Genomic DNA, 49312 nt, shown 5'->3' on the forward strand with positions numbered 1-49312 from the left:
TACGGCGGTCATAGCGTAGGGGAAACGCCCGGTCTCCATTCCGAACCCGGAAGCTCAGCCCTACAGCGCCGATGGTACTGCCCTCGACAGGGGGTGGGAGAGTAGGACGCCGCCGGACTCCCTTTCAGAAGACCCCCCGAGCAACTGCTCGGGGGGTCTTCGCTTTCCCGGGGAGTGTTCCCCGGCCGCCACCACCACCGTGACCACCCGCGATCGGGCACCGCGGCGATCGGGCACCTCGGCCCCCACGATCGGCCCCCACACACCACGCCTCACGAACAACCGCACCCGGCCCTCTGGGTGGACCGTGAACCATCGTGCACCGCGAAGCCCTTTCAGGCGTTCTCCCACGCATCGTCGGCCTTGACGAGGTCCCGGACCTCTGCCGGCAGTCCGTCTCCGACGAGCGCCGCGAGCGTGACCTGTTCCAGCACCGTGCGGACGTTGGCGCGCAGGGCCACCCAGACCTGTAGCAGCGGTGCCGCCGGGCCCTGGTACTCGAGGTCGGACGGGCGCTTGCCCCGCACGAAGACGAGCGGTCCGTCCACGGCACGGATGACGTCGGCGATCGTCACCTGAGCCGCGTCCCTCGCGAGCCGGTAGCCGCCTCCTGCGCCACGCTGACTGGTCACCAGGCCGTCCCGGCGCAGGTCGCTGAGAATCCCCTCCAGGAACCGATACGGGATGTTCTGCGCGGTGGCGAGGGCCTCGGCACGAACGGGAGTGTCCTGGTCGGCTGCTGCGAGCTCGGCAGCGGCTCGCACGGCATAGTCGGCGCGGGCGGAGATCCTCATGCCCGCATTGTTCACCGGAATAGCCGGACAATGCACGTCAGCGCGATGCGGCCGGCGAGGTGCCCGTGACGGCGCACGCCGCGACTAGGGTGTGCCTCATGCAAGCCGATCGTGCTGCCGTCATCACAGTGTCGGATCGATGCGCCCGGGGGGATGCCGAGGACCGGTCCGGCCCGCTCCTGACCGAGCTTCTCGCGGAAGAGGGCATCGACGACGTCGTGGCACTGACCGTGCCCGACGGCGTGGAGTCCGTCCGCGACGCCATCCGGCGAGGCCTCGCCCTGGACGCTCGCCTGGTCCTCACCACCGGAGGTACCGGGGTGACCCCACGCGATCTGACGCCTGAAGGAACTCGTGAACTGCTCGAGGCGGAGCTGCCTGGAGTGGCCGAGGCGATCCGGGCACGCGGAGCGAGTGCGGGCATCGCCACCGCGGTCATCTCGCGCGGTCTCGTGGGGGTCGCCCGGATGCCCGACGGCGCCCGTCGCGCGCTCGTCGTCAACCTGCCCGGATCGACCGGTGGGGTGCGCGACGGCGCCGCTGTCGTCCTACCGCTCTGGCCCCACATCCGCGACCAGCTCGACGGCGGCGACCACGTGCGGCCAGGACAGTAGCGGGCCGAAGCATCGCCATCGCCCTCCGCCGGCCGGCGAGCACTCTCGCCGGCCAGCGGTCAGCCCCCTGCGAACGGTGGCAGGACGTCCACGGTCGCCCCGTCGGGAACGGGAGTCTCGTCCGTGGCCGCCCGCGCGCCGGCCACCAGGAGCGCGCATTTCGGCAGCACGTCGCCCAGGTCCGGCCCGTGTCGCGCGGACAGCGCGGCACGTAGAGCTCCCGTGGTCGTCGGCCCCGACACCTCTTCGGCGGGAGTTCCGGACGCCTCTCGCGCCGCCGCGAAGTAGCGCACCTGGATCACGACGGCTCGCTCCCCGGCTCGGACTCGGTCCGCACCCAGTCGCCCGACTTGCCGCCGGTCTTCGCGACCAGGCGGACGTCCGCGAGCGACACGGACTTGTCCAGACCCTTGACCATGTCGACCACGGCCAGGCCTGCGACGGACACCGCCGTCAGCGCCTCCATCTCCACCCCTGTGCGGTCCGCGGTGCGGACGGTGGCGGTGATGTCCACGCCGTCGTCGGTGACCTGAAGGTCCACGGCCGCGCCGTGCACGCCGATCACGTGTGCGAGGGGAAGGAGCTCGGCGGTGCGTTTGGCACCGGCGATGCCCGCGATGCGGGCGACCGCGAGCACGTCGCCCTTGGGTACGTCCCCGGAGCGCAGCGCCGCGACCACGCCGGCGCCGCATGCGACATGGCCGGTCGCCGTGGCCGAACGGACGGTGGGCTGCTTGGCGGTGACGTCGACCATGCGAGCCTGACCGCGGTCGTCGAGATGCGTGAAGGTCACTGGCCCAGCGTAAGAGATCGTGCGCCCTGGTTCGGCGTCGTCCCAGGTTCACGCCCCACCGGTTCGCGCCCCACCCGGACCGGGCGTTCGTGGGCCCGTGCACTCGCGCGGGAGGAGCCGGATCACCTCAAGGGCCGGGACCGTGTCGTCGTGAGGCTGCCCCGGCCCTTGAGCTCTGTCTCCGAGCCCGCCGGTCAGGCCGTGTGCCGCGCCGAGCGTGCCGCGATGCGGGCTGCCGCCCGCTGCGCGCCCCGGGCCGCAACACGCTTGGCCAACACGGCCGTCCCCGCGGCGGCGGCAGCGAACACGGTCGCCTGGACCAGGTCGAGGTCCGGGTCATCGGGTTTGGTGGGTGCGTCCTTACCGGTGACCTGCTTCCAGATCAGCGCCAGCGCCTTCTGTGCCGCCCATCCGGCGGCGAACGTGAGGACGATGGTGCCGATCTTCAGGGCAAGTGTCGGTTCCGTCTCATTCTCGGCCACGGAACCACCGTAGCGGCAACGCCGTGGGACAGCAGCGGTAGGCTGCCGAGAACAACGACAGGGGAGCCCCCGCCATCGACAGACGCGGGCGCTGAGAGTGCGGTCCGCCGCAGACCCTCGAACCTGATCCGGTTAGCACCGGTGGAGGAAGTCGAAAGGACCTTCATGACCATGTTCCGCCGTACCGCCGCGACCGCGGCAACTGCCGCAGCCACCGTGCTGCTGCTCGCGGGCTGCACGGGGCAGCCCGACACCGAACCCGACACCGGCACGTCACCCGCCTCGGACACCGTCACGCTCGTGACGCACGACTCGTTCGCGCTGAGCGACGGCATTCTCGAGGAGTTCGAGAAGGAGAGCGGGCTGAAGGTCGAGGTGAACGCCGCGGGTGACGCCGGGACGCTCGCCAATCAGCTCGTGCTGACCAAGGACGCGCCACTCGGCGACGCCGTGTTCGGTATCGACAACACCTTCGCGTCACGCGTCACGGACGAGGACGTGATCGCCGGAGACCTCGCGCAGATCGACCGGGGTGACGTCTGCATCAACGCGGACAAGGACTGGTTCGCCGAGCAGAACCTGGCCGTTCCCGAGACTCTCGACGACCTGGCCGCGCCCGAGTACCAGGGCCTGCTCGTCGTGACGAACCCGGCCACGTCGTCCCCGGGCCTGGCGTTCCTGCTGGCCACGATCGACGCGTTCGGCGACAACGGCTTCGGCGACTACTGGACGGCGCTACGCGACAACGACGTCAAGATCGTCGACTCCTGGGAGGACGCCTACTACGTCGACTTCTCCGGCGCCGACGGGGAGGGCGACCGCCCCCTGGTGCTGTCCTACTCGACGTCCCCCGCCTACACGGTGAACGACGACGGCGACTCCACCACCACCGCCCTGCTCGACACCTGCTTCCGCCAGGAGGAGTACGCCGGGGTGCTGAACGGCGCCGCCAACCCGGACGGGGCCTGGGAGCTGGTCCGGTTCCTGCAGTCGGACGCGGTCCAGGAGGACCTGCCCGGATCCATGTACATGTACCCCGCCGACGAGGACGCGACCTTGCCCGCGGAGTGGGTCGAGTTCGCGCCGCTCGCCGACGACCCGTACGAGGTGGACCCCGACGACATCGCGGCGCACCGTGACGAGTGGATCGAGGCGTGGACCGCGATCGTCCTGGGGTGACACCCGGTCCGCACGGGCTCGGACCCCGCCTGCCGGGGTTCGGCCGACGCGGCGTGCGCGGCGTCTCCGCCACGCACGCCGCCTGGGCCGGCTGGGCGCTGGCCGCGCTGATACCGCTGAGCTTCCTCGCCCTGTTCTTCGCCTGGCCCGTGGTCGCGCTCGTCATGCGGGGTTTCGTCTCCGACGGCACGGTCGACCTGACGGGCTTCGCCGACGTCCTCGGCCGCCCGCGCACATGGCGACTCATCGGACTGACACTCGCCCAGTCCGTCCTCGGCACCACGTTCGCCCTCCTCGCCGGGCTACCCGTCGCATTCCTCCTGTACCGTCGCGCCTTCCCCGGCCGCAGCCTGCTGCGCGGGCTCGTGACCGTGCCGTTCGTGCTCCCCACCGTCGTCGTCGGCGTCGCCTTCCGCAGCCTGTTCGTGCCCGACGGCGTCCTGGGGTTCCTCGGCCTGGAGGAGACCCTGGGCGGAATCGTCGTCGCGCTCGTCTTCTTCAACCTGTCGGTCGTGGTGCGGACGGTGGGCGGGCTCTGGGAACGCCTCGACCCTCGTGCCGAACAGGCGGCCGCCGCCCTCGGCGCCTCGCCGCGGCGCGTGTGGTGGACGGTCACGCTCCCGTCGCTCGCCCCCGCGCTCGTCTCGGCCGCCTCGGTCGTGTTCCTCTTCTGCGCGACCGCGTTCGGAGTCGTCATGGTGCTCGGCGGCGCCCGGTACGGCACCGTCGAGACCGAGATCTGGGTGCGCACCACCCAGTTCCTCGACCTGCGGTCCGCGGCCGTGCTGTCGATCCTGCAGCTCGTCGTGGTGGCCGCCGCCCTCACCATCTCCGCACGGACGCGAGGCCGCCGCGAGGCTGCCCTGCACCTGGTCAGCGACAAGGCGTCCGCCCAGGCCCTCGGCCGCACCCGCGGCGACGCCGCCGCCGTGGCGGCCACGGCCGCCGTCGTCGGCGGGCTCATCCTGCTGCCGCTCGGCGGCCTCCTGCTGCGTTCCTTCCAGGGTCCCGACGGCAGGATCGGGCTCGCCAACTACACCGCCCTCGGCACCACCGGGGAACGCGGCGCACTGACCGTCACCGTCTGGGAAGCCCTCGGCAACTCCCTGCGTACTGCCGCCTGGGCCTGCGCGATCGCGCTGGTCGTGGGCGGCCTCGTGGCGCTCGTCGCGTCCCGGCGGCCGCGCCGGACCGGAGCCCGGCGTGCGGTGTCCCTGCTGGACGGGCTGTTCATGCTACCGCTCGGGGTGTCGGCCGTCACCGTGGGTTTCGGCTTCCTCGTCACCCTCGACCAGCCGCTCGGCATCGAGTACGACCTGCGCACGTCGCCCGCGCTCGTGCCGATCGCCCAGGCCGTCGTCGCCGTCCCGCTCGTCACCCGCACCGTGCTGCCCGTGCTGCGTGCGATCGACCCGCGCCTGCGCGAGGTCGCCGGTACCCTCGGCGCCGGCCCCGGCGCCGTCCTGCGCACCGTCGACCTGCCCCTCGCCGCACGGTCCCTCGGACTGGCCGTCGGCTTCGCGTTCGCCGTGTCGCTGGGGGAGTTCGGTGCGACGTCGTTTCTCGTGCGTCCCCAGAGCGCCACGCTCCCGGTGGTGATCTTCCGGCTCATCGGCCGGCCGGGCGCCGAGAACTACGGGATGGCACTCGCGGCCTCAGTGGTGCTGGCGGCCCTCACGGCGGTCGTGATGATGCTCGCGGAGCGACTGCGGGGCGATCATGGTGGAGGAGAGTTCTGATGGTGTCGCTCAACTCGGGCGCGGGATCGACGGTGACGGTCACCGATACGGGCGTCGCCCGCCACGGCGCGGGGCTGGCCGTACGTGACGCCGTCGTCCGCTACACGAGGCCGCGCGACGGGCTGTGGCGACCGGCGCGAGCCGGGACGACGGCCGTCGACCACGTGTGGCTGGAGGTGGACGAGGGCGAGATCGTCGCGCTCCTCGGGCCCAGCGGGTGCGGCAAGTCGTCCCTGCTGCGTGCCGTCGCGGGCCTGGAGCCGCTCGCGGGCGGCACCGTCAGGTGGGACGACGCCGACCTCGCCGGGGTTCCGGTGCACCGGCGCCAGTTCGGCCTGCTGTTCCAGGACGGGCAGCTCTTCCCGCACCGCGATGCCGGGCGCAACGTTGCCTACGGACTGGAGGCGCAGCACGTTCCCGCACCGGAGCGTGCGAGGCGTGTCGCCGGCCTGCTGGACCTGGTGGGGTTGACGGGCTACGAACGGCGTCGCGTGGCGACGCTTTCCGGGGGAGAGCGGCAGCGGGTGGCGCTCGCGCGAGCCCTGGCGCCGAGCCCCCGGCTGCTGCTCCTGGACGAGCCGCTCTCCGCGCTGGACCGCCGGTTGCGGGAGCGGCTGGCCGCCGACGTGCGCCGGGTCCTGAAGGAGACGGGGACGACGGCGCTGTTCGTCACCCACGACCACGAGGAGGCGTTCGCGGTGGCGGACCGGGTCGGTGTCATGTCCGACGGGCGGCTGCTCCAGGTCGCCACGCCCGACGAGCTGCGGGAGAAGCCGGCGTCACGCGACGTCGCGGAGTTCCTCGGGCTGTCCTGACCGGCCGCGGGCCGCGCTCCGCGGAACGGCTCCGACGGGACCGCCGTCGGACGGTTAGGTTTGAGCCATGCGCACCGAGCTTGCCAAGCAGCCTGTCGACGCCACGACCACGTCCGCCTGGGCGGACCTCTCCCGCCTCTCCGACGGACTCCAACCGGATCTGCGAGGCTGGTTCGCCACCGACCCCGGGCGGGCCGAGCGGTTCTCCTTCCAGGCCGCAGACCTGCACGTGGACCTGTCCAAGAACCTGCTGACCGACGATGTCCTCGCGGCGCTCCTCGCGCTGGCCGAGCAGACGGGCGTCGCCGAGCGCCGGGACGCGATGCTCGCCGGCGAGCACATCAACGTCACCGAGGACCGCGCGGTCCTGCACACGGCTCTGCGCAGGCCTGCCGGTGCCGTTCCGGCGCTGCACGTGGACGGTCAGGACGTCGACTCGGACGTGCGGACCGAACTGGCGAAGGTCTACACCTTCGCCGCGAAGGTGCGGTCGGGTGAGTGGACGGGCGTCACGGGCGAGAAGGTCCGCACGATCGTGAACATCGGCATCGGCGGCTCCGACCTCGGGCCCGTCATGGCGTACGAGGCGCTGGAGCCGTACGTCGCCGAGGGGCTGGAATGCCGGTTCGTGTCGAACATCGACCCGACGGACATCGCGCAGAAGACCGCCGACCTCGACCCTGCCACGACGCTGTTCATCGTCGCGTCCAAGACGTTCGGCACGCTGGAGACGCTCACGAACGCGCGCCTGGCCCGTGACTGGCTCTGGCGGTCGCTGGTGGCCGCGGGAGCGATCGAGGACAGTGACGAGGGCCGGGCCGACGCCGTCGCGAAGCACTTCGTGGCGGTCTCCACGGCGTTGGACAAGGTGGCGGCGTTCGGCATCGACCCCGAGAACGCCTTCGGGTTCTGGGACTGGGTGGGTGGCCGGTACTCGGTGGACTCGGCGATCGGGACGTCGCTGGCGATCGCGATCGGCCCCGAGCGGTTCGCCGAGCTGCTCGCGGGCTTCGCCGCGATGGACGAGCACTTCGCGACCACGCCTCTGGCACGGAACGTGCCGGTGCTGATGGGCCTGCTGAACGTCTGGTACACGAACTTCCGTGGCGCGCACACGCACGCCGTCCTGCCGTACGCCCAGCAGTTGCACCGCTTCCCCGCCTACCTGCAGCAGCTCACCATGGAGTCGAACGGGAAGTCGGTGCGCTGGGACGGCTCACCCGTCACTGCCGACACCGGCGAGATCTTCTGGGGAGAGCCCGGCACCAACGGGCAGCACGCCTTCTACCAGCTGATCCATCAGGGAACACGGCTGATCCCGGCGGACTTCATCGCCGTCGCCAACCCGGCGTACGGTCTGACCGACCCGGTGGGTGACGGCAAGGCGGTCCCGGCCGACGCCGACGTGCACGGGCTGTTCCTGGCCAACTTCTTCGCGCAGACGAAGGCCCTGGCCTTCGGCAAGACGGCCGAGGAGGTCCGGGCCGAGGGCACGGCCGAGGAGATCGTGCCCGCACGGGTGTTCAGCGGCAACCGTCCGACGACGTCGATCCTCGCGCCCGCCCTCACGCCCTCGGTGCTGGGGCAGCTCGTGGCGCTCTACGAGCACATCACGTTCGTGCAGGGCGTGGTCTGGGGCATCGACTCGTTCGACCAGTGGGGCGTGGAGCTCGGCAAGAAGCTCGCCCTGGAGATCGCTCCGGCGATCGCGGGCGACGAGGCGTCGCTCGGTGCCCAGGACGCCTCGACGGCCGCCCTCATCTCCAGGTATCACGCCCTGCGCGCCTGAAACCACCGCACGGCCCGACCGCCGTCGCCGGATTCCCGGGGCAACGCGGCGTGTCGGGCCGGCGGCGTCAGACCGTGTTGGCGGCCCAGGGGAGGTTGGCCGTGCCCGCGGACGGGAGGAACGTGGCCCGGGCGCGCTGCATGACCCAGAGCAGCGCCTGACGCTGGTTCTCCAGCTCGGCGGGCTCCGCCGCCGCGTGCTCGGCCCGCTCGTGCAGGATCGCGAGCTCGGTCGCGGCCTGCTGGTACTCGCGCATCGCCACTTCTGCCGGCCGGCCCCCGCGGGAACCCGCCCATTCGCGTGCGGCCTTGCGGGCCTTCAGGGAGCTGAGCATCTGCACGTCCACCATGGCCACGACGCCCGTCGGGATGTACTTGGGGAGATAGTGCAGGATGAGGCCGACGAGCCGGTGCCGCTCCCGGCGCACCACGATGACCAGGATGATCATCACGACCAGGCCGATCAGATAGGCGGACGCCAGACCCGCGACCCCGCGCGAGGACGCCGCGTTCCACAGGCTGTGCAGCGCGATCGCCCCCGCCAGGCCGATCAGCGGGGCCGTGAACCGGAGCATCCCGGGCCGGCTCATCGCGGCGACCGCGACGCCGATCCCCGTCATGGCCGTGCACAGCGGGTGCAGGAGCGGTGCGATGACCGCCCGCATGAGGAACACGAAGCCGAGCTGGTCCACGTCCGCGGCCTCGATGAAGTAGGTGATGTTCTCGGTGGCGGCGAAGCCCAGGCCCACCATCGAGGCGTAGATGATGCCGTCGGTGAGCCCGTTGATCTCGTGGCGGCGGAACCAGAGCATGCCGAACAGCACGAAGGCCTTGAGCACCTCCTCGACGATCGGTGCGCCGATCACCGCGGTCCAGTACCAGCCGTCGTCGGTGCTGACGAGCAGGTCCGTGATGACCACGAAGTTGAGGGTGTTCAGCACCATCGACACCAGCGCGGCCACCCCGGCACCCCAGAGGAACGCCAGGATCAGGGCGTTCTTGGGCTCGGGCTCCATCCGGTCCAGCGCGAGGATCAGCGGAAGCCAGATGCCCAGCGGGAGCAGCGCGAGGATCAGTCCGACGACGAACGAGGCCCCGCCGTTGACCGCGTCGAACGCGAGGACGAGCATGAGGCACACGGAGGAGAACGCGATGGCCACGATGACCCCCGCAGGCGCCCGGCCTGGCGGGCGGCCCCGAAGGATCGCACTCGGGTCGACGGTCATGAACGCAGAGCCTAGTGAAGGTGGCGTGCCCGGGGCGACCCCGGCGCGGCGGTAGCCTGGCCTCCGTGCACAACGTCGCCCTTGAGCTGGCCGTCCAGGACCCCGCAGGCGCGCGGATCGCGTCCGACGTCGGCGCCCGGCGCGTGGAGCTGTGCTCCGCGCTCGGGGCCACGGGCGGAATCACGCCCAGCGCCGCCCTGATCGAGGCGGCGATCGATGCCGCCGCGGTCGTGCCCGAGAGTGCGGGCGCACCGATCCTGGAGGTGCACGTCCTCGTCCGGCCGCGTCCGGGCGGGTTCACCTGGTCCGAGGAGGAACGTGCGCTCGTGCTCCGCGAGACCGTCCTGTCGGTCGACGCGGGCGCCGACGGCGTCGTGGTCGGCGCCCTGACGCCCGACGGGGCGGTGGACCAGGACACGGTCCGCAGCCTCGTGGCCGCGGCCGGTGACGCCGAGGTGACGTTCCACCGCGCGTTCGACGCCGTCCCCGACCAGCTCGCCGCGCTCGACGTGCTCGCCGATCTCGGCGTCACGCGCGTGCTGACCTCCGGTGGCGCCGCCCGGGCGGGCGACGGGCTGGAGAACCTGGCCAGGCTCGTCGAACGGTCCGCCGACCTGGGGGTGGAGATCATGGCGGGCGGCGGCGTCCGGCTCGAGGACGTCCCGGCCCTGGCGGCCGCGGGCGTCGACGCGATCCACCTGAGCGCGAAGCGCCTCGTGGCCGACGCCGGCGGGCCGGGTGCCGGCACCGGCGGCTACGAGGTCACGGACCCGGACGTCGCGAGCGTCGTCGCGCGAGCGGTCCGGGAACTCCAGCTGCGGTAGCGGACGGACGTACGCACCGGACCTGCCCGGCGAACGACATCGAGGCAGCACCCCCGCTCGTGCGGAGGTGCTGCCTCGATGGTGTGGCCCGCCGGGGCAGCTCACCGGCCGGCCGGTGAGCTGCCCCGCCAGGGGCAACCGGTCAGGACACGCTCGGCGGCGTGACCGTGATCAGGCCGACCCGGTTGCCGAACTGCGACCTGCGCACCTCGACGTTCGTGCCGTAGCCGACGCCGTCGTCCACGGGGTCACCGGTACCCGCCGGAGCGGGGAACCCGAAGTCCGCGCCGAACCAGTCGGGCAGCAGGTCGCCGTCCGGGCCGACGATCCGGAACGAGTACGGGGCGTTCCCGAGCGACGGCACGGTGACCGACGCGTCGTTGTCCCGGTAGAACAGGCCCTCGTCGTTCGACTCGATGCCCGGGTACCAGCCCCTGTCGTCGGTGAACGTCGACACCGGGGCCAGCGGCCCGAAGTCGGTGCAGTACTCCTGCGTCAGATCGTCGTCGGACACGATGCACTCCGAGAACGGGTACGTGGAGCGCAGGCCGAACGCCGCGTTCGACGACTGCGGACGCGAGGGCAGGTTCTTCAGCACCGAGGTGTCCGGCGCCGCCGAGGCGTCACGACGCAGCGGGTCGAAGTGGCTGTCCACGATGAGCAGGCCGCCCTTGGCGCCGAGGCTCGGCAGGGCACCCAGGTTCGACGTGATGTGGTTGGTGTCGCCGTACGTGGTGTCCCGGTACCAGACCAGCATGCCGGGCACGTTGTACGAGAACTTCTCGACCTTCCACGCCTCGCTCAGCGGGGCCGCATAGGTGGAGTCGTAGGCGTGCTCCAGGCCCTCGTCGAACCCGTCCGCGTTGCGCCACTCGACCAGGTAGTACTGCGCCTGCGTCGAGGAACCGCTGTCGGTGTGCCAGCCCTGGCCCGTCGTGTCCACCCAGGTGGAGACCTCGTTCGTCCAGCCGTTGTCGCCCGACTCGGTGTCGTCGGACCAGACGGTGTCGCCGTCGACCACGAGCGCGAAGTCGTCGGCGAACCAGCCGCGCTCCAGGAACGCGGCGTCGGTCGCGTACCGCAGACGCAGGTCGACGGTCGAGCCGGCGTACGCCGACAGGTCGACGAAGTGCTGGGCCCAGCCGCCGCTCGACCCGGTCAGCGCGTACTGCTTGCCGCCGAAGTCACCCAGCCGGCCGTTCGGGTCGCCGTACGCGTCGCCCGTGGTGACCTCCGCGCCCTCGGAGTCGTAGACCTTGACCTCGTTCCAGGTGGTGCCACCGTCCGTGGAGACCTCGACGAAGCCGTAGTCCCAGTCCTCCTCGATGATGTAGTCGTTCCACATCGAGAACGTGGCCTCGGTGCCGGCCGGGACGTCGAGGCTCCGGGAGAGCCGCACGTCCGCCCAGTCCTGGTCGGCCCCGGTGTACCAGGAGTTGGCACCCGAGTGCGGCTCGGTGAGGAACAGCTCCTTGTCCGGCAGGTTGATCTTGATGCCGTCCTCGGTGCCGACCAGCGGGCGCGAGTTCTGCCCCACGCGGATCGTCTGCACGTCGTCGCCCGGCTCGATCTCCAGCGGGTCCGCCCAGCCCAGCACGTACTTGTCCCACAGGCTCATGTGCGTCGGCATCGACTGGAAGATCGGGCCCGAGTGCGAGCCGGAGCTCATCAGGTCCCAGAAGTCGACGTCGGAGTCACCTGCGCCGGAGGTGTCGTACAGGTCCGGCAGACCCAGGTCGTGGCCGTACTCGTGGGCGAACACGCCCACGCCGGAGTCCTCCGGCTGCACGATGTAGTTCGACAGCTTCAGGTCCGTGCCCGGGATGTCCGCACCGCCGGCCACGGCGGAGGAGTGCGCCCAGATGGCGTACGTGCCCTCGTCGCCGCCACCACCGGACTTGTCGGCACCGGCGTGCACCAGCACGACGTGGTCGATCACGCCGTCCGGCTCGTAGAGGTTGCCGTCGCCGTCACGGTCGGACTGGTCCTCGACGTCGTAGTCCGCCCACGGGAAGTCGGGGTCGGCCGCGGCGAGGGCCTCGACGGCGTCGATCGGGAGCTGCCCGGCACCCAGCGGGTTGTCGGGGTGGCCCTGCATGCCCTGGTAGGCACCGGCCTCCCACACGCCCTCGTCGTTGAGGAAGCAGCGGGTGGCCCCGTAGTAGGCCTCCGAGTGCGGCACCGTGACCCAGGGAGTCGCCGAGCCGGTGACGGTGTAGGCGCCGTGCGACATCTCCTCGTACATGTTCTTCATCGTGTAGCCGGAGATGTCGAAGCCGGCCTCGCCGTCAGGCCCCGTGAGGTCCGTACGGACGCGGTCCGTGATGCCCTCGTCGGTGAAGAGCATCTGGTTGTAGTGGTCCGACGAGAAGTCCGGAACCCACATGGAGTTGTTGTCCTCGAGCTCCATCGCGCCCGGGTCCGGAAGGTTGTTGTGCGTGGGGCCGTTCTGGACGTTGCCGGGCATGCACTCGGAGGAGCCCCAGTACGTGGGGACCATCGAGTCGGTGAAGTCGTCGTCGACGTCGTCCGCGAACTCGACCAGGATCGTCAGGAGCTTGGCCTCCTGCGTGGTCTTCGCGTGCTTGTACCGCGGATGCCTGCCGTGCCCACGGTTGCTCGTGACCGCGTCACTGCCGCCGGCCGCCGCCTTCGCGGCACGGCGCTCGCGGACGGCCGCCGGGCTGGTGCCCTGTTCCACGGCCTGGGTCTCCGCCAGGGCGAGCTGCTCGGCCGTCGCCGGGTTCCCGCCGGCGTACTTCGCCTCGAGCTCCTCGGACGCGGCCTGGACCTCGGCGTCCACGGTTGTTCCTGTCGTGCCGTCGGGCACGTGCTCGACGGTGCGGCCGTCCTGGGTGATCTCGATGTCGGTGCCGACGTCCGGCTGGACTGCCGCCTCGGCATAGTTGATGTAGTGCTCGGAAGCGCCGATCTCGGGTGCTGGGGCTGGCTGTGCCGTCGCGGCACCCTGCGTGGTCGCCAGGCCGGCGACGGTCAGGGCAAGGACGGGGAGGGTAGCCACCGTGCACCGCGCGACGCGTTTGGTGTCAAATGCCATGAGAGCCACCGAACCAGAATGTGACCTACCTGTGAAGGGCATACGGAGAATTTCATCCCCTGGGTGGCATGCAAGGATTTCCGTATGTCGTACGAGATCCGCCCCGTCCGTTCCACCGAATGGCGGGAGATCCGCGACCTGCGGCTCCTCGCCCTGCAGGACGAACTGGCGCCGTTCGCATTCCTTGCCACGTACGAGACCGAGTCCGCCCACCCCGACGAGTTCTGGATCGAGCGCGCCCGTACGTCGTCCCTCGACGCGGGCCCCGAGGCCGGAGCCCGGCAGTTCGTCGCGGTGTCCGACGACGGCACCTGGGTGGGCACGGCCGTCACGCTGGTCGAGCGCCAGGGGTCCACGGACTTCGAGGACGCCGTGGTCGAGCAGGACGGCGCGCACGTCGTCGGCGTCTTCGTCCACGCGGCGCATCGCGGAGGCGGACTGATCGACCGGCTGTTCGACGCGGCCCTCGGCTGGGCGCGGGAGCGCGCACTGGACCGCGCCAGGCTCTACGTGCACCGGGACAACCCGCGTGCGCAGGCCGTGTACCGCCGCCTCGGCTTCGCCGCCACCGGAAACTCCTTCACCGGTGCCATGGGCCCCGAGCTGGAGATGGCACGCACCCTCTGACCTCGCGCCACGCCGTCCGCCTCGGATGCGATGATGCGGACATGACTTCCGTCACGCCCGCCGACGTCGTCGGACGCCTCACCATCGAGCAGAAGGCCAGGCTCGTCGGTGGGGCGTCGTACTGGACCACCACCGAGCTGCCGGACGTCCCGGCCGCCTACCTCGCGGACGGGCCGCACGGTGTGCGGCGCCTCGACCCGGCCAACGGTGCGGTCGCCGGTGCCGAACCCGCCACCTGCTTCCCGCCCGCGGTGGCGCTCGGCGCGACCTTCGACACCGCCCTGGCCGAACGCGTCGGTGCCGCGATCGGCGCCGAGGCGCGCGAGAGAGACGTCGGCGTGGTGCTCGGCCCCGGGGTGAACGTCAAGCGCTCACCGCTGTGCGGCCGCAACTTCGAGTACGTGTCGGAGGATCCGCTGCTCGGCGGCAGGATCGGAGCCGCCCTGGTGCGCGGCATCCAGTCCGCCGGCGTCGGCGCCTGCGTCAAGCACTTCGTCGCGAACGACCAGGAGACCGAGCGGCTACGCGTCTCCGCCGACATCGACGAGCGCACCCTGCGCGAAGTCCACCTCAGGCCGTTCCAGCACGTGGTCACCGAGGCCCGCCCGTGGACGGTGATGAGCTCCTACAACCGCGTCAACGGCACCTACGTCGGCGAGGACGCGCGCCTGCTCACCGGAGTGCTGCGGGACGAGTGGGGTTTCGACGGGCTCGTCATGTCCGACTGGGTCGCCGTGCACGACCGCGTCGCGGCCCTGCGGGCCGGACTCGACCTCGAGATGCCCGCCCCGGGCGAGGCACGGGTAGGCCAGATCGTCGAGGCGATCAGGTCCGGCGAACTGGCCGAGGACGACCTCGACCGCGCCGCCGGCCGCGTCGTCGCCCTGAGCAGGAAGATCCGGGACACGACCACCCCCTCCGACGCCACCGACCTGGTCGACCACCACGACCTGGCCCGGGAGGCCGCCGCCCACGCGATCGTGCTCCTGCGGAACGAGCCGGTCGGTGACACGGACGCCGACACCGCCGCACCCCTGCTTCCCCTCGCGAGCAACGCCCGGGTCGCCGTCGTCGGCGAACTCGCGCGCACACCCCGGTACCAGGGCGCCGGATCCTCCCAGGTGGTCCCCACCCGGCTGGACGACGCCCTCACCGCCCTCACCGCGGACTTCCCGGACGTCGCGTTCGCCCCCGGGTACGCCCTCGGACCCGACGCGGGCGACGACACGGCGCTCGCGGCGGAGGCCGTCGCGGAGGCGAGCGACGCCGACGTCGTCCTCTTCTTCGCGGGTCTGCCCGACGACGCCGAGGCGGAGGGCCGGGACCGCACCCACATCGACCTGCCACCGGTCCAGGTCGACCTGCTCGAGTCCGTGCTCGACGTGAACCCGCGCATGGTCGTTGTACTGTCCAACGGCTCCGTGGTGCGGCTCCCGTTCGCGGACCGCGTCCCCGCACTCGTCGAGGGCTGGCTGCTGGGCCAGGCCGGCGGGTCGGCCGTCGCCGACGTGCTCACCGGCCGCGTCAACCCGTCCGGGCGGCTGTCCGAGACGATCCCGCACCGCCTCGCCGACACCCCGGCCTACCTGGACTTCCCGGGTGAGGGCCTGCACGTGCGCTACGCCGAGGGCGTGTTCGTCGGACACCGCTGGTACGACGCCCGCGACCTCGACGTCGCGTTCCCGTTCGGGCACGGCCTGTCGTACACGACCTTCGGCTACGACGGCCTCACCACGGCGACGCACCACGACGAGCTGCGGGTGACGCTCACCGTGACGAACACGGGAGACGTGCCGGGCCGAGAGGTGGTGCAGTGCTATCTGGGACGGGACGAGTCGGCCGTGGCTCGGCCGCCGCGGGTGCTCGCCGCGTTCGGTGTCGTCGAGCTCGAGCCCGGCGAGTCGCGGCGCGTGGAGCTGACCGTGCCGGCCGCCGACCTGGCGCACTGGAGCGTCCGGGAAGACGCCTGGACCACCGAAGGTGGCACATGGCGTGTCGAGGTGGGGGCGTCGAGCCGCGACATCCGCCTCACCGGCGAGGCGGAGATCACCGGGGACGACGCCGTGCGCCCGATCACCGCCGGATCGACGCTGCGCGAGGCAATCGCCGACCCGACCGTGGGCCCGCTGGTGGCAGGCGCGCTCACGGGCATGTCGGAGGACGTGCGCGAGATGGCGCTCGCCATACCGGTGGGGCGGATGCCGTTCGTCCCCGACTCCGGCGTGAGCGAGGAGCAGCTCGACGAGCTCATCGCGCTGTCGGACGGTTCGGCGGGCCGGCTCAGGCGTACCGCGGCGAAGGTGCTGGGATCGATGGCGCGCCGGCGGCACGGTGCGTCTTGACGGGCCGGCGGCCTGCCTTGCTACGGTTCCCGCAGCACAGCGCCGTGCCCCAGAGGCCGCGTGGAGGTGCGCTGCCGTCGCGTGCGCTGCCTCAGGAGGCTGATCGTGCTGCGCCATGAGTACCGAGTACGCCCGCGGTCGCGGACGATGCTCCTCCGCGTCGTCCTCGTGCTGCTCGCCGGGATCGCGGCGATGATCCTGGTGAACCCCTCGGACGCGGACTTCCAGGATGTTCCCCTCGATGCCCCGCGCGGAACACCCGCGATCGGCGAGCTGGTGCCGTTCGGGTGGTGACCTCTGGTGGCTGCGGCGGCACCCGGGTCTCAGGATGCCGGCGGCGCCGTGCTCGCGCGCTCCACGAGGCGCGTGGGCAGGCGGGTGTGGTGCCCCCGGCCGGTACGCGGTCCCTCGCTCTCGATCAGGGAGATGACCATGCGCAGCGCCTCGGCGCCCATCTCGCGCAACGGCTGGGCGACGGTCGTCAGCGGGGGCTGGGCGGCCGCGGCCTCCGGGATGTCGTCGTACCCGACCACCGAGAGGTCCTCCGGGACCCGGAGTCCCAGTTCCCCGGCGACCTCGACGACGTGGAGCGCTGACACGTCGTTCGCGGCGAAGACGGCAGTGGGCCGGTCAGGCCGGTCGAGCAGCTCGTGCGCGGGCCGGTCGGACAGGTCCGGACGGTACCCGCCCGTGAGGACCAGGCTCGGGTCCACGGTGAGCCCGGCGTCGCTCATGGCCTGGCGGTAGCCCAGCTCGCGGAGCCGCGCCGACTCGAGGTCACGGCGACCGCCGAGGTGACCGATGCGGGTGTGGCCGAGGCCGATGAGGTGTTCGGTCGCCATGCGTGCCCCGGCGAGGCTGTCGGAGTCCACGGTGGCCGGGCCTGTCGGTCCCGTGTGCGGGTCGATGGCGACCACCGGGATGCCCTCGTCGGTGGGGACCTGGACCGTCGGTGTGACGATCACGGCGCCGTCGATCAGCGTGCCGCCCAGCCGCGACAGGGACCGGCGTTCCCAGCCCACACGGTCGGACGTGTCGCCGCCGCCGGAGTAGGCGAGCAGCTCGTAGCCGGTGCCCTCGACGGCCTTGGAGATCGCCTTCAGGAGCTCGGTGCTGAACGGTTCGAACTCGGCGACCAGCACGCCGATCACGTTGGTGCGGCGGCGCCGGAGGCTGCGGGCGACCAAGGAGGACTCGTACCCGAGCTGGTCGACCACCTCCAGGACGCGGCTCGCCGTCGTCTGGGCGACGCCGTAGCGCCCGTTGACCACCTTGGACACCGTGGCGACGGACACGCCGGCGGCCCGCGCGACGTCGGTGATCGTCACGCGGCCGGGCCGGAGGGAGCCACCTTCGGAGCCCTCCGACGGCCGGTCCGCCGACGGCGTGTCTCCGGACGCCGGCATCGCTGTCCGCGCTTCGTCGCCGCTGTCCGCCCCGGCCCGACCAGGAAAATTCGTACCGCTCTGCACGAAGGAGACACTACCTTGACTGGAGGCATGCTTCGCGCCGAGGTTCTGTTGTTTCGAAATCGATATCGACAACGTTTGACGAACGGTCGTGTCACCTGTCACTCTCGTCGCTGACAGATCCTTCCTGTCGACTCCGTCGAAGAAGACCAAGGGGTTTCGAACCATGACGAGGACGAAGCGAAGCGCGGCCGCGATCGCGCTCGGCTCGGTTGTCGCGCTTCTCGCGGCCGCCTGCGCCGGTCAGGGTGGCAGCAGCGGTGGCAACGCCGACACCGCCGACGCCGACACCATCACCTGGTGGCACAACTCGAACACCGGCGAGGGCAAGGAGTACTACGACCAGCTCGCCGCCGACTTCGAGGCCGAGACCGGCGTCAAGGTCGAGGTGAGCGCCATGCAGCACGAGGACATGCTCACCAAGCTGCAGGCGGCGTTCCAGTCCGGGGACGACGAGCAGATCCCGGACGTGTACATGAGCCGCGGCGGTGGCGAGCTCAAGACCGAGGTCGAGACGGGCGTGGTCCGGGACCTCACCGACGACGCCGCGGACGAGATCGCGACGATCTCCGGCTTCACCGGGCAGTACACCGTCGACGACAAGGTCTACGCGCTGCCCTACTCGATGGGCATCGTCGGCTTCTGGTACAACAAAGACCTCTTCGCGCAGGCCGGGATCGACGAGGTCAGCCCGAGCCCCACCATCGAGGAGTTCTACGGCTACGTGGACAAGCTCGACAAGGCCGGGATCACGCCGCTCTCCGTGGGGGCGAAGGACGCCTGGCCCGCCGCGCACTACTGGTACTACGCGGTGGTCCGGGAGTGCTCGTTCGACACGGTCGAGAGCGCGATCGAGAGCAAGGACTACTCGGACCCGTGCTTCATCAAGGCCGGTGAGGACGTCGAGGACATCATCGCGAAGAAGCCGTTCAACAAGGGCTTCCTGTCCACGGGCGCCCAGGACGGGCCGACGTCGGCCTCCGGTCTCCTGGCGACCGAGAAGGTGGCCATGGAGCTCGCCGGACACTGGGAGCCGGGCGTGGCCGGCGGCCTGACCGAGGACGAGCAGGTGCCGGACTTCTTCGGCTGGTTCGCCTTCCCGACCTTCGACGGCCAGGGCGGCGACCCGGCCGACCAGATGGGTGGCGGCGACGCCTGGTCCGTCTCCGCCGGGGCGCCCGACGCCGCGGTCGACTTCGCCAAGTTCCTCCTCTCCGACGAGGCTCAGCAGGGCTTCGCGGAGCGGAACATGGGCCTGCCCACCAACCCGGCGGCGACCGACTCCGTGGCCGACGAGGCGCTGTCGCAGCTGATCCCCGTCCGTGACGGTGGCGGCAACACCCAGCTGTACCTGGACACGCGTCTGGGCAAGTCGGTGGGTGGCGCCATGAACGACGCGATCGCCCTCATGTTCGCGGGCCAGGCCGGCCCGCAGGACATCGTCGACGCGATCCAGTCGGCAGCCGAGTCGGAGTGAGTGACGTGGCAGACGACGTGACCACGCCGGACGTGGCCGCTTCGCCTGCGACGTCGCCCGCGCCGGACGCCGCCGGACGCACCCCTCGGGTGCGGCCGGCGGCCTCCGCGCGGGGCGGACGCCGCGGGGTGAGCTCGCAACTGCGCAAGCGCCTCGAGATCTTCTTCTTCGTGGCGCCCGCGTGCGCGCTTTTCGGCCTGTTCGTGATCGTCCCGATCGCGACGGCCGTCCAGATGTCCCTCTACAAGTGGAAGGGCATCGGGCCGCTCGTCGACTTCGTCGGGCTGCGCAACTACGTGTCGGTCCTGACCAACGAGGTCTTCACCGACGCGGTGGTCCACAACCTGATCATCGTCGGCCTGTCGATCCTGATCCAGCTTCCGCTCGGCCTCGGGATCGCACTGCTCCTGAACCGCAAGATGTGGGGCCAGAGCGCGCTGCGCACCATCATCTTCGTGCCGTACGTGCTGGCCGAGGTGGTCGCGGGCGTCATCTGGGTGCAGCTCCTGCAGCCGCAGTACGGCGTCATCGACGCCCTCCTCGGGGCCGTGGGCCTGGAGGGCCCCGAACAGGGATGGCTCGGAGACCCCGACCTGGCTCTGTGGACCCTGATGGTGGTCCTCACCTGGAAGTACCTCGGCCTGGCCGTCATCCTCTTCCTCGCCGGCCTGCAGAGCGTTCCCGAGGAGCTCTACGAGGCCGCGCAGCTCGACGGCGCCGGCTGGTGGCAGGTGCAGCGCAAGATCACGATCCCGCTGCTCGGCCCGACGCTGCGCACCTGGGGCTTCCTGTCGATGATCGGGTCGCTCCAGCTCTTCGACATGGTGTGGATCCTGACTCGCGGCGGCCCCGCGAACGCCACCACGACCATGGCGACCTTCCTGGTCAACGAGGGAACCCAGCGGAACAACTTCGGCATCGCCGGCGCCGCTTCCGTGGTGCTGTTCGTCATCGCGCTGTTCATGGCGGTGCTCTACCAGCAGCTGATCCTGCGGCGTGACACCCGGCCCGAGACCGGGAGGAAGTGACCGATGAGCGCACCGACGATGAACGATCTCTCCCTGCCACCCACGACGCCCGAACGGCGCGGGGGAACCTTCCGCCCCACGAACGTCCTGGTGTACGGCGTCGCGCTGGTGGTCGTCGCGATCACGCTGGGCCCCGTGGTGTACGGGGTGCTGGGCGGCTTCCGCACCAATGCCCAGCTCGCCGAGAGCCCGGCCGGCCTGCCGGGGCCCTGGGTGCTGGACAACTACACCGGCGTCCTGACCAACCCGGCCTTCTGGCAGTACACGTGGAACTCGACGGGCGTCTCGCTCATCACGACGGCGGTCGTGGTGATCTTCGGCGTCATGGCCGCCTACCCGCTGGCACGGTACGAGTTCAAGGGCCGTGAGGGCCTGTTCATGGTGTTCGTGGTCGGCCTGCTGTTCCCGGCCACGGTCGCCATCGTGCCGCTGTTCATCCTCATCACGCAGAACCTCCAGCTCGGAAACACCTGGATCGGTGTCGCCCTGCCGCAGGCCGCGTTCGCGCTGCCGATGACGGTGGTCATCCTGCGCCCGTTCCTCATGGCGCTGCCCAAGGAGCTGGAGGAGGCGGCCATGCTCGACGGGACGAGCCGGATCGGCTTCTTCTGGCGGATCCTGATCCCGCTGTCCGGGCCGGGAATGGTCACGGTGGGCGTGCTGGCCTTCGTGCAGTCGTGGAACTCCTACCTGCTGCCGCTGCTCCTGCTGCAGGGAGAGATGAAGACCTTGCCGCTCGGCGTCGCCGACTTCTCCTCCGAGCACGCCTCCGACACGGCGGGCGTCTTCGCCTTCACGTCGCTCGCGATGATTCCCGCGCTCGTGTTCTTCCTGGCGATGCAGAAGCGGATCGTCAACGGACTCCAGGGTGCCGTCAAGGGCTGACCGCGGCTGAGCCTGCAACCCCTGACAGCACCCAGCACTTGCAGAAAGGACGGTCCGATGACCGATCTCGAAGTGGCCCTGCCCGCGATGCCCGAGGTGTCGGAGCGCGTGCACGACCTGCTCGCACGGATGACCCTTGAGGAGAAGCTGGCGCAGATCGTCGGCTACTGGCTGGACCAGGGCGGCAACGTCGTGGCACCCATGCAGGGCGAGATGGGCGGCCAGAGCTCCGGCGAGCTGGCCGAGGTCACGAAGCACGGCCTGGGCCAGTACACGCGGGTGTACGGTACCCGGCCCGTCGACCCGGCCGAGCGCGCCGCCTGGCTGTGGGCGGAGCAGCGCCGCCTGAAGAACGAGACCCGGCTGGGGATTCCCGCGCTCGTGCACGAGGAATGCCTCACCGGCCTCGCCGCATGGCAGGCGGCGACGTTCCCGACGCCGCTGGCCTGGGGCGCGTCGTTCGACCCGGGACTCGTGGAGGAGATGGGGCGCGCGATCGGCACGTCGATGGCGCAGCTCGGCGTGCACCAGGGGCTCGCCCCGGTGCTCGACGTCGTCCGCGACCCCCGCTGGGGCCGGGTCGACGAGTGCATCGCCGAGGACCCGTACGTGGTGGGCACCATCGGCACGTCGTACGTCCGGGGCCTTCAGGACGCGGGCGTGCACGCCACGCTCAAGCACTTCGTGGGGTACTCGGGTTCCCGGGCGGGCCGCAACCACGCCCCGGTGAGCGCCGGCCCGCGCGAGATCGCCGACACGTATCTCCCGCCGTTCGAGATGGCGGTGCTGGACGGCGGCGTGCGGTCCGTCATGAACTCGTACACGGACGTCGACGGCGTCCCGATGGCCGCGAACGAGGAGTACTTCACGACGTTGCTGCGCGAGAGGTGGGGCTTCACGGGCGTCGTCGTCTCCGACTACTTCGCCGTGGCGTTCCTGACCGTCATGCACGCCGTCGCGGCCGACCGCGGCGATGCGGCCGCACAGGCGCTGACCGCGGGGATCGACGTCGAGCTCCCGTCCGGCGACGCGTTCCTCGCGCCGCTGGCCGAGCGGATCCGCTCGGGCGAGTACGACGAGGCCTACGTGGACCGGGCCGTGCTGCGCGTCCTGGCGCAGAAGGAGGAGCTCGGCCTCCTCGACCCGGACGCCTTCGAGGACGATCCACCCTCGGAAATCGATCTCGACCCGCCCGCGCACCGCGACATCGCACGCCGGCTGGCCGAGGAGTCCGTGGTCCTGCTCGCGAACGACGGCGTCCTGCCGCTGGCCGGGACCACCGGCGAGACACCCGGCCGGGTGGCGGTCATCGGACCGAACGCGGACCGCCCCGAAGCTCTCATGGGCTGCTACTCGTTCGCCAATCACGTGCTGGCCCACCACGACCAGGTGGATATCGGTTTCGAGATTCCGTCCGTCCTCGAGGCGCTGCGCGAGGAACTCTCCGGTGCGGAGCTGACGTACACGGCGGGCTGCGCGGTCGAGGGCTCCGACACCTCCGGGTTCGACGCGGCCGTGGCAGCGGCCCGGGCCGCGGACGTCGCCGTGGTGGTGGTCGGTGACCAGGCCGGCCTGTTCGGCCGGGGGACCGTCGGTGAGGGCAATGACAGCGAGTCGCTGGAGCTGCCCGGCGTGCAGCGTGAGCTCGTCGAGGCCATCGCCGCGACCGGGAAGCCGGTGGTGATGGTCCTGCTGACCGGCCGTCCGTACAGCATCGGCTGGGCGCTCGACGGCGAGGGGCGGGCGCCCCGTGATCCCGCGCACGCCGGCCAGGACGTCCGTCCCGGCGCGGGCGGCGACCGTCCGGCATTCCGCCCGGCGGCGGTGCTCCAGGCGTTCTTCCCCGGTGAGGAAGGCGGTACCGCCGTCGCCCGGGTGATCTCGGGGCGGGTCAACCCCTCCGGGCGGCTGCCCGTGTCACTGCCGCGGAGCACCGGGGCGCAGCCGTATGCGTACCAGCATCCCATCCTGGGTGGTCCGTCGGAGGTGACCAGCACCGACCCGACACCGGCGCGCCACTTCGGGTTCGGGCTGTCGTACACGACGTTCGAGCGCGAGCTGGTCTCGGTCGACGCCGAGGTCGTGGCCGGAGGCGCGTTCCGCGCCGTCGTCCGGGTCACGAACACCGGTGACGTCGCCGGGGCCGACGTCGTGCAGCTGTACGGGCACGACGTCATCGCATCGATCGCGCGGCCGACCGTCCAGCTGCTCGGCTACGAACGGGTGACCCTCGGCCCGGGCGAGTCCGCGACCGTGATGTTCGACGTTCCCACCCAGCGGTTCGCCTTCTCGGACCGGCGGATGGTCCGGATCGTCGAACCCGGCGACGTCGAGGTATGGGTCGGTGCGAACGCTGGTGACAGCGTGGTCCAGGTGGTGGCCGAGGGCATCGCGGAGACCGACGACGCGCAGGCCGCGAGGGAGGACGGCGCCCCTGCGGGCTCGTCGGCCGGCCCGGTCCGCAGGACGGTGGCCGTCCGGGGAGAGGCGCACGAGGTCACGACGGCGGATCGCCGCTGGGTCAGCTCGGTGGTCACGGCCGGGTGACTCCTTCCGCCGGGGACGGGCGGCCGCGTGCTCGGCCGCCCCTCCCCGGCGGCGTCTGCGGCTGTCCCACGGGACGCCGTTCGCGAGAAGATGGGGTGATGCGAGTCGATGTGTGGTTGTGGGCCGTCCGGTTGTTCAAGAGCCGTTCCGTCTCGGCCGCCGCGTGCCGGGCAGGCCGGGTGCGGATCAACGGGAAGCCGGCCAAGCCGGCGTCGCAGGTAGCCATCGGCGACCGTGTGACCTGGCGTGACGCCCTGCGGGGGCGTGACGTCGAAGTGGTGGAGCTGGTGCCCAAGCGTGTCGGTGCGCCCCTGGCCGTGAAGGCGTACCTGGACCACAGCGAGCCGCTGCCGACGCGCACGGAGCGCGAGGCGGTGGGCGTGCGGGATCCTGGCGCGGGGCGTCCGACGAAGCGGGAACGCCGGGAGATCGACCGCCTGCGCGGCCGCCGGCGGTAGGTGGCGCACGCGGCCGTGGGACCGCGCCCGGTGGGCGGGCCGAGCGGTCGCCCGCGAATCGATCGCGTCGCTGGTCGCAGAGCTGCACCGGGCTCGCGCGAGAGGCCGGGAGCGGTCGGGACCAAGGTCCCGCACGGCGGGGTCGGGAGGCCCTGGAGAGGTGCGGCTCACCAGCAGGAGTCTGGAGCCAGAGGCCGGGATTCGCCCGGCCCGAGTCTCCTGGAGGCGACGAGATGAGCACGTCCAAGCAGTATTTCGGCGACGGAGGCCCGGCGATGCGGGCTTCGGCGGCGCGCACCAAGGCCGCCGGCGGGACCGCGGGCGCCATGCCCGTCGGGATGACCGGTGGCGGGCGTGCTGCGGCGACGGCGGCCGGGAAGGCCGCCACGCAGGCGTCGGTCGCGACCACGGCCGCCACCGTGACGCGCTACGGCCTCGCCACGATCCGCCTGCTGATCGGGTTCGAGTTCCTCTGGGCCTTCGGTGACAAGCTGTTCGGCTGGGGGATGGCGACGGCGGCCGAGCAGGCCTGGGTGAACGGGGGATCGCCCACCGCCGGCTTCCTGGGCGGTGTCGAGGGCCCGGCGTCGGGCATGTTCAACGCGATGGCGGGCAACGCCGTCTTCGACTGGCTGTTCATGCTCGGTCTGCTGGGTATCGGCCTGGCGCTGATCCTGGGCATCGGGATGCGGATCGCGGCGGCCACCGGGGCCCTGCTCCTGCTGCTCATGTGGGTCGCGTCCTGGCCGATCGCCACCAACCCGTTCGTGGACGCCCACGTGATCGACGCTGTCGTGCTGGTGGTTCTGGCCGCGGCTCTCGCTGGGAACACCCTCGGGCTCGGACGCTGGTGGGGTGAGCTGTCCTTCGTGAAGCGCTACCCGGCCTTCAAGTGATCGGACAGCGGGGTTCGTCATGACCGGTTCCACGGTGCGGGTGTTCCTGGTGGACGACCACGAGGTGGAACGGCGCGGTCTGGCGGACCTCCTGTCCGAGGAACCTGGGATCGAGGTGATCGGGGAGGCCGCCACCGCCCGCGGGGCGATGGCGCGCGTCCCCGTCCTCATGCCCGACGTGGTCCTGTTGGACGTGCAGCTCCCCGACGGGGACGGCGTCCACGTGTGCCGCGATCTCAAGCAGCAGGCACCTGAGGTGGCCTGTCTGATCGTCACGACGTTCGACGACGACCGGGCGCTGTTCGACGCGGTCCTCGCCGGGGCGTCGGGATACGTCGTCAACCGGATCGGCGGCCCGGAGCTCGTCGACGCCATCCGGGTCGTGGCAGCCGGAGGATCCACGCTGGACCCGCATGCTGCCGACCGCGTGATGGAGCGTCTGCGGCGTGACGCGTCGCCCCCCGACGATCCGCTCGCGAACCTGACTCCGGTCGAGCGCCGCGTCCTGACGCTGGTCGGGCGCGGGCTGACCAACGGGGAGATCGCCGGTGAGCTCCTCCTGACGGAGCAGACGATCAAGAACAACGTCTCGTCGATCCTGACGAAGCTCCGCCTGGAGAGACGGGTCCAGGCGGCGGTCCTGGCCGCACGCCTCGGCATTTGCTGATCGGCATTTGCTGATCGGTATCCGCCGATCGGCGTCTGCCGAGGTCCGTCGGGTGCCGGGACCATCGGCCCCACCGGCAGAGCCCAACGGCACTGCCACGGGGCGGCATGCCCTGGTGTCCTGAAAGGCACAAGGGTTCGGTGTCCTGAAAGGCACAAGGGTTCGGCAAGGTACAGGGACTCGGTGAGGAGAGAGAGTGATGGACAGCACATGGCAGAAGGGCGTTGTCGTAGGCGTCGATGGCTCGCCGGAGAGCCTCGCGGCGCTCGACTGGGCGGCCGCTGCGGCGGACAGGCACACGGCGCAGCTCACCGTCCTTTCCATGTACGAGACGGCGCGGGATCCGCTGCCCGGCGTCCAGGTCGAGCTCAAGGACCTGCGGGTGTCGGCGGAGCAGGCGCTGCACCGGGCGGAGGGACGGCTCGGCGGCAGGCGCCCCGGCGGTCACGCCGCGGAGTTCGCGGTCACGGCGGCTGCCCCGGCGCGCGTCCTCGTGCAGCGTTCCCAGACGGCTGACCTCGTGGTCGTCGGGCGGCGCGGCCTGGGCACGGTGAGCCGGGCGCTGCTCGGTTCGGTGTCCTCCACGGTGGTGGCACGGGCGCACGGGCCGGTCGTCGTGGTCCCGTACGAGGCCGGGACCGGGAACCCGCGGCGGGTCGTGGTGGGCGTCGACATGCCCTACGACGCCGACCTCATCCTGGAGCACGCCTTCGCCGAGGCGGAGTCGTGCGGGTGTGCGCTCGACGTCGTGCGCGCGCTGGACGTGTCGCTGCTGGGTGACGCGCTGCGGGAGTACGAGAGCTACGGGATGACGCAGCGCGCGGCGACGCAGGAGGGGCTCGAGCAGGAGGTCCGCACGTGGTCGGAGAAGTTCCCCACGGTGTCCGCGGCGCTGGCGGTCCGCGGAGGCCCGGCGGCGTCGGTCCTGGTGCGTGGCACGACGTCGGACGACCTGCTGGTGGTCGGGGGACGGCGCCACAACCGTGTGGCGGGCCGGATCCTCGGCTCGGTGACCGACCGGGTGGTGCGCGAGGCGACCTGCCCGATCATGGTGGTCAAGGTCAAGTGAGGGACGGCGGCGCGGTCAGGTGCGGCGACACCTGACCGCGCCGCTCGCGTGCCCGGGCAGGTCCGGCTGCCTCCGGTAGCGTGGCGCCATGCCCGCCTCCACGCCGCCGGCGGACCTCGCCGACCGCATCACCGCCCTGCTGGAACGCCACCCCGTCTGGGACGGTCACAACGACCTGGCCTGGGAGGCGCGCGAGCAGGCCGGCTACGACTGGTCCGCGCTCGACATCGGCGCCGGCACGTCCGGGCGCACCCACACGGACATCGCCCGGCTGAGGGCCGGCGGGGTCGGCGCGCAGTTCTGGTCCGTGTACGTCCCGTCGGACCTGCCCGGCAGTGCCGCGGTCACCGCGACGCTGGAGCAGATCGACGCCGTGCGCCGGATGGTCCGGACCTGGCCGGACGTGTTCACGCTCGCGCTGACCGCCGACGACGTCGAGAAGGCGTGGGCGTCCGGGCACATCGCCTCGCTGATGGGTGCCGAGGGCGGCCAGTCCATCGACTCCTCGCTCGGCGCACTGCGCATGCTCTACGACCTCGGCGTGCGGTACATGACTCTCACGCACAACCACAACACCCCGTGGGCCGACTCCGCCACCGACGATCCCGCCGGGCACGGCGGACTGAGCGGGTTCGGCGTCGAGGTGGTGCGAGAGATGAACCGGCTGGGCATGCTCGTGGACCTCTCCCACGTCTCGGCGGACACGATGCGTGTCGCGCTGGACGTCACGGAGGCTCCGGTCATGTTCTCCCACAGCTCCGCCCGTGCCGTGTGCGACGTCCCCCGGAACGTGCCCGACGACGTCCTGGCACGGCTGGGCCGCAACGGCGGGTTGTGCATGGTGACCTTCGTGCCGGGCTTCGTGAACCCGCACGTCGGGCAGTGGCGTGCCGAGGCCGCCGAGGCGGCGCGCGGGCGCGGCATCGACCCGGCGAGCTACGCGGCGTTCAGCGCGTTCAGCGCCGAGTGGGAGACGGACCACCCGGTCCCGCCGACGACGCTGGACGACGTCGTCGCCCATGTCGAGCACGTCCGCGACGTCGCGGGGATCGACCACGTCGGGCTCGGCGGCGACTACGACGGCTCCTCCGGGTTCGCCCCGGGCATCGAAGACGTGTCCGGCTACCCGAAGCTGCTCGCCGCGCTCGCGGGACGCGGCTGGTCCGATGCCGATCTGGCGAAACTGACCAGCGGCAACATGCTGCGCGTGCTGCACGACGCCGAAGACGTGGCCGAACGCCTCGCGAACGAGCGGGTGGCGAGCACCGTGCGGCTCCGCGAGGGCTGAACGTGCCGCCTGGGCACGACGCCCCGCGGCGGCGCGCCCACGCGGCAGGCGGGGGTCGGGAAGGGCGTGACAGCCCTGCGGAACCGGAAGGTCAGGTACCCAGCTCCACGACCTTTCTCTGGAAGCCGAGCGCCACCTTCTGCAGCGACTCGAGAGCGGCGTCGCCGTTGCGTTCGCTGATCTGCCCCAGCATCGACCCCGATGCGGCGAGCAGGGCGACCATGACGTCGCGCGCCTCGCTCCGGGTGGCAAGAGCCTCGTCGAGGAGCTCCTGGACCAGGGGCGAGCGCAACCCGTCCTCCTCCGGGTCCAGCAATGCCGTGAGAAGCGCGATCGACAACGAACTGCCCTGGACGCTTGCCATGAGAACCCCCTGGTGACAGCAGCTGTTTTCGGGTCCGACCCGACACGCCCCCTGCGCGCGTCCGACCGTGGCACTTGTGTATCGCACCTTGTGGCGCCGCGCCCGCCGACGCCGACATCGGTTGCCTTGGCCGACGTCTCGCGCAAGGTTCCGCGAACGCCGCGGTGACAGGATCGCGGACGGGTGAAATGCCTCCATTTTAGACGGAAAGACCCTTATCTCGCTTGACCTCGACGAGCTCCGCCAGCAAGTCTTCAGCCGATCGCCCCGCCGGCTCGCGGCAGGGCGGCGCGAACGTGAGGACGGGTGGGCAACCGCAGATGGGTCAGGGCACGAAGGGATTCGCATCGGTGGCGGCGAGGGTGGTGGTCCGCGCGCTGGCTGTCGGCGTGGTCGGCGCGATGGTCGCCGGCGGGGCGGCGTCGCCGGCCGCCGCGGCGGGCGAGGGGGTGCCACAGCCCCGGGCTCTGGCCGGGCCGCCGGCCGCGTCGTCCGTCGGCACCGTCAGGCTGCCCGCCCGGGTCGCCGACGGGCTGGCCGAGGCGTCGCACAGCCGCTACGTCTACGACACGGGCAGCAGGACCGTACGGGTGACGGTCAGCACCACCATCCGGAACGTCAAGCCGGACCAGGGGCTCCAGTACTACTTCTGGGACTCCTACGGGATCCCCGTCCCCACCGGCGCCCAGGACGTGCGGGCGACCAGTGGCGGGCAGTCGCTCTCCGTGGGCCTCGAACCCACCGAGGACGATTTCACCAAGTGGGCGATGGCCTCGTTCTCGAACCTGCGGTACGGGCAGAGCCGGACCATCGACTGGAGCTACACCATTCCCGGTGACCCGATCCGTTCGGAGGGGTACACCCGTGTGGGCAAGGGGTACGCGACGTTCGTGGCACAGGCCATGGGTGACGCCGGCTCGGTGAGCGTCGAGATCGTCGCACCGGACGCCATGGACCTCACCACCATGGCCGGGGACTTCACGGAGAAGACCGCGGACGGCACCACCACCTGGTCCACGAGCTCGATGACCGACGAGTACGGCATTTGGTCCCCCGTGTCGCTCCGCGACCCGGACCAGGCCGACACGACACAGGTCGACGTGAGCGGCGAGGACCTGACGCTGCTCAGCTTCCCGGGAGACAAGAAGTGGGCGAAGTTCGTCGCCGACAGGCTCCACGACGGACTGCCCGTCGTGGAGAAGACCATCGGCCAGGAATGGCCCGGCGGCCTGAAGGAGATCCGGGAGGACGTCTCCCCTGAGATCGTCGGCTACGCCTGGTACGACGACCAGCGCGAGGAGATCGTCATCGGCGAGGACCTCGACGAGCAGCTCTTCTACCACGAGCTGACGCACACGTGGGTGAACGGCAGCACCCTCGAGGGGCGCTGGCTCGTCGAGGGCCTCACCGAGGCCGTCGCACGGCGCGTGGTCGAGGAGACGGGCGGAAAGGTGGACCGGCCGCGTGCCTCGCGCGACGCGGACGGCGCGCTGGCCCTGAGCACCTGGAACGACCTCACCCAGGACTTCGCGGACGTCGACCACGCCGTCGAGGACTACGCCTACGCCGCCGCCCCCGCGACGATCGAGACGCTCGTGGCCGACCTCGACGACGACGAGTTCACCGACCTCGTCTCGGCGCTGCTCGACGGGGACTCCGTCTACGAGCAGCCCGGTGACAAGCACGTCTGGGGCGACTCCGGGTGGCGGCAGCTGCTCGACCTCCTCGAGGACCGCGCCGGCGTCGACGGCGCCCAGAAGGTGCTCGGCAAGTGGGTTCTCACCAAGAAGGAGAAGAAGGAGCTGCCGAAGCGCGCCGAGGAACGCGAGCAGTACTTCGCGCTCGACGAGGCCGACGGGGAGTGGAACCCGCCGCAGGGCATCCGGGTTCGCATGACCCAGTGGGAGTTCGCGCGTGCCGCCGAGGCGCGCGAGGAGATCGGCGCCGACACCCCGGCGGCGGCCCGGCGCATCCAGGACGCCGCCGCGGCTGCCGGGTTCCCGGACCCGGCAGCCGCGAAGGAGGCCTACGAGACGGCCGCCAACGGTCTCGACTACACCGAGCTCGCCGAGACGATGCCCCACACCGCCGACGTGACCGAGCAGGTGAGCGAAGCCGTGCAGCGGATCGGGGCGAAGGGCGACCCGTTCACCGAACTGGGGGAGATCGTGCTCTTCGCCGGCCGGGCGACCGACGACGCCGTCCAGGACCTGGACGCCGGCAACCTCGACGCGGCAGCCCAGGACGCCGAGCGTGCCTCGCAGATCGCCAACCTCGCCCTGTGGGTGGGCATCCTGCTGGTGCTGTTCGTGCTCGGCGTCGCGCTCGTCGTGGTCCGGCTGACGATCTCGGGACGACGACGGCGTGCCGCCCGGGCGGCGCTCGCGGCGCAGGCGCCCGGCGGGTCCGGTGCGCTGCCGCAACGGGATGGCCCGACCCCGCAGGCCGCGACGGAGACCCCCGTGGAAGAGGCCGTTCCGGAGCGGCCGCTGTCGTCGCGGTCCGCGGCGCAGCTTCCGCCGCCGCTGCCGCTGCCCCCGCCCACCGACCCGTGGCACTCCGAGCCGGAGGGCGGTGACGAGGGGCGGTAGGCGACCTCCCGCGCCGGAGGCCGGGCACGACGGGAATATGAACCACGGACCCAAGGTTGAGCCATATAGACTCAACTTTGGGTCCGTCGGCTTGCCAGGCGGCGGCGGGCGATCTAAGTTGAGTGCAGCAGACTCAACCCGTGCGGCGGCGGCCACCCTGGCTGCCGCCGGCCCCTGCGAAGGAGAAAGACATGTCCCGATCCGTCGGTATCGACCTGGGCACCACCAACTCGGTGGTCGCCGTCCTGGAGGGCGGCGAGCCCACCGTCATCGCGAACGCGGAGGGCTCGCGCACGACCCCGTCCGTCGTCGCCTTCTCCAAGACCGGTGAGGTCCTGGTGGGCGAGGTCGCGAAGCGCCAGGCCGTCACCAACGTCGACCGCACCATCTCGTCGGTCAAGCGCCACATGGGCACGGACTGGTCGCAGGACATCGACGACAAGACCTACACGGCGCAGGAGATCTCGGCGCGCATCCTGGGCAAGCTCAAGCGAGACGCCGAGGAGTACCTGGGCGAGCCCGTGACCCAGGCCGTCATCACGGTCCCCGCGTACTTCAACGACGCCGAGCGTCAGGCCACGAAGGACGCGGGCCAGATCGCCGGGCTCGACGTCCAGCGCATCGTCAACGAGCCCACCGCGGCCGCCCTCGCCTACGGCCTGGACAAGGGCAAGGAGGACGAGCTGATCCTCGTCTTCGACCTGGGCGGCGGCACGTTCGACGTCTCCCTGCTCGAGGTCGGCAAGGACGAGGACGACTTCTCCACCATCCAGGTGCGGGCCACCTCCGGCGACAACCGCCTGGGTGGCGACGACTGGGACCAGCGGATCGTCGAGCACCTGATCAAGCAGGTGAAGAACTCCGCGGGTGTGGACCTGTCCAAGGACAAGATCGCCCTGCAGCGCCTCCGTGAGGCCTCGGAGCAGGCGAAGAAGGAGCTCTCGTCCGCGACGAGCACCAACATCTCGATGCAGTACCTCTCGATGAGCGAGAACGGTCCCATCCACCTGGACGAGAAGCTCACGCGGGCGCAGTTCCAGCAGATGACGCAGGACCTCATCGACCGCACCAAGCAGCCGTTCCACGCGGTCATCCGCGACGCCGGCATCTCGGTGTCGGACATCGACCACGTCGTGCTCGTGGGTGGTTCCACCCGCATGCCGGCCGTGACGGACGTCGTCCGGGAGCTCACCGGCGGCAAGGAGCCCAACAAGGGCGTCAACCCGGACGAGGTCGTGGCCGTCGGCGCCGCGCTGCAGGCCGGCGTCATCTCCGGCGACCGCAAGGACGTCCTGCTCATCGACGTCACGCCGCTGTCGCTCGGCATCGAGACCAAGGGCGGCGTCATGACCCGCCTCATCGAGCGCAACACCGCGATCCCGACCAAGCGCAGCGAGGTCTTCTCCACGGCGGACGACAACCAGCCGTCCGTGGCGATCCAGGTGTTCCAGGGCGAGCGCGAGTTCACGCGCGACAACAAGCCGCTGGGCGTCTTCGAGCTGACCGGCATCGCCCCGGCTCCGCGCGGCGTGCCGCAGATCGAGGTCACGTTCGACATCGACGCCAACGGCATCGTGCACGTGTCGGCGAAGGACCGCGGCACGGGCATGGAGCAGTCCATGAAGATCACCGGTGGCTCTGCCCTCCCCAAGGACGACATCGACCGCATGGTCAAGGACGCCGAGGCGCACGCCGAGGAGGACAAGAAGCGCCGTGAGGAGGCCGACACCCGCAACCAGGCGGAGGCCTTCGCCTACTCCATGGAGAAGCAGATCGCGGACAACCGCGACAAGCTCCCGGCGGACGTCGTCTCGGAGGTCGAGGCGGACGTCGCCGCGGTGAAGACCGCCCTGGAGGGCGAGGACTCCGAGGCCGTGAAGACCGCCTACGAGAAGCTGGGTGCCTCCTCCCAGAAGATCGGCCAGGCGCTGTACGCCGCCGCCGAGTCGGAGGGCGGCCAGCCCGGCGCCGAGGGTGCCCCGGCGGACGGCCAGCAGAAGCCGGCGGCCGACGACGACGTCGTCGACGCCGAGATCGTCGACGACGAGAGCGACAAGAAGTGACCGGTCAGACACCGCAGGACTCGTCCGGGCCCGAGGGCTCGGGCGAGCGCCCGTTCGAGTTCACCGACAAGCGCAAGGTCGATCCGGAGGCCGGCACCCCGCGGGAGGCCGCGGCCGGCGCCGCCGAGGGCGGTTCCGGCGGGAACGGGACGACCGAGGCGGCCGGGGACGGCGCGGACGCTGCCTCGCCGGACCCGTTGGAGGCGCTCGACTTCGAGCCGTCCGGCGAGGCCGGGGAGGACGCGGCGGTGCTTGCCGCCAAGGCCGAGGCCGCCCAGCACCTCGACGCGCTCCAGCGCGAGCGTGCGAGCTTCACCAACTACCGCAACCGCGCGCTGCGTGACCAGGAGGTCGCGCGGGCCAAGGGCGTGCAGGACGTGCTGGCGGCGCTGCTTCCCGTGCTCGACGACGTCGAGCGTGCCAAGCAGCACGGCGAGCTCAGCGGCCCGATGGCGGCCATCGCGGAGAAGCTGGACCAGTCTCTCGCCAAGTTCGGCGTGGAGCGTTTCGGCCAGGTGGGCGAGGAGTTCGACCCGCAGGTGCATGATGCGCTCATGCACAACACGGACGCCGAGGCCACCAGCACCACGGTGAACCTCGTCGTCGAGCCCGGGTACCGGATCGGCGAGAAGGTCGTGCGCGCCGCGCGCGTCGGCGTCGTCGGCCCCGAGTGACTCCCTGGTGGTGGGGCCGGTCCGGCCCCACCACCACCCGACCACCCCAGACGGAGGTGCCGTGACCGGTCAGGACTGGATGGAGAAGGACTTCTACGCCGAGCTCGGCGTCCCCAAGGACGCTGACGACGCGGCGATCAAGAAGGCCTACCGCAAGCTGGCCCGGACCTACCACCCGGACCAGAACCAGGGTGACGAGAAGGCCGAGGCCAGGTTCAAGGCGATCGGCGAGGCATACGCGGTGCTGTCCGACGCCGAGCAGCGACGGCAGTACGACGCGGTCCGCGCCATGGCCGGTGGCGCCCGGTTCTCCGCCGGTCCAGGGGGTGGCGGCGGTGCGGGTGGCTTCGAGGACATCCTGGGCGCGATGTTCGGTGGTGGCGGTGCCGGTCCGCGCGTGCGCTATGCGCAGACGGGGCCCAGGCCCGGTCAGGGCGGCGCCGGCTTCGAGGACATCCTCGGCAGCATGTTCGGCGGCGGTGGGGCGCCTGCCGGGTTCCGTGCACCGGAACGCGGTGCGGACGTGCAGGCGACCACGACGCTGCCGTTCCGCACGGCTCTGGAAGGCGCGACCGTCGACCTGACGGTGGACGGCCGCAAGCTCACGGCACGGATTCCCGCCGGCGTCAACGACGGCCAGAAGATCCGCCTGCGCGGCAAGGGGCGGCCCGGTGCGGGCGGCGGCGAGGCCGGCGACCTGCTGATCACCGTGCACGTCACCGAGCACCCGGTGTTCGCCCTCGACGGCTCGGACGTGCGCCTCACCCTGCCGGTCACCTTCCCGGAGGCCGCTCTGGGCGCCACGGTGGAGGTTCCGACGCCCTCGGGCGAGACGGTGAGGATGAAGCTTCCGGCAGGGACGCCGTCGGGCAAGGTGCTGCGGGCCAAGGGCCGCGGCGCGCACACCGCGCGTGGGACGGGGGATCTGCTGGTGACCGTGGAGGTCGTCGTGCCGCAGAAGCTGAGCAAGAGCGCCAAGGACGCGCTGGACGCGTTCGCGGCAGCGAGCGACGGCACCGATCCGCGCGCTGACCTGACGGAGCGGGCCAAAGGGTAGAAGGAGGAGGCGTGGCCGACGACGCACCCGTGCTCACCGTGTCGCAAGCGGCGGAGCTCGCCGGAATGCACCCCCAGACGCTGCGGCAGTACGACCGGCTGGGCCTGGTCGTGGCGCGTCGCACGCGGGGGCGGGGACGCCGGTACTCCCGGCGCGACGTCGCGCGTCTCCGGCAGGTGCAGGAGCTGGCGCAGGGGGAGGGCATCAACCTCGCGGGCATCAAGCGCATCCTCGATCTCGAGGCCCACGTGTCGATGCTGGAGGAGCGGCTCGAGGACGCGCTCGTCCAACTGCAGCAGACCGGTCGGGTCTTCGCCGCCGGAACCAGCGGCGACGTCGTCGTGGTTCCCCGCGGACGGCGCGTGCGACGCGGTGAGATCCATGTCGAGGAGGCAATCGTCGAACGCTCCGAGGGCGGTCGGCGCGCGCGTGCCGCCGGTGCGCTCGTGCTCTGGCGCCCGCACCGGGGCGAACGCGGCTGAGTGGTCGACGACGGCCGGACGCGGGATTTTCCTTATGCAATTGTTTCGTAAATAGAATTGTCCGGTGATGATCCCGGTTTGGCTTCAGGTAAGCCTTTCCTGGCTAGGCTTGGCACGGATTCTGGAATATGTTTGTCAAGTTACCGGGGGACGTTCGGGGAACCGCCCTGGCGTGCCGGTCGAACCGGGGAGACAAGCATGAGCACATTGATGGAGACGCCCGAGGTCGCCGAATGCTCGGTGGATGGCTGCGGGTACAACCACGACCACGGCTGCCACGCCGGGGCGGTCACCATCGCCGGACATGCCGGTGACGCGGCGTGCGCGACCTTCATCCCGCTGAGTGCCAAGGGCGGCCTGGAGAAGGTCGTCGCCCACGTCGGCGCCTGCCAGCGCGGTGAGTGCGCGCACAACGACCACCTGGAGTGCACCGCCGGTTCGATCCGTGTCGGGGCCGGCCCGCAGGACCCGAGCCACGCGGACTGCCTGACGTTCGAGACACGCTGAGCCCGCCGTGTGGTGACAGGCGGGAGGGCCGCGCGGGTGGGTGCTGCCGAAACGTCGGCGGCACCCACCCGCACGAGCGGCCGGCGGCCTCTGTGACCGGCTAGCGGCCCAGGTGGGACAGCAGCATGAGCGCCGCGTCGTGCGTGTCGGGCAGGCCTTCCAGCCATACGCGGGTGGGACGCCGCACCTCGGCGGTCAGTCCCAGCACCTCGGCGTTGTGCTCGACGACGCGACGCAGCGCCTGTCCCATGTCGGCCGTCGCCCTGCTGCGTTCGCACAGCACGGCATAGGTGGCGTCGGTGAGCGCGGCCATCGGATGCCCGTCGCCGAACACCTGGTGCAGGGTGCGCCCGATCGCGGCGGAACGGGCGAGGCGCTGCCAGGTGTCGAGGTCGTCGAGGCCGACGTCGAGCATGAGCAGGCAATGGCTCGTGCTGACGTCGTCACCCTCACGGTGCGCGGTGCCGTACGTCTCGCGCAGACGCTCACCGAGGTACTCGCCCGTCGGTAGGCCGGTCGCCGGGTCGTGCGCCGTGACCCGAAGCGGGACGCGCTCGTGCTCGGCGACCCACCCGACGGCGACGGCCCGCATGACCTGAGGAGCGATCGGCAGTGCGGCCACCGCGTAGAGCGCCGCGACGTCGTCGAGCGTCTCCGCGATCCCGGCACCCACTGCCGCCCGGGCGGCGCCGAGCCGTTCGGCGGGCCCCTCGACCGGCCGTCGGTCCACCACCGCCTCCACGAGAGCCTCGACCGCCGGGTGATACCAGTCCCCAGGACGGATCCACACGGTTGCCAGACTCTCGCTGCGCCAGCGTTCACGCAGGCCGCGGACGGGATTCCGCGCCTTCTGCTGCGATTCGCTCATGATCGTTGGACCCCCACGGGGATACATCATGACGCATATTCCAGCGTCTGAGACCACCCTCCGGTCGATTTCATCCGTAGTTTCACCCTCCCCCGTTCCGCATCAATGGGCCTATAGTCTGATCCGTCAAGTGTGTTCAGGGGCCGAGGCCGGCCACACCCGACAGGCGCGAGACAAGAGGGGCGGCGAAGTCGGCACGTGACGCAAGTGGAGAACGGCGCAGGCGAGGCGCCGAGCGATGCCGAGCTGATTCTGCAGGTCCGGTCAGGTGACCGGGAGGCGTTCGGCACGCTCTACTCGCGTCACGCGGCGGCAGCGCGCGCCCTCGCCCGGCAGTACGTGCGGCCCGGCGACGCCGAGGACGTCGTCGCCGATGCCTTCGGGAAGCTCTACGAGATGCTGCGCCGCGGCGCCGGCCCGGACAGCGGGTTCCGTACCTATCTCTACACCGTGGTGCGTCACCGGGCCTACGACGTCTCGCGTGGCGCCACGCGCATGCGTCCCGCCGAGGACGCGGAGATCGAGGCCGCGCTCGGGCGTGTCGCCTCGTCAGAGGACCCGGCGCTCCAGGGCTTCGAGCGATCCGTGGTCTCACGCGCGTACTTCGGCCTTCCCGAACGCTGGCGCGAGGTGCTCTGGTACTGCCTGGTCGACGATCTCAAGCCCGCTCAGGTCGCCCCGGTGCTCGGCCTCACCCCGAACGGTGTGTCCGCACTCCTGTACCGGGCCAAGGACGCCCTGCGTGACGGCTACCTGCAGCAGCACCTGTCGCACGCGCCGTCGGACACCTGCCGGGCGGTGAACCCCCACCTCGGCGGCTACGTCCGCGACAGCCTGTCACGCCGGGAGAAAGCGCGGATCGAGGCGCACCTGTCCACCTGCGGTACCTGTAGCGCGCTCGTCCTGGAGCTCGCCGACGTCGCACACGGGATGAAGTGCGTCGTCGCGCCGCTGGTGCTCGGGGCCGCGGGGCTCGCGCTGGTCGGCTCGGCGATCCCGGTGGGCGCGAGCCTCGCCGCGGCCGTGAAGGCGGCCTCGGCGAGTGGGTTCGCGGGGTCCTCCGCCGCCGGCGGCGGGGCCGCCGGAAGCGCGGCCGTGAGTGGTTCCGGGGTGGGTGCCGGAACCTCGGCCGCGGCCGGGGCCGCCGGCACCGGCGCGGCCGGAACGTCGGCGGCCACCGCTGCCGGGACGACTGCCGCGGGGACGAGCGCGGCAGGAACGGCGGCCGCGGGTACCACTGCCGCGGGCGCGAGCACCACGGCAGCGCTCGGCTCCACGGCGGGCGCATCGGCCGCGGCGGGTGCGTCGGCCGCAGGCACCGCGGCCGGCGTCGCCGGCGCGACCGCGGGTGCCACCGCGGTCGGTGTCGTCGGCGCGGGCAGTGCCGCGGCGACGGGTGGTGTGGCCGCCGCCGGAGCCCTCACGGTCGCGACGGTCGGCGTGATGGCCGCGCTTCAGATGATGGCTCCGGCGGTCGAGGCGGGCCCTGACGGGTCTCCCGTGACCGCCGCGTCTCCCGAGGCGTCCGGGTTCGGGTCGCCGTCGCCGGACGCGAGTGCGCAGCCGCAGGTCGCCCAGGAGCAGGACGCCGCCGAACCCGTCAATCTGCTTCCCCTCGCCGAGGACCTCTCGCTGTCGTTCACCGGCGGAGACTCCCCGTTGCAGGCACGCCAGGCGCAGGACCTGGTCCTGACGCTGGAGAACGGCGGAGGTGCCGAGGTCACGGGGACCACAGTGCGCCTGCTGCTCCCCGACGGCATGACGGTGGCCGCCCAGGACTCGCCGTCGGGCATGGGTGTCGGAGGGACGATCGTCGACGTCGACCTCGCTTCCCCCGACGTCGGCACCGGCGACGCGGCCGAGGACGCTCCCGCGGTCGACGGCGACGCGCTGACGGGTGAGGAGGACGTGCCTGTCGTCGGTGCTGGTGAGGACGACACGGCCGGTACCGGAGCCGATGCCGTCGCGGGCGGTGGGACGGGAGGCTCCGCGCCGTCGAGTGCTCCGGTCGCGCCGGTCCGGACCATCTGCACGCCCGGTGCGGACCCCGGAGCCGTGCTGTGCGACGTGGGCGCTCTGGGTGCCGGCGAGACGCACGAGGTGCAGGTCACGGTGCGAACCCGGTCCGGCGGCAGCTTCCCGATCGGGGCCGAGGTGCGGGCGGACGACATCGACGCGATGTCGGTCGATCTGCCCGCCAGGAAGGTCGCGTGGTTCGGGCCGGAGCTCACCGCGCAGGCCGAGGCGACCAAGCTCGTGTCCCCCGGCCGGGGGGTCCTTCCGGTGCGAATCGGGAACACCGGCGACGAGGACGCCCCATCGGGCTGGTCGATGACCGTCAGACTGCCCGACGGCGTTCGCCCGTCCGCGAGCCAGGACGCGCTCGCCTGCACACCCGTCGAGTCGCGGACGTGGTCCTGCGCCGCCGGGAAGTCGGCCGGGATCCTCCCGGGGGGCTGGAAGGACGTGCCGCTGTCGGTCGTCGCACTCCCCAGCGCCGCGGCGCAGGCCGAGGGCACCGCGTACGTCATTCCCGTGGGGGCCTCCCACAAGCAGGATGCCAGGGCTCGGGTGGGGGTGACCTCGGCGTGGGCCGGCGCCACCCGCGGCGCCGGTGCGCTCACCGCGGAGTGTGTCGCGTCCGGCGGGGTGGACGAGGCGAAGGCCGAGATCACCGGCACCTACACCAACACGACGCCGGGGAACGTGGCGGTGGCGCTGGAAGCAGGGGGCGGCACGGTCTCCGGCGCGAGCGCGCTCGCGCCCGGGCAGAGCGTGACCCTCCGGCGCGCCGGCGGGATCCGCGTCCCGGACGGCTCGGCCACCTGGGTGCTCACCCGGACCGTGGAGGGCACGGTCTACGAGCACCGGCTGTCGGCAGGGGACATCACCGCCGTCGACTGCTACGACCCCGACTGGGGCACGACAACGGAGGCCACCACCGTCAACGCGGGAGGCACGGTCGGGATCCGGGGCACACTCACGAACACGTCGGACGAGGCCATGAGCGTGAAGATGGTTGTGCCGGAGAAGTCCGGCACGCTGACCTCGGCGTCCAGGACCGTGCCTCCGGGCGGCCGGCAGACGTTCGCGGTGACGACGGAGCACAAGCGGCTGGCTTCCGGCACGGTGACGTTCCTCCTGGTCCGCTGGACGGCCGACAAGGACGGCGATCCTCCCGCCGGCCCGGCGGAGCCCGATCGCCGGCCGCAGGCCACCTACGGGCGGGCCGTGATCGCACCGGCCTACGCGGGCGGGGAGCACACGATGAGCTCGGAGTGCGTCTACGACCCTGATCGTGGCGCGTCGACGGCGACGTTCCGGGTCCCCGTGGAGAACACCGCGTCGACGTTGCCCGTGACCTTCCGCCTGGGCAGCGCGAAGCTCGTCCTGCCGGCAGGTGAAGCCGGGACCGTGGTGGCGCGCGTCCCCTGGGGCACGGGCATGCTGCCGCTGCTGACGGGCGAGGAATCGCTGGCCGAGATCGACACGACGTTCAGTTCGTGCGCGCGCCTCGACTGGCCGGCGCAGTCGGTCACGGCCGACGTCCAGGCGCAGTGCGTGGACGGCCGGGCGCAGGTGGACGCCGCGGTGCGGAACACCGGCGATGCGACCTGGCGGGGCACCCTCGTGCGGCCCCACTCCGGGCGGCACGGCGACACGGTCGACGTACCGGCGCACGGCACCGCGACGCTGACGTTGCCGGGGTCGATCTCGGTACTGGGCGACTCCGGGGCAGTGGTGCGGCTCAGCCGTGAGTTCGAGGGCGTCGTGCACACGGTGGAGCGGAGCTACTCCGTGACGCCCGTTGTCTGCGAGCCCACGACCACGACGGACTGCTGGAGCAGTTCGGACGCGCCGGACTGGATCACGGCGTTGTTCGGCCACGGCTGCACGGACGAGACCAGCGACACCGCCGCGGGGCAGGCCGAGTCGAGTGATCAGGCCGGGAAGGTCAAGCAGGCCACGTTCTTCCCGCACGGATCCTGGCGCGGGGGCAAGGGGGCCTGACTCCCGGGCGTCGCCGTCCTGGTCACGCCACTGTTCGGGTCCGGGTCACGCCCGTCAGACCACGCCGTACAGGCGGTCACCCGCATCGCCGAGGCCGGGAACGATGTACGCCTTCTCGTTCAGCCGCTCGTCCACCGCGGCGACGACGATCTCCACGTCGACGCGGTCCCCCGCGTGCTCCTCGACGAGTTTGAGCCCCTCCGGTGCCGCGAGCAGGCAGACCGCGGTGACCTCGCGCGCGCCGCGCTCGAAGACGTAGTCGATCGCCGCCACGAGCGTGCCGCCCGTGGCCAGCATCGGGTCGAGCAGGAAGACGTGGCGCCCCGTGAGATCGTCCGGCAGCCGGTTGGCGTAGGTGACGGCCTGCAGCGTCTCCTCGTCGCGCATCATGCCGAGGAAGCCGACCTCTGCCGTCGGGAGCAGGCGGTTCATCCCGTCGAGCATGCCGAGGCCCGCGCGCAGGATCGGTACCACGAGGGGCGCGGGCGAGGCGATCGCGGTGCCGGTCATGGAGGTGACCGGGGTCTTGATCTCCTTGGGCACCGTGGCGATGCCGCGCGTCGCCTCGTAGGCGAGCAGAGTGACGAGCTCGTCCACCAGAAGGCGGAACGTGGCGGACGGGGTGGTCTCGTCCCGCAGGACGGTGAGCTTGTGGTCCACCAGCGGGTGATCGGCAACGTGCAGGCGCATGGGGCCACCGTACCGGCCTGCACCTACGCTGGACGGCATGACGGACGGCTTTCCTGGTGTGACGCTCGCCGAGCGGAGATCGGCATGGGAGTCCGCGATGGACGCCGCGCTCGCCGAGGCCGCCGAGGCGCTCGGGACCGACGACGTTCCCGTGGGTGCGCTGGTGCTCGACGAGACGGGCCGCACGATCGCCGTCGGCCGCAACGAGCGTGAGGCCTGTGGTGACCCGACCGCGCATGCGGAGGTGCAGGCGCTGCGGGCCGCCGCGGCGGCCCGCGGTGAGTGGCGCCTGGCGGGCTGCACGCTGGTCGTGACGCTGGAACCGTGCGTGATGTGCGCGGGCGCGCTGCTCCTGGCGAGGGTGTCACGCCTGGTGCTGGGCACGTGGGACCCGAAGGCGGGTGCCACGGGATCGGTCTGGGACCTGGTCCGCGACCGCAGGGCGAACCACGAGGTCGAGGTGATCGCAGGCGTTCGTGAGGAGCAGTGCGGCGCCCTCCTGCGTGACTTCTTCGAGTCCCGTCGCTCTGGCCGGGACGCGCCGGGGACAGGAGCAGTCGCCCGGGGGTGACCGGCGGACCGCTCATGCCCGGTTCCGGAGTGGCCGGCCGGCTGCGGCCCGGGTCAGGGGTTCACAGCGGCCGCCAGGCAGTGGTTCGGGTGGCCAGGTCCGTGATGCCGCCGCGCTCGGAGGGGGAGAAGGTGCCCACACGTGTGTCGGGGTGCAGGCGGTGGTCCCCCTCGTAGAGCTCCGCGAGCTGCTCGGCGGCGATGTCGTCCCCGGCGTCCGCGGCGACCAGAAGGTGCGCGAGCTCGTCGGTCAGGGCGTCGAACTCCTCCGACGACACGTCGAGTCCGGGCAGGCCGGCCGCGGCGGCGGCCCGCTTCCCGGCAACGGCCTCCGGAACGGCATCGGGGAGTGTCCCGATGATCGGCCCCCACATGTCCCACAGCAGCAGTTCGTCGCGGTGCCGGTGGGCGACCTCCAGCAGCACGTAGCGCCGCACGAAGTCGTGGCCGGAGAGCTCCGGAACGCCCGCTACACCGAACTTCGCCGGGTCGGCGACGCCCGCGCGGATCGCGAGCCAGGCCTGTGCCGCGGTGACGAACGGCTGGTCGAGGTCGGACACCGGGTCATGGGTGGCGGTCGCGGGCATGTCGTACGGGTCGAAGTCCCACTCGTCGCCCGGGGCCAGCTCCGGATCCCAGCGAACCCACCGGCTCCCGTCCCAGTGCTCGACGACCACGTGGTCCGCGCCGGAGCCCGGCTCGAAGTACCGGGCGAACCCGATGCGTGACCGTGCCGGCACGCCGTGGCTGCGGAGCACACCCAGTGCGAACAGCGTGTGGTCCCGGCAGCAGCCGGCCACCTGCTGCCGCGGTTCGCGTGGGGTGTCGAGCGGGCCCGTGGCGCGCCGGGTGGCGGTGTCGAGGATGGCCGACAGCCAGCGATGGTCGATGTCGTGCCACTGTTCCGGACCGATCCCGTCGGGCAGGTTCCGGTAGTGGACCACGGTGGCGCAGGCCGCCGTATGCGCGGCGGGTGGCTCGGGCGCGATGGCGGTCAGCAGGTCGGTGTGCGGCCCGGGGTCGCTGTACGGACTGTGGGTCGCCCAGTCGCCGAGGCTCGGAGCAGGCACGTCGTCGTCCCTTCCTCTTCCTTCGAGAATGCGGTGCGACGACGCTAGCAGGAAATTTGCCCGATTTTCCAGATAAATTGCGGACGACAGACCTGGACCTGGATGGCGCGCGATGTCAGCGTGGGGTCGCGGCCGGCGCGGGCAGGCGCTTCGCAAGTTCCGGGAGCACCGTGCTGGTACCGTCGTCGACCTTCACCATGGCGTACACGTCGCCGCGGGTCGCGCCGCGGTTGACGATGACCACGGGTTTGCCGTCGCGCGCCGCGCGCTTCACGAAGCGCAGTCCGCTCATCACGGTCAGGGAAGATCCGGCGACGAGCAGCGCGTCGGCATCGTCCACCATGGAGTAGGCGGCGTCGACGCGGTCGCGTGGCACGTTCTCGCCGAAGTAGACGATCTCAGGCTTCAGCACGCCGCCGCAGGAGTCGCAGGCCGCCGGGCGGAAGTGAGCCGTGGCGGAGATGACGGCATCGGCGTCGGGGGCGATCTCGATGTCACCCACCGCGCCGACCGATTCCGCGAAGCCCGGGTTGAGTGCGTCGAGGCGCTCGGCGAGAGCGGCGCGCGGCACCACCAGGGAGCAGGACAGGCAGATCACCCGGTCATAGCGTCCGTGCAGGTCGATGACGTTGCGGGAGCCGGCCTCCTGGTGCAGGAGGTCGACGTTCTGGGTGATCGTCCCGGACAGCAGGCCTCGTTCTTCGAGGTCCGCGAGCGCGTGGTGCCCGGCGTTGGGCTCGGTGCGGTGCATGTGCCGCCATCCCACGTGGTTGCGGGCCCAGTAGTGTCTGCGGAAGTCCTCGTCGCCGATGAACTGCTGGTAGGTCATGGGGTTGCGCGGAGGGGAGCCTGGTCCACGGTAGTCGGGAATGCCGGAGTCCGTGGAGATCCCGGCCCCGGTCAGGGCTGCGATCCGGTTCCCGGCCAGCACGCGCACGGCGTCGTCGACAGTGGTCAGTGCGACGTCGACGGGCTCGGGGTGCCAGGTGGTGGGGCGCGAGACGGGCTGCACGTCACGAGCCTAAGAGATCCCGTCGTGGCCGTGCGCCGCCGCCGAGAGGGTGGACCGGTGTCGGGTGGGGCCCGGGCAGTGTGCGCGCCTGAGGAGGTCAGGGCCTTGACGAGGCGTTCTACATCGATGAAAACTGGCCTGTGGCGTCCAGTGCCGGGCGCCGCAACCTCAAGGAGGAGGTCCGTATGGAACCGACACGGGTTCTCGCACGGCGAGGTCCGCGGGCGGCGTTCACCCTGCTCGCCGTGACGGTGCTCGCCCTGGCTCACCTCGCGGTCCCTGCCGCCGGGCCGGCGTCGGCCGCCACCATCGACACCGGGACCTGGTACGTCCTGGTCAACCAGCACAGCGGCAAGGCGATGGAGATCGCCGACGGCTCGTCCGCGCAGGGCGCGGAGGTCACCCAGTTCACCCGCAACGACACCTGTGCCCAGCAGTGGCGATTCCTCGACTCCGGGGGCGGCTACTACCGCCTCGTGAACCGGTGCAGTGGCCTCGTGGCGGAGATCTACGAGCACTCGCTCGACAACGGCGCAACCGTCGACCAGTGGGCCGACCTGGGCAACCCCAACCAGGAGTTCGCGGTCCAGGACGTGTCCGGCAACATCCAGCTCGTCAACCGCAACAGCGGCAAGGCGCTGGACCTGTGGGAGTGGTCCACCGCCGACGGCGCTCGCATCTCCCAGTACGACGACACGAACGCTGCGAACCAGCAGTGGCAGCTCGTCGCGGTGGACGGTGTCGGCGCCACGTACCCGCAGCCCGGCACGGTCACGGGCGACACGTTCGCCCACGACCCCGAGGTGCTGAAGAAGCCCGACGGCGAGTATCTGCTGGCCTTCACGGCGAACGGCGTCGGGCTCAAGACGTCGGGCGACCGCACCAGGTGGACCGACGTCGGCTCCGCGTTCCCCGGCGGCACCCCGTGGGCCGACGAGTACACCGGCGGGGACCGCAACCTGTGGGCGCCGGAGCTCAGGTACGCGAACGGGCAGTACTACCTCTGGTACTCGGCGTCGTCCTTCGGGTCCAACACGTCCGCGATCTTCCTCGCGACGAGCCCCACCGGGGCATCGGGGACCTGGACCAACCAGGGTGTGGTGATCGAGTCCGGCGCCGGGGACGACTTCAACGCCATCGATCCGGCCGTGACAGAGGACCGGAGCGGCAACTGGTGGATGAGCTTCGGCTCGTTCTGGTCGGGCGTCAAGCTGATCCGGCTCGACCCGTCCACCGGCATGCGGTCCGGCTCGGCGTTCCACGGCATCGCGAGCCGTGGGGGCGGCGCGATCGAGGCCCCGACGATCCACTACCGGGACGGCTACTACTACCTGTTCGTGTCGTTCGACCTGTGCTGCCGGGGTGCCGACTCCACGTACCGAGTCATGGTCGGGCGTTCGACGTCGATCACGGGACCCTACGTGGACCGGGCGGGGACGTCGATGATGGACGGCGGCGGGACCGAGATCCTGGCAAGCCACGGCTCCGTCCACGGGCCGGGGCACCAGACGGTGCTGCCGGACTCCGACGCGCTCTTCTACCACTACTACCGGGACGACGGCGTGGCACAGCTCGGGATCAACCTGCTCACCTACGACGGCGGCTGGCCGACCGTGTACTGACCGTGCCGGTCCGGGCCCGGGGCCCACGCCGCGGGCTCCGGCTCCTGACCCCGGGACCCGGGTCCAGGGGGCAGGGGTCAGGGGCCCGGGCGCAGGTGAGGCCTGGACCGGGGGCGGCGGGGCGCCCGTTGCCGTCAGGCGAACTGACCCGGCCGGTAGCTTCCGGCCGGGGTGCCGGCCAGGACGTTGAGCCTGTTGTAGGCGTTGATGACGGCGATCAAAGAGATGAGGCCCGCGAGCTCGTCGTCCGAGAACTGCTTGCGGGCGAACTCCCACACGTCGTCGTCGACGCCGGTCCGGGCGTCGGCGATACGTGTGCCCTCCTCGGTCAGTGCGAGCGCGGCACGCTCGGCGTCGGTGAACGTCGTGGCCTCGTGCCAGGCGGCGACCAGGTTGAGCCGGACCGGGTCCTCGCCCGCGTGGACCGCGTCCTTGTAGTGCATGTCCGTGCAGAAGCCGCAGCCGTTGATCTGGCTGGCCCGCAGCAGCACCAGGTTCGGGATCTCGGGGGCGAGGCCGGCGGTCTCGGTGGCCTTGGCCGCCGAGTTGAGGTGCTTGACGATCTTCGCGGTGAGGGGGCTGGCGTAGAAGTTGAAGCGCGGTTCCATGGCGGTGTCCTTCGTTCTCGTGTTCGGGGTTCGCTGTCATGACGGATGCCGTGGGGGCGATGTGACCGGGTGTGGCGGGCGTCACTCTCCGACCTGCGTCGCGGGTTCGGGTCACAATCGCGCGTGGCGAACCGTCATGAGTGCAGGCCGGGTGACGGCACACGGGCGGCACGGGACTGAAGGAGAGAGTCATGCACGACGAGGTCAACGACGTGGACCGGTGGCTCGCGCACCGGTTCGAGGACGACCGTCCGCGTCTGGTGGCGGTCGCCTACCGGATGCTCGGCTCGACCGCGGAAGCTGAGGACGCGGTGCAGGAGGCGTGGTTCCGGCTGGCCGCCACGGACTCGGCCGAGATCCAGAACCTGAGCGGCTGGCTGACCACCGTGGTGGGGCGGGTATGCCTGGACCAGTTGCGGTCGCGCAAGGCGAAGCGGGAGCAGCCGATCCCCGAGGCCTCCGCCGACCTCCCGGCCCCACCGGCCGCTGCCGACCCCGAGGCCGCAGCGCTCATGGCGGACTCCGTCGGGCTGGCGCTCCTGGTGGTCCTGGAGACGCTCGATCCGGCCGAGCGTCTGGCGTTCGTGCTGCACGACCTGTTCGGTGTCCCCTTCGATCAGGTCGCGAAGATCGTGGACCGTTCCCCGGCCGCCGCCCGGCAGCTGGCCAGCCGTGCCCGACGCCGGGTGCGCGGCAACCCGGAAGCGCCGAGCCCCGAGCTGACCGCGCAGCGCCGCGTGGTCGACGCCTTCACCTCTGCCGCCCGGGACGGAGACTTCGACGCCCTCGTGGCTCTCCTGGACCCCGGCATCACCCTCCGCATCCACGGGAGCGGCGTGAACGACCTCATCCGGGGCGCCTCCACCATCGCAGGCCGCGCCATCACCTTCTCCGCCATGGCGGAGAGCGGGCACCTCGTCCGGGTGGGCGGGCAGATCGGTGCCATCGGCGGCAGCGTCGGCCGCCCGGCGAGCGTCATGGTCTTCACGATCCAGGACGGGCGGATCACCGGGCTAGACACGTACACCGATCCGGACGCGATCCGAGGGCTGGAGCTGACGTTGCTCGACGCGTGACGCGCCGCGCCCGACCGCTCCGCCGCAGCGCTGGCAGGATGGCGGCATGGAGCGTGTACACGGAATTGGCGGCTACTTCCTGCGAGCTTCCGACCCGGGGGCCCTGAGCGCGTGGTACCGCGACTGCCTGGGGCTGGACGCCGACGACAACGGCTTGTGGCATCAGGAGGCGGGCGCGACGGTGTTCGCGGCGTTCGAGTCCGAGACCGACTACTTCGGCTCCCTCGACCAGCAGGCCATGCTCAACTTCCGTGTCCGGGACCTGGACGCGATGCTCGCGCAGCTGCGTGCCAAGGGGGCGAACGTCGCCGAGAAGACGCAGGACATGGAAGGAGTCGGCCGGTTCGGCTGGGTCACCGATCCCGAGGGCAACCGGGTCGAGCTGTGGCAGCCTGCCTGACCGGGCGCGGTTGCCGCTCCGCCCGCGAGGCAGCGCAGGCACCCTGAACCGCTGGAACGCACGACGAGTGTCCTGACCGAGCGGACCTCCCGGGCGAGCGGCTCAGCCGGCCTCCGCAGGGGGCAGGTCGACGTCGAGCATCGCGTACAGCAGCATGTCCCGGCGTTCCGCGCCCACCTGTTGCCAGCCGCGCAGCAGACCCTCCCGCTGGAAGCCCGCGCGTTCGGCCGTGCGCTGCGACGCCACGTTCCAGGGCTCGACGCACAGCTGGAGGCGGGGGATGTGGAGATCCTCCACGGCCCAGCGGGCGACCACCCGCAGAGATTCCGTCGCCGCACCGTGGCCACGGCCCGACGGCGCGAGCCAGTAGCCGATCCATGCCCGCCCCTCGTCCAGGTCTCTCAGCCAGAGACCGATCGCGCCGACCGGGTGCTGGTCCTCGGCCCGGGCGATGACGAACGGATAGCCGCTGCCCGCCGACACGCGGCCCCACTGGCGCCGGACGAAGGCCTCACCCGCCACCCGTGAGTACGGCGACGGAACGGTGGAGATCAGCGGGATGTACTCGTCCCGTGACGCCTCCTCGACGAGAGGCAGATCCGTAAGTTCCCAGGCACGGAGCACGAACCTCTCGCCCACGCTCAGGCGGGGGACCTCCAACGGGGCGCTCATGATCACATCCTGCCCGGCGCGTCGACGCGGGGCAGGTCGGCATCACCACGAAGGGCCGTTGCCGGAGGCGGCCATGTGTCTCCACCGGCCGGCCCCGCCGGCGCGGGCAGCGGCGCGAGCCCAGGACGTCACGCTCGCGACCTGATCTCGCGGAGCATCGCGGGCACGGCGAAGTCTCCGACGACGTGCAAGAAGTCATCGCACGTGAGGTCCTCGTCCCTGCCGTCCGCCGAGAGCTGCCACCAGTGATCGGTGCGGCCGGCGACGGGGCCGATCCTCTCCTGGAAGCGGAACGGGTGGAGCGAGTAGACGTTGGGCGACGGCTTGGTCCGGGGCGCGGGACCGTCCTCGTGCGCTCTTGTCCAGTCCTCCCGGCCCACGACACTGAGGTTGGCCGTGAAGTGAACCGCGTCCCGGTCGCTCCACGTGGCGCGCTGAATGCCGAACTGCGCCCAGCAGACGTCGCTCGGCAGCGAATAGAGCCGGCCGGACCCCCGCATGCCCATCGCCCGCAGGCCAGGGGCGATCCGATCCCGGACGACGGTACGGAAGCGCTCCTGTGCCGACATCACGGGCCAACCGTAGCGAAGGCCCAAGGAGGCTCCCCGAGCCGGCTCTCTGCCGGCAACCTGGCCTTCACCATGCGTACTCGCTGACCGCGTCCACCCGGGTGACAGGCGGTTCCACGGGACCTTTCTGGGATCAAGCCCGAAAACCACGAGCCCCTGACCGGCGTCTCCGCTGGTCAGGGGCTCGGATCGTACTGCGGGTGCGGTAGCGGTGGTGTGTGGTCTCAGGACATCGGAATGGGGTGTCTCGGGTCATCGGTATAGCGTGTCGCGGGACATGGGAATGGCCGGTGGGCGGATGCTCGCTCATGTCCACCAGGAAGCTCGTGATCGCGGCCGTG

At 71.3% G+C, this 49312-nt stretch carries 44 protein-coding genes, 1 rRNA gene and 1 riboswitch; of the genes, 30 read left to right on the top strand and 15 right to left on the bottom strand.

Features of this window, described 5'->3' with window-relative positions:
* Positions 1-118, top strand: a 5S ribosomal RNA gene (gene rrf, locus HGK34_RS15880).
* A 217-nt stretch (positions 119-335) separates the two neighbouring features.
* On the opposite strand, the gene HGK34_RS15885 is transcribed toward rrf, so the two are convergent.
* Positions 336-794 carry an RrF2 family transcriptional regulator gene (locus HGK34_RS15885; protein WP_201849193.1) on the bottom strand — a complete coding sequence of 153 codons (459 nt, stop codon included), beginning with the start codon at positions 792-794 and terminating at the stop codon, positions 336-338.
* Between the two features lie 98 nt (positions 795-892).
* On the opposite strand from HGK34_RS15885, the gene HGK34_RS15890 reads away from it, so the two are divergent.
* Complete coding sequence (locus HGK34_RS15890; protein WP_201849195.1) at positions 893-1408, top strand: MogA/MoaB family molybdenum cofactor biosynthesis protein; 516 nt, start codon at positions 893-895, stop codon at positions 1406-1408.
* A 59-nt stretch (positions 1409-1467) separates the two neighbouring features.
* Here HGK34_RS15890 and HGK34_RS15895 read toward each other — a convergent pair whose 3' ends face one another.
* The 3 genes from HGK34_RS15895 to HGK34_RS15905 all read right to left on the bottom strand — a co-directional run bounded on the left by HGK34_RS15895 (position 1468) and on the right by HGK34_RS15905 (position 2683).
* A complete protein-coding gene (locus HGK34_RS15895) occupies positions 1468-1710 on the bottom strand; it encodes a MoaD/ThiS family protein (RefSeq protein WP_201849202.1) in 243 nt (80 codons plus the stop codon).
* Positions 1707-2201 carry a cyclic pyranopterin monophosphate synthase MoaC gene (gene moaC, locus HGK34_RS15900; protein WP_201849204.1) on the bottom strand — a complete coding sequence of 165 codons (495 nt, stop codon included), beginning with the start codon at positions 2199-2201 and terminating at the stop codon, positions 1707-1709. Before moaC ends, HGK34_RS15895 begins: the two co-directional genes overlap by 4 nt.
* A 194-nt stretch (positions 2202-2395) precedes the next feature.
* Positions 2396-2683: a DUF4235 domain-containing protein gene (locus HGK34_RS15905; protein ID WP_201849206.1), complete on the bottom strand. Its 288-nt coding sequence runs from the start codon at positions 2681-2683 to the stop codon at positions 2396-2398.
* A 49-nt stretch (positions 2684-2732) separates the two neighbouring features.
* A riboswitch (TPP riboswitch) is annotated at positions 2733-2850 on the top strand.
* On the opposite strand from HGK34_RS15905, the gene HGK34_RS15910 reads away from it, so the two are divergent.
* From HGK34_RS15910 to pgi, 4 genes are all read left to right on the top strand, one after another.
* Positions 2849-3862 carry a thiamine ABC transporter substrate-binding protein gene (locus tag HGK34_RS15910; RefSeq protein WP_201849208.1) on the top strand — a complete coding sequence of 338 codons (1014 nt, stop codon included), beginning with the start codon at positions 2849-2851 and terminating at the stop codon, positions 3860-3862. Its footprint overlaps the riboswitch before it by 2 nt.
* Positions 3863-3915: 53 nt before the next feature.
* Positions 3916-5601 carry an ABC transporter permease gene (locus HGK34_RS15915; protein WP_307816012.1) on the top strand — a complete coding sequence of 562 codons (1686 nt, stop codon included), beginning with the start codon at positions 3916-3918 and terminating at the stop codon, positions 5599-5601.
* Positions 5601-6416 (top strand): ABC transporter ATP-binding protein, encoded by an 816-nt coding sequence (locus HGK34_RS15920; RefSeq protein ID WP_201849210.1) that lies wholly within the window; start codon positions 5601-5603, stop codon positions 6414-6416. The genes HGK34_RS15915 and HGK34_RS15920 overlap by 1 nt, the downstream gene beginning before the upstream one ends.
* Before the next feature lie 67 nt (positions 6417-6483).
* A complete protein-coding gene (gene pgi, locus HGK34_RS15925) occupies positions 6484-8205 on the top strand; it encodes a glucose-6-phosphate isomerase (protein WP_201849212.1) in 1722 nt (573 codons plus the stop codon).
* A 67-nt stretch (positions 8206-8272) separates the two neighbouring features.
* Here the strand turns inward: pgi and HGK34_RS15930 are convergent, their stop codons facing one another.
* The gene (locus HGK34_RS15930) at positions 8273-9430 is read right to left on the bottom strand and encodes a PrsW family intramembrane metalloprotease (protein WP_201849215.1); all 1158 of its coding nucleotides are present in this window, start codon (positions 9428-9430) and stop codon (positions 8273-8275) included.
* Between the two features lie 65 nt (positions 9431-9495).
* Between HGK34_RS15930 and HGK34_RS15935 the strand changes: the two genes are divergently transcribed.
* On the top strand, positions 9496-10254 hold the full coding sequence (locus tag HGK34_RS15935; protein ID WP_201849217.1) for a copper homeostasis protein CutC: 759 nt from the start codon (positions 9496-9498) through the stop codon (positions 10252-10254).
* Between the two features lie 142 nt (positions 10255-10396).
* Here HGK34_RS15935 and HGK34_RS15940 read toward each other — a convergent pair whose 3' ends face one another.
* A complete protein-coding gene (locus HGK34_RS15940) occupies positions 10397-13276 on the bottom strand; it encodes an immune inhibitor A domain-containing protein (protein WP_307816010.1) in 2880 nt (959 codons plus the stop codon).
* Positions 13277-13396: 120 nt separating this feature from the next.
* Here HGK34_RS15940 and HGK34_RS15945 point away from each other — a divergent pair, with 120 nt between their 5' ends.
* The 3 genes from HGK34_RS15945 (at position 13397) to HGK34_RS15955 (ending at position 16575) form a co-directional block, all read left to right on the top strand.
* Positions 13397-13939 (top strand): GNAT family N-acetyltransferase, encoded by a 543-nt coding sequence (locus HGK34_RS15945; protein WP_201849221.1) that lies wholly within the window; start codon positions 13397-13399, stop codon positions 13937-13939.
* 41 nt (positions 13940-13980) lie between these two features.
* Positions 13981-16281, top strand: coding sequence for a glycoside hydrolase family 3 C-terminal domain-containing protein (locus HGK34_RS15950; protein WP_201849223.1), 2301 nt, complete (start codon positions 13981-13983; stop codon positions 16279-16281).
* Between the two features lie 105 nt (positions 16282-16386).
* Positions 16387-16575 carry a hypothetical protein gene (locus tag HGK34_RS15955; RefSeq protein WP_201849225.1) on the top strand — a complete coding sequence of 63 codons (189 nt, stop codon included), beginning with the start codon at positions 16387-16389 and terminating at the stop codon, positions 16573-16575.
* A gap of 29 nt (positions 16576-16604) precedes the next feature.
* Here HGK34_RS15955 and HGK34_RS15960 read toward each other — a convergent pair whose 3' ends face one another.
* The gene (locus HGK34_RS15960) at positions 16605-17609 is read right to left on the bottom strand and encodes a LacI family DNA-binding transcriptional regulator (RefSeq protein ID WP_307816011.1); all 1005 of its coding nucleotides are present in this window, start codon (positions 17607-17609) and stop codon (positions 16605-16607) included.
* A gap of 307 nt (positions 17610-17916) precedes the next feature.
* On the opposite strand from HGK34_RS15960, the gene HGK34_RS15965 reads away from it, so the two are divergent.
* The 9 genes from HGK34_RS15965 to HGK34_RS16005 all read left to right on the top strand — a co-directional run bounded on the left by HGK34_RS15965 (position 17917) and on the right by HGK34_RS16005 (position 28065).
* A complete protein-coding gene (locus HGK34_RS15965; RefSeq protein ID WP_201849227.1) occupies positions 17917-19227 on the top strand; it encodes an ABC transporter substrate-binding protein in 1311 nt (436 codons plus the stop codon).
* Between the two features lie 5 nt (positions 19228-19232).
* Positions 19233-20255, top strand: coding sequence for a carbohydrate ABC transporter permease (locus HGK34_RS15970; protein WP_372433143.1), 1023 nt, complete (start codon positions 19233-19235; stop codon positions 20253-20255).
* 3 nt (positions 20256-20258) lie between these two features.
* Positions 20259-21140: a carbohydrate ABC transporter permease gene (locus HGK34_RS15975; RefSeq protein WP_201849229.1), complete on the top strand. Its 882-nt coding sequence runs from the start codon at positions 20259-20261 to the stop codon at positions 21138-21140.
* A gap of 57 nt (positions 21141-21197) precedes the next feature.
* Complete coding sequence (locus HGK34_RS15980) at positions 21198-23687, top strand: beta-xylosidase/alpha-l-arabinosidase (RefSeq protein WP_201849230.1); 2490 nt, start codon at positions 21198-21200, stop codon at positions 23685-23687.
* 98 nt (positions 23688-23785) lie between these two features.
* On the top strand, positions 23786-24145 hold the full coding sequence (locus HGK34_RS15985) for an RNA-binding S4 domain-containing protein (RefSeq protein WP_201849232.1): 360 nt from the start codon (positions 23786-23788) through the stop codon (positions 24143-24145).
* A 233-nt stretch (positions 24146-24378) separates the two neighbouring features.
* Positions 24379-25041, top strand: coding sequence for a hypothetical protein (locus HGK34_RS15990; RefSeq protein ID WP_244666830.1), 663 nt, complete (start codon positions 24379-24381; stop codon positions 25039-25041).
* Positions 25042-25060: 19 nt separating this feature from the next.
* Positions 25061-25708, top strand: coding sequence for a response regulator (locus HGK34_RS15995; RefSeq protein ID WP_201849234.1), 648 nt, complete (start codon positions 25061-25063; stop codon positions 25706-25708).
* A 199-nt stretch (positions 25709-25907) separates the two neighbouring features.
* Positions 25908-26777, top strand: coding sequence for a universal stress protein (locus tag HGK34_RS16000; protein WP_201849236.1), 870 nt, complete (start codon positions 25908-25910; stop codon positions 26775-26777).
* 88 nt (positions 26778-26865) lie between these two features.
* Positions 26866-28065, top strand: a complete 1200-nt coding sequence (locus HGK34_RS16005) for a dipeptidase (RefSeq protein ID WP_201849238.1) — start codon at positions 26866-26868, stop codon at positions 28063-28065.
* Positions 28066-28156: 91 nt separating this feature from the next.
* On the opposite strand, the gene HGK34_RS16010 is transcribed toward HGK34_RS16005, so the two are convergent.
* Positions 28157-28429 (bottom strand): hypothetical protein, encoded by a 273-nt coding sequence (locus HGK34_RS16010; RefSeq protein ID WP_201849240.1) that lies wholly within the window; start codon positions 28427-28429, stop codon positions 28157-28159.
* Positions 28430-28779: 350 nt separating this feature from the next.
* Here HGK34_RS16010 and HGK34_RS16015 point away from each other — a divergent pair, with 350 nt between their 5' ends.
* The 6 genes from HGK34_RS16015 (at position 28780) to HGK34_RS16040 (ending at position 35803) form a co-directional block, all read left to right on the top strand.
* Entirely contained in the window at positions 28780-31020 is a 2241-nt protein-coding gene (locus tag HGK34_RS16015) for a hypothetical protein (RefSeq protein ID WP_201849242.1), read from the top strand.
* Between the two features lie 191 nt (positions 31021-31211).
* A complete protein-coding gene (gene dnaK / locus HGK34_RS16020) occupies positions 31212-33083 on the top strand; it encodes a molecular chaperone DnaK (protein ID WP_201849244.1) in 1872 nt (623 codons plus the stop codon).
* A complete protein-coding gene (gene grpE / locus HGK34_RS16025; RefSeq protein ID WP_201849246.1) occupies positions 33080-33757 on the top strand; it encodes a nucleotide exchange factor GrpE in 678 nt (225 codons plus the stop codon). The genes dnaK and grpE overlap by 4 nt, the downstream gene beginning before the upstream one ends.
* A 61-nt stretch (positions 33758-33818) precedes the next feature.
* Positions 33819-34814, top strand: a complete 996-nt coding sequence (locus HGK34_RS16030) for a DnaJ C-terminal domain-containing protein (protein WP_201849248.1) — start codon at positions 33819-33821, stop codon at positions 34812-34814.
* Positions 34815-34825: 11 nt separating this feature from the next.
* Positions 34826-35296 (top strand): heat shock protein transcriptional repressor HspR, encoded by a 471-nt coding sequence (locus HGK34_RS16035; protein ID WP_201849250.1) that lies wholly within the window; start codon positions 34826-34828, stop codon positions 35294-35296.
* 198 nt (positions 35297-35494) lie between these two features.
* A complete protein-coding gene (locus tag HGK34_RS16040; RefSeq protein WP_201849252.1) occupies positions 35495-35803 on the top strand; it encodes a DUF1540 domain-containing protein in 309 nt (102 codons plus the stop codon).
* A gap of 100 nt (positions 35804-35903) precedes the next feature.
* Here the strand turns inward: HGK34_RS16040 and HGK34_RS16045 are convergent, their stop codons facing one another.
* The gene (locus tag HGK34_RS16045) at positions 35904-36671 is read right to left on the bottom strand and encodes a hypothetical protein (RefSeq protein ID WP_201849254.1); all 768 of its coding nucleotides are present in this window, start codon (positions 36669-36671) and stop codon (positions 35904-35906) included.
* Between the two features lie 207 nt (positions 36672-36878).
* On the opposite strand from HGK34_RS16045, the gene HGK34_RS16050 reads away from it, so the two are divergent.
* Entirely contained in the window at positions 36879-40682 is a 3804-nt protein-coding gene (locus tag HGK34_RS16050; protein WP_201849256.1) for a sigma-70 family RNA polymerase sigma factor, read from the top strand.
* Positions 40683-40736: 54 nt separating this feature from the next.
* On the opposite strand, the gene upp is transcribed toward HGK34_RS16050, so the two are convergent.
* Positions 40737-41372: a uracil phosphoribosyltransferase gene (gene upp, locus HGK34_RS16055; RefSeq protein ID WP_201849258.1), complete on the bottom strand. Its 636-nt coding sequence runs from the start codon at positions 41370-41372 to the stop codon at positions 40737-40739.
* 97 nt (positions 41373-41469) lie between these two features.
* Between upp and HGK34_RS16060 the strand changes: the two genes are divergently transcribed.
* Positions 41470-41943: a nucleoside deaminase gene (locus HGK34_RS16060; protein ID WP_201849271.1), complete on the top strand. Its 474-nt coding sequence runs from the start codon at positions 41470-41472 to the stop codon at positions 41941-41943.
* Positions 41944-42004: 61 nt separating this feature from the next.
* Here HGK34_RS16060 and HGK34_RS16065 read toward each other — a convergent pair whose 3' ends face one another.
* Both HGK34_RS16065 and HGK34_RS16070 read right to left on the bottom strand, forming a co-directional pair.
* Positions 42005-43012 carry a transglutaminase-like domain-containing protein gene (locus HGK34_RS16065; protein ID WP_201849259.1) on the bottom strand — a complete coding sequence of 336 codons (1008 nt, stop codon included), beginning with the start codon at positions 43010-43012 and terminating at the stop codon, positions 42005-42007.
* A gap of 115 nt (positions 43013-43127) precedes the next feature.
* Entirely contained in the window at positions 43128-43970 is an 843-nt protein-coding gene (locus HGK34_RS16070) for an NAD-dependent protein deacetylase (RefSeq protein ID WP_201849273.1), read from the bottom strand.
* A 239-nt stretch (positions 43971-44209) separates the two neighbouring features.
* Here HGK34_RS16070 and HGK34_RS16075 point away from each other — a divergent pair, with 239 nt between their 5' ends.
* Positions 44210-45646, top strand: coding sequence for a family 43 glycosylhydrolase (locus tag HGK34_RS16075; RefSeq protein WP_201849260.1), 1437 nt, complete (start codon positions 44210-44212; stop codon positions 45644-45646).
* Positions 45647-45780: 134 nt separating this feature from the next.
* Here HGK34_RS16075 and HGK34_RS16080 read toward each other — a convergent pair whose 3' ends face one another.
* Entirely contained in the window at positions 45781-46254 is a 474-nt protein-coding gene (locus HGK34_RS16080; protein ID WP_201849261.1) for a carboxymuconolactone decarboxylase family protein, read from the bottom strand.
* Positions 46255-46445: 191 nt separating this feature from the next.
* On the opposite strand from HGK34_RS16080, the gene HGK34_RS16085 reads away from it, so the two are divergent.
* Entirely contained in the window at positions 46446-47330 is an 885-nt protein-coding gene (locus HGK34_RS16085; protein ID WP_201849262.1) for a sigma-70 family RNA polymerase sigma factor, read from the top strand.
* 46 nt (positions 47331-47376) lie between these two features.
* Positions 47377-47730 (top strand): VOC family protein, encoded by a 354-nt coding sequence (locus HGK34_RS16090; protein WP_201849263.1) that lies wholly within the window; start codon positions 47377-47379, stop codon positions 47728-47730.
* Between the two features lie 102 nt (positions 47731-47832).
* On the opposite strand, the gene HGK34_RS16095 is transcribed toward HGK34_RS16090, so the two are convergent.
* Together HGK34_RS16095 and HGK34_RS16100 are read right to left on the bottom strand one after the other, a co-directional pair.
* Entirely contained in the window at positions 47833-48402 is a 570-nt protein-coding gene (locus HGK34_RS16095) for a GNAT family N-acetyltransferase (RefSeq protein ID WP_201849264.1), read from the bottom strand.
* A 128-nt stretch (positions 48403-48530) separates the two neighbouring features.
* A complete protein-coding gene (locus HGK34_RS16100) occupies positions 48531-48971 on the bottom strand; it encodes a DUF4304 domain-containing protein (RefSeq protein WP_244666836.1) in 441 nt (146 codons plus the stop codon).
* Positions 48972-49312: the final 341 nt, after the last annotated feature.

The sequence above is a fragment of the Myceligenerans indicum genome (genome assembly GCF_016742955.1).
In the GTDB taxonomy this organism is placed as follows: Bacteria; Actinomycetota; Actinomycetes; order Actinomycetales; family Cellulomonadaceae; genus Myceligenerans; species Myceligenerans indicum.

Excerpts from the sequence above, each read along its gene's own strand:
- HGK34_RS15930 (WP_201849215.1), bottom strand. The coding sequence starts at position 9,430 with ATGACCGTCGACCCGAGTGCGATCCTTCGGGGCCGCCCGCCAGGCCGG.
- HGK34_RS16060 (WP_201849271.1), top strand. The coding sequence starts at position 41,470 with ATGGACGCCGCGCTCGCCGAGGCCGCCGAGGCGCTCGGGACCGACGAC.
- HGK34_RS15980 (WP_201849230.1), top strand. The coding sequence starts at position 21,198 with ATGACCGATCTCGAAGTGGCCCTGCCCGCGATGCCCGAGGTGTCGGAG.
- HGK34_RS16005 (WP_201849238.1), top strand. The coding sequence starts at position 26,866 with ATGCCCGCCTCCACGCCGCCGGCGGACCTCGCCGACCGCATCACCGCC.
- HGK34_RS15945 (WP_201849221.1), top strand. The coding sequence starts at position 13,397 with ATGTCGTACGAGATCCGCCCCGTCCGTTCCACCGAATGGCGGGAGATC.
- HGK34_RS16045 (WP_201849254.1), bottom strand. The coding sequence starts at position 36,671 with ATGAGCGAATCGCAGCAGAAGGCGCGGAATCCCGTCCGCGGCCTGCGT.
- HGK34_RS15975 (WP_201849229.1), top strand. The coding sequence starts at position 20,259 with ATGAGCGCACCGACGATGAACGATCTCTCCCTGCCACCCACGACGCCC.
- HGK34_RS15985 (WP_201849232.1), top strand. The coding sequence starts at position 23,786 with ATGCGAGTCGATGTGTGGTTGTGGGCCGTCCGGTTGTTCAAGAGCCGT.
- HGK34_RS15995 (WP_201849234.1), top strand. The coding sequence starts at position 25,061 with ATGACCGGTTCCACGGTGCGGGTGTTCCTGGTGGACGACCACGAGGTG.
- HGK34_RS16075 (WP_201849260.1), top strand. The coding sequence starts at position 44,210 with ATGGAACCGACACGGGTTCTCGCACGGCGAGGTCCGCGGGCGGCGTTC.
- HGK34_RS16090 (WP_201849263.1), top strand. The coding sequence starts at position 47,377 with ATGGAGCGTGTACACGGAATTGGCGGCTACTTCCTGCGAGCTTCCGAC.
- HGK34_RS15990 (WP_244666830.1), top strand. The coding sequence starts at position 24,379 with ATGAGCACGTCCAAGCAGTATTTCGGCGACGGAGGCCCGGCGATGCGG.
- HGK34_RS16085 (WP_201849262.1), top strand. The coding sequence starts at position 46,446 with ATGCACGACGAGGTCAACGACGTGGACCGGTGGCTCGCGCACCGGTTC.
- HGK34_RS15950 (WP_201849223.1), top strand. The coding sequence starts at position 13,981 with ATGACTTCCGTCACGCCCGCCGACGTCGTCGGACGCCTCACCATCGAG.
- dnaK (WP_201849244.1), top strand. The coding sequence starts at position 31,212 with ATGTCCCGATCCGTCGGTATCGACCTGGGCACCACCAACTCGGTGGTC.
- HGK34_RS15965 (WP_201849227.1), top strand. The coding sequence starts at position 17,917 with ATGACGAGGACGAAGCGAAGCGCGGCCGCGATCGCGCTCGGCTCGGTT.
- HGK34_RS15920 (WP_201849210.1), top strand. The coding sequence starts at position 5,601 with ATGGTGTCGCTCAACTCGGGCGCGGGATCGACGGTGACGGTCACCGAT.
- HGK34_RS16080 (WP_201849261.1), bottom strand. The coding sequence starts at position 46,254 with ATGGAACCGCGCTTCAACTTCTACGCCAGCCCCCTCACCGCGAAGATC.
- HGK34_RS16010 (WP_201849240.1), bottom strand. The coding sequence starts at position 28,429 with ATGGCAAGCGTCCAGGGCAGTTCGTTGTCGATCGCGCTTCTCACGGCA.
- HGK34_RS16095 (WP_201849264.1), bottom strand. The coding sequence starts at position 48,402 with ATGAGCGCCCCGTTGGAGGTCCCCCGCCTGAGCGTGGGCGAGAGGTTC.
- HGK34_RS15885 (WP_201849193.1), bottom strand. The coding sequence starts at position 794 with ATGAGGATCTCCGCCCGCGCCGACTATGCCGTGCGAGCCGCTGCCGAG.
- HGK34_RS16040 (WP_201849252.1), top strand. The coding sequence starts at position 35,495 with ATGAGCACATTGATGGAGACGCCCGAGGTCGCCGAATGCTCGGTGGAT.
- HGK34_RS15890 (WP_201849195.1), top strand. The coding sequence starts at position 893 with ATGCAAGCCGATCGTGCTGCCGTCATCACAGTGTCGGATCGATGCGCC.
- HGK34_RS16100 (WP_244666836.1), bottom strand. The coding sequence starts at position 48,971 with ATGTCGGCACAGGAGCGCTTCCGTACCGTCGTCCGGGATCGGATCGCC.
- HGK34_RS15910 (WP_201849208.1), top strand. The coding sequence starts at position 2,849 with ATGACCATGTTCCGCCGTACCGCCGCGACCGCGGCAACTGCCGCAGCC.
- pgi (WP_201849212.1), top strand. The coding sequence starts at position 6,484 with ATGCGCACCGAGCTTGCCAAGCAGCCTGTCGACGCCACGACCACGTCC.
- HGK34_RS16000 (WP_201849236.1), top strand. The coding sequence starts at position 25,908 with ATGGACAGCACATGGCAGAAGGGCGTTGTCGTAGGCGTCGATGGCTCG.
- upp (WP_201849258.1), bottom strand. The coding sequence starts at position 41,372 with ATGCGCCTGCACGTTGCCGATCACCCGCTGGTGGACCACAAGCTCACC.